This is a genomic window from Candidatus Palauibacter australiensis (genome assembly GCA_026705295.1).
Taxonomy (GTDB): Bacteria; Gemmatimonadota; Gemmatimonadetes; order Palauibacterales; family Palauibacteraceae; genus Palauibacter; species Palauibacter australiensis.
On sequence record JAPPBA010000020.1, the window covers coordinates 1 to 57,671 of the forward strand.

47 protein-coding genes and 1 tRNA gene (1 of these 48 running past the window's edge) are annotated in these 57,671 nt (G+C 69.1%); 27 read left to right on the plus strand and 21 right to left on the minus strand.

Annotation, left to right across the window (positions count from 1 at the left end):
- Positions 1–162 precede the first annotated feature (162 nt).
- The gene (locus OXN85_01105) at positions 163–870 is read right to left on the minus strand and encodes a CPBP family intramembrane metalloprotease (GenBank protein ID MCY3598558.1); all 708 of its coding nucleotides are present in this window, start codon (positions 868–870) and stop codon (positions 163–165) included.
- Positions 871–1,027: 157 nt separating this feature from the next.
- Between OXN85_01105 and OXN85_01110 the strand changes: the two genes are divergently transcribed.
- From OXN85_01110 to phoU, 8 genes are all read left to right on the plus strand, one after another.
- Complete coding sequence (locus OXN85_01110; protein MCY3598559.1) at positions 1,028–1,921, plus strand: beta-ureidopropionase; 894 nt, start codon at positions 1,028–1,030, stop codon at positions 1,919–1,921.
- Entirely contained in the window at positions 1,918–2,796 is an 879-nt protein-coding gene (locus OXN85_01115; GenBank protein MCY3598560.1) for an NAD+ synthase, read from the plus strand. Before OXN85_01110 ends, OXN85_01115 begins: the two co-directional genes overlap by 4 nt.
- 249 nt (positions 2,797–3,045) lie before the next feature.
- Entirely contained in the window at positions 3,046–3,741 is a 696-nt protein-coding gene (locus OXN85_01120; protein MCY3598561.1) for a response regulator transcription factor, read from the plus strand.
- A 39-nt stretch (positions 3,742–3,780) separates the two neighbouring features.
- On the plus strand, positions 3,781–5,139 hold the full coding sequence (locus OXN85_01125) for an ATP-binding protein (protein ID MCY3598562.1): 1,359 nt from the start codon (positions 3,781–3,783) through the stop codon (positions 5,137–5,139).
- Positions 5,126–6,055, plus strand: coding sequence for a phosphate ABC transporter permease subunit PstC (pstC, locus tag OXN85_01130; protein MCY3598563.1), 930 nt, complete (start codon positions 5,126–5,128; stop codon positions 6,053–6,055). Before OXN85_01125 ends, pstC begins: the two co-directional genes overlap by 14 nt.
- Positions 6,052–6,936 (plus strand): phosphate ABC transporter permease PstA, encoded by an 885-nt coding sequence (gene pstA / locus OXN85_01135; protein ID MCY3598564.1) that lies wholly within the window; start codon positions 6,052–6,054, stop codon positions 6,934–6,936. Before pstC ends, pstA begins: the two co-directional genes overlap by 4 nt.
- A complete protein-coding gene (pstB, locus tag OXN85_01140) occupies positions 6,933–7,694 on the plus strand; it encodes a phosphate ABC transporter ATP-binding protein PstB (GenBank protein MCY3598565.1) in 762 nt (253 codons plus the stop codon). Before pstA ends, pstB begins: the two co-directional genes overlap by 4 nt.
- 171 nt (positions 7,695–7,865) lie before the next feature.
- Positions 7,866–8,534 carry a phosphate signaling complex protein PhoU gene (phoU, locus tag OXN85_01145; GenBank protein ID MCY3598566.1) on the plus strand — a complete coding sequence of 223 codons (669 nt, stop codon included), beginning with the start codon at positions 7,866–7,868 and terminating at the stop codon, positions 8,532–8,534.
- Between the two features lie 51 nt (positions 8,535–8,585).
- Here the strand turns inward: phoU and ppk1 are convergent, their stop codons facing one another.
- Together ppk1 and OXN85_01155 are read right to left on the minus strand one after the other, a co-directional pair.
- Positions 8,586–10,952, minus strand: a complete 2,367-nt coding sequence (gene ppk1, locus OXN85_01150) for a polyphosphate kinase 1 (GenBank protein MCY3598567.1) — start codon at positions 10,950–10,952, stop codon at positions 8,586–8,588.
- A gap of 104 nt (positions 10,953–11,056) precedes the next feature.
- Positions 11,057–12,652: a Ppx/GppA phosphatase family protein gene (locus tag OXN85_01155; protein MCY3598568.1), complete on the minus strand. Its 1,596-nt coding sequence runs from the start codon at positions 12,650–12,652 to the stop codon at positions 11,057–11,059.
- A 99-nt stretch (positions 12,653–12,751) separates the two neighbouring features.
- Between OXN85_01155 and OXN85_01160 the strand changes: the two genes are divergently transcribed.
- Both OXN85_01160 and OXN85_01165 read left to right on the plus strand, forming a co-directional pair.
- Positions 12,752–14,092 carry an amidohydrolase family protein gene (locus OXN85_01160; protein MCY3598569.1) on the plus strand — a complete coding sequence of 447 codons (1,341 nt, stop codon included), beginning with the start codon at positions 12,752–12,754 and terminating at the stop codon, positions 14,090–14,092.
- On the plus strand, positions 14,089–15,522 hold the full coding sequence (locus OXN85_01165) for a glycosyltransferase (protein ID MCY3598570.1): 1,434 nt from the start codon (positions 14,089–14,091) through the stop codon (positions 15,520–15,522). The genes OXN85_01160 and OXN85_01165 overlap by 4 nt, the downstream gene beginning before the upstream one ends.
- On the opposite strand, the gene OXN85_01170 is transcribed toward OXN85_01165, so the two are convergent.
- Genes OXN85_01170 through OXN85_01180 form a run of 3 tightly spaced genes read right to left on the minus strand, consistent with a single transcriptional unit; the run spans position 15,421 to position 17,473 of the window.
- Positions 15,421–16,707, minus strand: coding sequence for a glycosyltransferase 87 family protein (locus OXN85_01170; GenBank protein ID MCY3598571.1), 1,287 nt, complete (start codon positions 16,705–16,707; stop codon positions 15,421–15,423). The genes OXN85_01165 and OXN85_01170 overlap by 102 nt on opposite strands.
- Before the next feature lie 59 nt (positions 16,708–16,766).
- Complete coding sequence (locus tag OXN85_01175) at positions 16,767–17,078, minus strand: hypothetical protein (protein MCY3598572.1); 312 nt, start codon at positions 17,076–17,078, stop codon at positions 16,767–16,769.
- 23 nt (positions 17,079–17,101) lie between these two features.
- Positions 17,102–17,473, minus strand: coding sequence for a hypothetical protein (locus tag OXN85_01180; protein MCY3598573.1), 372 nt, complete (start codon positions 17,471–17,473; stop codon positions 17,102–17,104).
- Positions 17,474–18,456: 983 nt separating this feature from the next.
- Here OXN85_01180 and OXN85_01185 point away from each other — a divergent pair.
- On the plus strand, positions 18,457–19,260 hold the full coding sequence (locus OXN85_01185) for an SDR family oxidoreductase (protein ID MCY3598574.1): 804 nt from the start codon (positions 18,457–18,459) through the stop codon (positions 19,258–19,260).
- Between the two features lie 4 nt (positions 19,261–19,264).
- A complete protein-coding gene (locus OXN85_01190; protein ID MCY3598575.1) occupies positions 19,265–19,483 on the plus strand; it encodes a hypothetical protein in 219 nt (72 codons plus the stop codon).
- A gap of 31 nt (positions 19,484–19,514) precedes the next feature.
- Here OXN85_01190 and OXN85_01195 read toward each other — a convergent pair whose 3' ends face one another.
- A complete protein-coding gene (locus tag OXN85_01195) occupies positions 19,515–21,017 on the minus strand; it encodes an OmpA family protein (protein ID MCY3598576.1) in 1,503 nt (500 codons plus the stop codon).
- A gap of 151 nt (positions 21,018–21,168) precedes the next feature.
- On the opposite strand from OXN85_01195, the gene pruA reads away from it, so the two are divergent.
- The 10 genes from pruA (at position 21,169) to OXN85_01245 (ending at position 31,416) form a co-directional block, all read left to right on the plus strand.
- Complete coding sequence (gene pruA / locus OXN85_01200) at positions 21,169–22,824, plus strand: L-glutamate gamma-semialdehyde dehydrogenase (protein MCY3598577.1); 1,656 nt, start codon at positions 21,169–21,171, stop codon at positions 22,822–22,824.
- Positions 22,825–22,887: 63 nt separating this feature from the next.
- A complete protein-coding gene (locus tag OXN85_01205) occupies positions 22,888–23,826 on the plus strand; it encodes a phenylacetate-CoA oxygenase subunit PaaI (GenBank protein MCY3598578.1) in 939 nt (312 codons plus the stop codon).
- Complete coding sequence (locus OXN85_01210; protein MCY3598579.1) at positions 23,823–24,305, plus strand: metal-sulfur cluster assembly factor; 483 nt, start codon at positions 23,823–23,825, stop codon at positions 24,303–24,305. Before OXN85_01205 ends, OXN85_01210 begins: the two co-directional genes overlap by 4 nt.
- The gene (locus OXN85_01215) at positions 24,302–24,550 is read left to right on the plus strand and encodes a hypothetical protein (protein ID MCY3598580.1); all 249 of its coding nucleotides are present in this window, start codon (positions 24,302–24,304) and stop codon (positions 24,548–24,550) included. The genes OXN85_01210 and OXN85_01215 overlap by 4 nt, the downstream gene beginning before the upstream one ends.
- Positions 24,547–25,371: a phenylacetate-CoA oxygenase subunit PaaI gene (locus tag OXN85_01220; GenBank protein ID MCY3598581.1), complete on the plus strand. Its 825-nt coding sequence runs from the start codon at positions 24,547–24,549 to the stop codon at positions 25,369–25,371. The genes OXN85_01215 and OXN85_01220 overlap by 4 nt, the downstream gene beginning before the upstream one ends.
- 5 nt (positions 25,372–25,376) lie before the next feature.
- On the plus strand, positions 25,377–25,616 hold the full coding sequence (locus OXN85_01225) for a hypothetical protein (GenBank protein MCY3598582.1): 240 nt from the start codon (positions 25,377–25,379) through the stop codon (positions 25,614–25,616).
- A 178-nt stretch (positions 25,617–25,794) separates the two neighbouring features.
- Positions 25,795–26,361, plus strand: coding sequence for a class I SAM-dependent methyltransferase (locus tag OXN85_01230; GenBank protein MCY3598583.1), 567 nt, complete (start codon positions 25,795–25,797; stop codon positions 26,359–26,361).
- 153 nt (positions 26,362–26,514) lie between these two features.
- Positions 26,515–26,721, plus strand: coding sequence for a hypothetical protein (locus tag OXN85_01235; GenBank protein MCY3598584.1), 207 nt, complete (start codon positions 26,515–26,517; stop codon positions 26,719–26,721).
- Between the two features lie 80 nt (positions 26,722–26,801).
- Positions 26,802–29,297 (plus strand): glutamine--tRNA ligase/YqeY domain fusion protein, encoded by a 2,496-nt coding sequence (locus OXN85_01240; GenBank protein ID MCY3598585.1) that lies wholly within the window; start codon positions 26,802–26,804, stop codon positions 29,295–29,297.
- Positions 29,284–31,416, plus strand: a complete 2,133-nt coding sequence (locus OXN85_01245; GenBank protein MCY3598586.1) for a TonB-dependent receptor — start codon at positions 29,284–29,286, stop codon at positions 31,414–31,416. Before OXN85_01240 ends, OXN85_01245 begins: the two co-directional genes overlap by 14 nt.
- A 9-nt stretch (positions 31,417–31,425) precedes the next feature.
- Here OXN85_01245 and OXN85_01250 read toward each other — a convergent pair whose 3' ends face one another.
- Positions 31,426–33,204 carry a proline--tRNA ligase gene (locus OXN85_01250; protein ID MCY3598587.1) on the minus strand — a complete coding sequence of 593 codons (1,779 nt, stop codon included), beginning with the start codon at positions 33,202–33,204 and terminating at the stop codon, positions 31,426–31,428.
- Positions 33,205–33,421: 217 nt separating this feature from the next.
- On the opposite strand from OXN85_01250, the gene OXN85_01255 reads away from it, so the two are divergent.
- Positions 33,422–34,828, plus strand: a complete 1,407-nt coding sequence (locus OXN85_01255) for a M28 family metallopeptidase (GenBank protein ID MCY3598588.1) — start codon at positions 33,422–33,424, stop codon at positions 34,826–34,828.
- 56 nt (positions 34,829–34,884) lie between these two features.
- Here the strand turns inward: OXN85_01255 and OXN85_01260 are convergent, their stop codons facing one another.
- From OXN85_01260 to OXN85_01305, 10 genes are all read right to left on the minus strand, one after another.
- The gene (locus OXN85_01260) at positions 34,885–35,556 is read right to left on the minus strand and encodes a M50 family metallopeptidase (protein ID MCY3598589.1); all 672 of its coding nucleotides are present in this window, start codon (positions 35,554–35,556) and stop codon (positions 34,885–34,887) included.
- 87 nt (positions 35,557–35,643) lie between these two features.
- Complete coding sequence (locus tag OXN85_01265) at positions 35,644–36,720, minus strand: DUF402 domain-containing protein (GenBank protein ID MCY3598590.1); 1,077 nt, start codon at positions 36,718–36,720, stop codon at positions 35,644–35,646.
- Entirely contained in the window at positions 36,721–38,898 is a 2,178-nt protein-coding gene (locus OXN85_01270) for a 3-hydroxyacyl-CoA dehydrogenase NAD-binding domain-containing protein (GenBank protein MCY3598591.1), read from the minus strand.
- A gap of 73 nt (positions 38,899–38,971) precedes the next feature.
- Positions 38,972–39,733 carry a hypothetical protein gene (locus tag OXN85_01275; GenBank protein MCY3598592.1) on the minus strand — a complete coding sequence of 254 codons (762 nt, stop codon included), beginning with the start codon at positions 39,731–39,733 and terminating at the stop codon, positions 38,972–38,974.
- Between the two features lie 56 nt (positions 39,734–39,789).
- The gene (locus OXN85_01280; protein MCY3598593.1) at positions 39,790–40,731 is read right to left on the minus strand and encodes a M23 family metallopeptidase; all 942 of its coding nucleotides are present in this window, start codon (positions 40,729–40,731) and stop codon (positions 39,790–39,792) included.
- Positions 40,732–40,904: 173 nt separating this feature from the next.
- Positions 40,905–42,428 (minus strand): class I tRNA ligase family protein, encoded by a 1,524-nt coding sequence (locus OXN85_01285; protein ID MCY3598594.1) that lies wholly within the window; start codon positions 42,426–42,428, stop codon positions 40,905–40,907.
- Between the two features lie 19 nt (positions 42,429–42,447).
- Positions 42,448–43,494, minus strand: a complete 1,047-nt coding sequence (gene ricT / locus OXN85_01290; protein MCY3598595.1) for a regulatory iron-sulfur-containing complex subunit RicT — start codon at positions 43,492–43,494, stop codon at positions 42,448–42,450.
- On the minus strand, positions 43,491–44,438 hold the full coding sequence (locus tag OXN85_01295) for an acetyl-CoA carboxylase carboxyltransferase subunit alpha (protein ID MCY3598596.1): 948 nt from the start codon (positions 44,436–44,438) through the stop codon (positions 43,491–43,493). Before OXN85_01295 ends, ricT begins: the two co-directional genes overlap by 4 nt.
- 121 nt (positions 44,439–44,559) lie before the next feature.
- Entirely contained in the window at positions 44,560–48,078 is a 3,519-nt protein-coding gene (gene dnaE / locus OXN85_01300) for a DNA polymerase III subunit alpha (GenBank protein MCY3598597.1), read from the minus strand.
- A gap of 59 nt (positions 48,079–48,137) precedes the next feature.
- Complete coding sequence (locus OXN85_01305) at positions 48,138–49,169, minus strand: DUF4837 family protein (GenBank protein MCY3598598.1); 1,032 nt, start codon at positions 49,167–49,169, stop codon at positions 48,138–48,140.
- 69 nt (positions 49,170–49,238) lie between these two features.
- On the opposite strand from OXN85_01305, the gene OXN85_01310 reads away from it, so the two are divergent.
- Together OXN85_01310 and OXN85_01315 are read left to right on the plus strand one after the other, a co-directional pair.
- Positions 49,239–50,813 (plus strand): alkaline phosphatase D family protein, encoded by a 1,575-nt coding sequence (locus OXN85_01310; protein MCY3598599.1) that lies wholly within the window; start codon positions 49,239–49,241, stop codon positions 50,811–50,813.
- Between the two features lie 86 nt (positions 50,814–50,899).
- Positions 50,900–50,974: transfer RNA gene (locus OXN85_01315), tRNA-Ile, on the plus strand.
- A gap of 125 nt (positions 50,975–51,099) precedes the next feature.
- Here OXN85_01315 and OXN85_01320 read toward each other — a convergent pair.
- Entirely contained in the window at positions 51,100–52,188 is a 1,089-nt protein-coding gene (locus tag OXN85_01320; GenBank protein MCY3598600.1) for a hypothetical protein, read from the minus strand.
- A gap of 141 nt (positions 52,189–52,329) precedes the next feature.
- Here OXN85_01320 and OXN85_01325 point away from each other — a divergent pair, with 141 nt between their 5' ends.
- Complete coding sequence (locus tag OXN85_01325; GenBank protein ID MCY3598601.1) at positions 52,330–54,687, plus strand: SLC13 family permease; 2,358 nt, start codon at positions 52,330–52,332, stop codon at positions 54,685–54,687.
- A gap of 70 nt (positions 54,688–54,757) precedes the next feature.
- Positions 54,758–55,135, plus strand: a complete 378-nt coding sequence (locus OXN85_01330) for a TonB-dependent receptor (protein ID MCY3598602.1) — start codon at positions 54,758–54,760, stop codon at positions 55,133–55,135.
- Positions 55,136–55,288: 153 nt separating this feature from the next.
- On the opposite strand, the gene OXN85_01335 is transcribed toward OXN85_01330, so the two are convergent.
- Together OXN85_01335 and OXN85_01340 are read right to left on the minus strand one after the other, a co-directional pair.
- Entirely contained in the window at positions 55,289–56,740 is a 1,452-nt protein-coding gene (locus OXN85_01335) for an NAD(P)/FAD-dependent oxidoreductase (protein MCY3598603.1), read from the minus strand.
- A gap of 186 nt (positions 56,741–56,926) precedes the next feature.
- Positions 56,927–57,671, minus strand: the 3' portion of a protein-coding gene (locus OXN85_01340; protein MCY3598604.1) for a hypothetical protein. Its footprint extends 29 nt past the window's final position; 745 of the gene's 774 nt are visible here — the last part of the coding sequence; its start codon lies off the right edge, out of view — the gene reads right to left on this strand; it ends in the stop codon at positions 56,927–56,929.

The window sequence follows — 57,671 nt, forward strand, 5'->3', positions numbered from 1 at the left end:
GGCCCGCAGCAGCCCCCCGACCTCGATCGGGGAGGCCTCCTGCGCCGCCATTCCCGCCGGAATGGCCAGGCCAAGCACGACGACCGTTCGCGCGCACATTCTCGCGATCATGTATCACCCCTCATCATCTATCGCACCTCATCATGTTGCGGGTTCATCGGGTCAATCGGGGTCGTCGACATCGAAGTTCGCGTGAAGGTAGCGCCAACCTCCCAGGCCGATCGCCGCGTTGATCCAGAAGTGCCCGACGATGGACGGAAACAGACTGTCCGTCCAGATGACGGTCACCGCGAGCAGGACGCCAAGCGCCGTCGCCCGGACCACGCCGACCAGCTTCTGATATCCGTGAGCGAGTCCGAAGGACGCGGAGACCAGCGCCACGCCCAGCCAGGGGTTGCCGGTCCATGCCGAGACGGCCCACAGGCCGAATCCCCGATAGGCGTACTCCTCGCAGACCGCCGCGATCCCGGAGAGCGCGAGAAACCATCGTTTTTCCGAGGCGTTTCGCGGCATCAGCAGCAGCACGGCCGCGGTCTCCCGGAGCCCGGCGAGCCGCCCGGCCGCGGTGATCAGCCAAGCGGCCAGCAGCCCGACGGCGGCCACGCCCAGGCCCCGGAGCAGCGCGGGCGCCGGCGCGTCGACCCTCCAGCCGAGCGCGGCCGCAGGGACGTTCTGCCACGCCGCGACGCCGAGCGTCACCAGGCCGAGCACGACGAGCGATGCCCCTACCGACACGTACAGCAGCCGGCGGTGTTTCGCCGCTGCGGCGAGATCGGCCCCGCGGCGGGCATCGAGGGCGGCGAGGAGGGGCATGCCGATCAGGAGCAGCAGCGCGTACGCCGCCGCGATCGGGGTCGGAGTCTCCGGCATCGCGGAGGGATAACGCGGCGCAGGCGCCGCGGGCAACACGCGCACCGAACGACGGCGGCCCGGCCCGTTGACAGCGGCGCGCGGTTCGGGGACGTTCACCCGACCGCTGGCCGCCGGACCGACGGCATTTCACTCGAACGACGACTGCGGAACGCGCATGCCGCTCGATATCGCGATCGCCCAGTTCCTTCCCTCCAAGGGCGACCTCGACGCGACGCTGGACGGCTGCGCGGGGATCATCCGGCGCGCGGCCGGGGCGGAACGGCGGCCGCGCCTCGTCGTGTTTCCGGAGACTGCGCTCACCGGCTATTTCCTGGAGGGTGGAGTTCGCGAACAGGCCATCGCGGCCCCGGAACTGTTCGAGGCCCTCAACGCGCGCGTCGGCGAAGATGCGGATGGTCTCGATGTCGCGATCGGCTTTTACGAGCGGGACGCGGCGGGCATCTACAACTCGGCCCTCTACGCGACGCTGGGGCCCGGCGGCGGGATCCTTCACGTCCACCGCAAGGTGTTCCTCGCCACTTACGGCGTCTTCCAGGAAGAGCGTTTCGTCGAGGCGGGGGCCGGAATCCGGGCGTTCGACGCGCCGCCGGGACGCACCGCGCTGCTGATCTGCGAAGACGGTTTTCACTCGGTCTCCGGCACGCTCGCCGCGCTCGACGGAGCGTCGATCATCCTCATTCTCAGCGCCTCGCCCGCACGCGGGGCGGCCCCGGGGGCCGGGGTGCCCGGCAACCTCGTCCGCTGGGAGGCCCTCGCGAGCGCGATCGCCGCCGAGCATGGGGTGTTCGTCATCGTGTCCCAGCTGGTCGGGTTCGAAGGGGGCAAGGGATTCGCCGGCGGGTCCGCGGCCTACGACCCGCGCGGACACCGGCTCCTCGCGGGGCCACTGTGGGAGGAAGCGGTGCTGCCCGTGCGAGTGGACCTCGACGAGGCCGCGCGCGCCCGCACGGAAGAGCCGCTCTTTTCGGACCTCGAACGGTCCTGGACCCGTCTTCTCGTGAACAGTCCGGGATCCGGCGTGCGCCGGCCGGCTCCCGACGGCGAATGACCCTCGCCTGGCCGCCGCCGGGCACCGCGGAAGCCCGCGCTCCACACCCCGCCGACCGGGGCCCGCTCGACATCGATACGGACCTCGTGCGGGATTGGCTCGTCCAGTTCCTTCGAGAGGAGATCGAGCGTCGGCGCGGTTTCCGCCGCGTCGTGGTCGGGTTGTCGGGAGGGGTGGATTCCGCCCTCACCGCGGCGCTGTGCGCGGAAGCTCTCGGCCCCGCAGCGGTGCTCGCCCTCCTGTTGCCCTACCGAACGTCGAGCCCCCGGAGCCGCGAGCACGCGCTCCTCGTGGCGGAGAAATTCGGGATTCCGACGCGCACGATCGATATCACGCGGGCCGTGGACGGCTATCTCGACGAGTTCGAGCCCGAGGCGGGCGGACACCGGAGGGGCAATGTGGCCGCGCGCCAGCGCATGATCGTCCTCTTCGACCAGGCCTTCAAGCTCTCCGCCCTCCCCGTCGGTACCGGAAACAAGTCCGAGCGCCTCCTCGGCTACTATACCTGGCACGCGGACGACTCCCCGCCGGTGAACCCGCTCGGCGACCTGTTCAAGAGCCAGGTATGGGCGCTCGCGCGGGCCGTCGGCGTGCCCGCCGAGGTCGTCGACAAGCCGGCGACGGCGGACCTCATCCAGGGGCAGACGGATGAAGAGGACCTGGGCGCCACTTACCCCGAAGCCGATCTCATCCTCCACCACCTCATTTCCGGACGCGGGCCGGATGATCTCGTCGAGGCGGGGTTCGAGAGAAAGAAGGTCGAACTCGTCGCCGGGCGACTCGAAAGCACGCACTGGAAGCGCCACCTGCCGACGGTCGCGATGCTCTCGCCGACCGCGATCGGGGAATGGTACCTGAGACCGGTGGATTACTGATCCCCGCGCGTGGGTCAGGGCTCCTGGTGGTTTCATTGGCTCCGGGATTCTCCGGGATCCTGCTGCATGGGACGGCTGCCGGAGCGGAGGATAGGCGGGTTCCGTAACGTCTTCGGACAAGGGAACGTCACAGGTTCGTCACGGGCTGGAACACGCCGAAGGTCGTTCACGAGATGGTTGCGAAGGTGTTACGATACCGCCGGCAACGTGGCTCAGGATGGTTGAGACCCCTAGGCGCGGATCGTTGAGATGTCGGACGCACAGATCCTGGTTGTGGATGACGAACCGGACATCCTGAGCGTGCTCGTCTATCACCTGAGCCGGGAAGGATATCGGGTCACCACGGCCGTGAACGGACAGGGCGCGCTGACGACCGCGCAGGCCGAGCAGCCGGACCTGATCATCCTCGATCTCATGTTGCCGGGCATGGACGGATACGAGGTGCTGCAGCGGCTGCGGGGCGCCGAGAGCACGAGTTCGATGCCCGTGATCCTCCTGACGGCGAGGCGAGAGGAGGACGAGCGGGTCAAGGGCTTCGAGGTGGGTGCGGACGACTACATCACGAAGCCGTTCAGTGCCCGCGAACTCACGCTCCGCGTCGAGGCGCTCCTGCGGCGGTCGAAGGCCGAACCATTCTCCACGTCGCGGAGGGTAACGGTGGGACCGGTCGTACTCGACCGGGAGGCGCACCGGGTCTTCTCGGAGGGGGTCGAGGTGGACCTGACGCGGCTCGAGTACCGTCTGCTCGAAGTGCTGCTGGAGAGACGGGGACGCGTCCAGACCCGCCGTCAACTGCTCCAGGCCGTCTGGGACACGAATGCCGCAATCGAAACGCGCACGGTGGACATGCACGTCGCCCGGCTGCGGACCAAGCTCGGGGAAGCAGCGTCCCTGATCGAAACCGTTCGGGGGATCGGCTACCGATTCCGCGCGCTGGACAAGTAGTACGCGAGGCGGAGCCCGTTCGGTGAGGGAGCCCGTTCGGTGAGGCTGGGAAACCGCTTCTTCTTCGCAGCGGCCGCCGTGCTCGCGGTGACGTACTTCGCCGCCTGGTTCATTCTCCGGCTGGACGCGACGGGCGTGACGGTCGCATCCGCCGTCCTGGGGGGCACCCTGCTCCTGCTGTGGCCGGCCGCCCGACTGGTGGCCCGCAAGACCGACCGGGAACTCGGAGAGGCGCGGGAAGCCGTCGGCCGGATCGCGTCGGGCGACCTTCGTCCCCCCCCGGGCGCGAGCGGCGCCAAGTCGGCTGGGTCCCTGGGTCAGGCGATCGACCGCATGGCCGGTGAAATGCGCGACCGCGTGAAGGTCTCCGAACGCGAGTCCGGCGACCTGCGGGTGCTGTTCGACCGGCTGGACGATGGCCTCGCCTTCATCGACCGGGAAGGACTGGTGAGTCTCTGCAACCCCGCCTTCGAGCGCTGGGCCGGACGCGATGTCACACCCGGGGCTCGAGTTGGCACGCTCTTCCGCTCTCCCGGCATCGCCGAGGCCGTGAGCGCCGCGCAGCGGGGAGAATCCACGACGGCGGAGGTGGAACTCGGCGAACACACGGTGCTGATGTCGACCCGGCCACACCGGTCGGGCGCCATCATCGTACTCCACGACCTCACCGTCCTGCGGCGACTCGAGGGGGTCCGCCGAGATTTCGTGGCCAACGTGTCGCACGAACTCAAGACGCCGCTCACAAGCGTGGTCGGTTTCGCCGAGGCACTCGTCGAAGGAGGCATCGACGCGGATCAGGCAGGTGGCTTTGCCCGCCGCATTCTCTTCAATGCGACGCGCATGCGGTATCTCGTCGATGACCTGCTCGACCTTTCTCTCCTCGAATCGGGCAGCTGGAGCCCCGAGCCGGCGACGGTCTCGGTCGGGGCGATTGCCCGGGAGGCCTGGGAGGCGCTCTCACCGAAAGTCCGCGCGGACGACCTCGAGCTGCGCGTATCGGGGACCGAGGAGCCCGCCTGGGCGGACCCGGATGCGGTACGTCAGGTCATGCGGAACCTGCTCGACAACGCGGCGCGCTACAGCGACGAGGATCCGGCCATCAGCGTGCGGGTCGCGGCGGATGGACGGTTCCAGCGCGTGGAAGTCTCCGACCGCGGGCCGGGGATCGCCTCCGCGCACGTCGAGCGCGTGTTCGAGCGCTTCTACCGGGTTGACCCGGCTCGTTCGCGCGCGCGGGGAGGGACCGGACTCGGGCTCGCGATCGTGAAGCACTTCGTCGAGGCGCACGGGGGTGAGATCGGGATCGAAAGCGCGCTCGGCCGGGGGACGACCGTGTGGTTCACGCTCCCGGACGCCGCGCGGAGACCGGACGGAAAGAACGTCGATGTCCCGGCCTGACGGACGGTTGCGGCCTCATGGGCGGCTTCGAGCCGGCCGCGGCCGGTGGGGGGAGCGCCTGATCGGGGCGCTACTCTTCGGCTGCGGAGCGGTCTCGATCCTGACGACCGTCGGGATCGTCGTGGTACTGCTCACCCAGTCACTCGGCTTCTTCACCGAGGTGTCCCCCCTCGAGTTTCTCGGCGGGACGCGCTGGTCTCCGGATCTGGCTCCGCAGTCTTTCGGGATTCTCCCGCTCCTGAACGGCACACTCCTCGTCGCGGGCGGGGCGGCGCTCGTCGCGCTCCCGGCGGGTCTGGCGACGGCGATCTACCTCAGCGAGTACGCGTCGAGACGGACGAAGCGGATCGTCAAACCCGCGCTCGAGATCCTCGCGGGCATTCCGACCGTCGTCTACGGCTATTTCGCCATCGTCTTCGTGACTCCGGTTCTGCGGGCCGTCTTCCCCGGCGCCGGGGTCTTCAGTGCGGCGAGCGCCGCCATCGTCGTCGGCATCATGATCCTCCCCATGGTCTCGTCCCTGTCCGAGGATGCGCTGAGCGCGGTGCCCCGTTCGCTGCGGGAGGCCGCGTACGGCCTCGGCGCCACCCGGCTCGAGGTGTCGACGCGCGTCGTTGTGCCGGCCGGGCTCCCCGGGATCGCGGCCAGCTTCATCCTGGCCGTCTCGCGCGCGGTCGCCGAGACGATGGTCGTGGCGCTGGCCGCCGGCGCGACGCCGCGGATGACGCTGGATCTGCTCGAGAGCGTTCAGACGATGACGGCGTATGTCGTGCAGGCGAGCCTGGGCGACGCACCCTCCGGGGCCCTCGAGTACCGCACCCTTTTCGCCGTCGGCCTGGTCCTCTTCTTCATCACGCTGGCCCTCAACCTCGTGAGTCGGCGCATGGCTACCCGCTTCCGCGAGCGTCACACGTGAGCTTCCCGTCCGGACGGCTTCGAGGCGGCCGCTTCGAACCGCGCGTCGAGGCCCGGCGCCGCGCGGGCATCCGGTTCATGTGGCTGTGCCGCTTCGCGGTGGCGTTCGGCGTCTCGTCGCTCCTGGTCCTCCTCGTGAGCATCCTCACGGTCGGGATTCCGGCGCTCTCGCCCGACTTCCTTGCGAACGACCCGTCGCGCTTTCCCGAACTCGCCGGGATCCGATCCGCCATCCTGAGCAGCGCGTGGATGCTGGCGCTGGTGGCGGCGATGTCCTTTCCGCTCGGGGTGGGCGCCGCACTCTATCTTGAGGAGTACGCGCCCCGGAACCGCCTCACGAGGCTGCTGCAGACGAACATCGCGAATCTGGCCGGCGTACCGTCCATCGTGTACGGGCTTCTGGGCCTGGCGGTGTTTGTCCGCTTCCTCGCGCTGGAACGGAGCCTCCTCACCGGGGCCGCGACGCTGTCTCTGCTCGTGCTCCCGCTCGTCATCATCGCGGCCCGCGAGGCGATCCGCGCGGTTCCCGGCTCGCTGCGGGAAGCCGCGTACGCGCTCGGCGCCACGCGCTGGCAGGCGATCCGACATCACGTGCTTCCGGCGGCCCTGCCCCGCATCCTCTCGGGGACGATTCTCAGCCTCTCCCGCGCGGGGGGAGAGACGGCCCCGCTTCTCGTCATTGGGGCCTTCACGTTCATCGCCGTCGATCCGGGCTCGGCCATGGACCCCTTCACGGTTCTCCCGGTCCAGATCTTCAACTGGACGACCGAACCGAACGGGGAGTTCCGCGCGCTGGCGGCAGGAGCCATAGTGGTACTCCTGGGAGTGCTGTTGCTGATGAACGCCGCCGCCGTCCTGATTCGAAACCGATACGAGAGGTGATCGTGCCGTCGGATGCGGTCCTCGAAACCATCGGACTCGGCGTCCGCTATGGCGAGACGCGCGTGATCGAAGACATCTCGCTCCGGATACCGGAGAGGCGAGTGGTCGCCTTCATCGGACCGTCGGGCTGCGGCAAGAGCACGCTCCTGCGCTGCTTCAATCGACTGAACGACCTCGTGCCGGAGGCCCGCATTACCGGGCAGGTGCTGTTTCGGGGACAGGATCTGTACGGGCCAGCGGTCGATCCGGCCGATGTGCGGCGCTCGATCGGGATGGTGTTCCAGAGGCCGAACCCGTTTCCGAAGTCGATCTTCGAGAACATCGCGTTCGGACTGCGGATCAACGGCTTCAAGGACGACATCGGCGATCGGGTGGAGGTTTCGCTGCGGGCGGCGTCGCTGTGGGACGAGGTGAGCCACCGGCTCGACGCGGACGCCCTCGGCCTCTCGAACGGACAGCAGCAGCGGCTCTGCATCGCCCGGGCGCTGGCGGTCGAGCCGGACGTGCTCCTCATGGACGAACCGGCGAGCGCGCTCGATCCGATCGCGACGGGCCGCATCGAAGACCTCATCGGGAGTCTGCGCGGGGACTACAGCATCGTCATCGTGACGAACAACATGCGGCAGGCCGCCCGCATCAGCGACGACACCGCCTTCCTCTACATGGGCGAACTCGTCGAGTACAAGGAGACACAGCGCTTGTTCACCAACCCGGAGGACCGGCGAACCGAAGACTACATCACGGGCCGGATGGGCTAGCAGGCCGTGGCAAAACCCCGCGTTAGCGCCGAGAGCGGCGAAGCGCTCGCCTGACAAGGAGCGACGAGTGAGAATAGTAGCGCTATTTGACCGAGGAGAGACGCAGAGCGCAGCGTTCAGGCGAGATGCAGCGCCGCTCGAACGCAGCGGGGCTTTTGCCACGGCCTGCTAGTGTCCTTCAGGCAGTTCGACGACCGGCTGGACGACGTCACGCGGACGCTGCACCGGATGGCGCACGACATCGAGGAGCTGGTGCGGCGCGCGATGGCGCTCGTGGGTCAGCCCGCGGTGGATGCGGAGCCGATCCGGGAGGCGGACGACGCCATCGACCGGACCGAGGTGGAGGTCGAGGAATCCACGGTGGAGATCCTCGCGCTCCACCACCCGGTGGCGAGCGACCTGCGCGTGCTCGTCACGGTCCTCAAGATCAACAACGACCTCGAGCGGATCGGCGACCACGCGGTCAACATCGCCGAGGCGGCCGAACGGCTGGCGAAGGCCGAGAAGAAGGTCCCGGTCCCGCCCGAACTGGACGAGATGAGCCGCATGGCCCGGGCGATGCTGCGGGATGCGCTCGACGCGTTCGTACACCGGAACGCGGACGACGCACGCTCCGTGATCGCGCGGGACGACCGGCTGGACCAGCTCCAGGATTCGCTGAGCCGGGTGATGATCACGCATATGCCGGACTACAACCTGTCGGCGTGCCTGCAGGTCATCCTCATCGGCCGCAATCTCGAACGGATCGGCGACCTCGCGACGAACATCGGCGAGGACGTCGTCTACATGGTCCAGGGAATCACGATCCGGCACCAGGAGGGCTCACCGGACCCCGCTTAGCGCCGTGGCTGCGCTTGGCGCAGCCGTCGCCCGCGCGTCGCCCGGCTTGGGTCAGTGCGAGGCGCTCCAGCGGTCGTCGATCTTGCGCCGGCGTTTCCGGACCGCCTTCAGCATCCGGTTCTGGTAGTCGATGGGACGCTCGTCCGGCGCGGGCTCGCACAGCACGTACTCTCCGGTCGGCCGCAGGTCCCAGGCGCGCTGATTGTCGCGAAGGGCGAAGCGCAGCGTCTTGCGAAGGCGTTTCCGGATCCGCTTGTCGCGGACGGGCAGCAGCACTTCGACGCGGCCGTCGAGGTTCCGGCGGCGCCAGTCCGCGCTCCCGATCCATACCTCGGGGCTCCCGTCGTTCTCCCACCAGAAGATCCGGTCGTGCTCCAGGAACCGGCCGACGATGCTGCGTACCCGGATGTTCTCGCTGAAGCCGGGGATTCCCGGACGGAGCCGGCACTGGCCGCGGATGATGAGGTCGATCTTCACGCCGGCGGCGGACGCGGCGTAGAGGGCGCGGATCATCTTCGGATCGTCGAGACCGTTCATCTTCATGATCATGCGACCCCGCCGGCCGGCCTCGACATGCGAGACCTCGCGCTCGATCCGGGCGGTGAGGGCCCGTCGCAGATCGCGGGGCGCCACGATGAGTTCCTCGTACTGCTGGTCGGGGGCGTATCCGGTCAGGTAGTGGAACAGGTTCACCGCGTCGCGGCCGATCTCCGGGCGCGCCGTGAGGATCCCGAGGTCCGCGTAGATCTGCGCGGTCTCCGAGTTGTAGTTGCCGGTGCCGATGTGGCAGTAGGTGCGGATCTCGTCCCCTTCTTCGCGGACGACGAGCGCGACCTTGGCGTGCGTCTTCAGCCCGACGAGCCCGTACGTCACGTTGACGCCGGCCTCCTCCAGCACGGAAGCCCACTCCATGTTGTCGGCCTCGTCGAAGCGCGCCGTGACTTCCACAAGCACGGCGACCGCCTTGCCCGCCTCGGCCGCCCGCACCAGCGCGGCGATGATCCGCGAGTGCTCCGCCGTCCGGTAGAGCGTCTGCTTGATGGCCACGACCGCCGGGTCCGCGGCGGCCTCCTCGATGAACTGCTGCACCGTCGCGGTGAAGGACTCGTACGGGTGGTGCACCATGAGATCGCCCGCCCGAATCACCGTGAAGATGTCGGGACGATCCTCCGTCTCGCCTTCGCGGATCAGACGGGGCGGGATCATCGGTTCCCAGGGTTCGTGCCGGTGCTCCCAGGGGCCCTCGGCCGCGATCTGCCAGAAGCCCGACATCTCGAGCAGGCCCGGGATCTCGTACAGATCTTCCTCATCCAGTTCGAGCTGCCGAACCAGGAACTGTCGGACGTCGTCGGGCATGCCCGGCTCGACCTCCAGACGAACCACGCGCGCGAAGCGCCGCTCGCGGATTTCCTCGGAGATCATCTGCAGGAGGTCGTCCGCCACCTCTTCATCGCGCGCCACATCGGCGTTCCGGGTAACGCGGAAGAGCGAAGCGCTCTCGATCTTCATCCCCCGGAACAGTTCGTCCGCGAAGTGCCGCACGACCTGCTCGACGGGGACGACGTGCCCCCTCTCGGGGAGTTCGACCCAGCGCAGCGCCGTGGGGATCTTCACCCGCGCGAAGTGGCGGGTCCGGCGTTCCGGGTGCTCGAGCATGAGGGCGAGCGAGAGGCTCATGTTGGACAGGAAGGGGAACGGGTGTCCCGGGTCGACGGCCAGCGGGGTGAGGACCGGATAGATCCGATCCGTGAACGCCCGGCGCACATGCTCGCGCTCCTCCTCGCTCAGATCCTCGAAGTCGCGCACGGCGATGTCGAGTTCCGCCGCGAGGCGCGGCCGGAGGTCGTCCATCCAGACCTCCGCCAGCCGGGTCCGCATGGTCCGAACGCCCTCGCGCACGAGGTCCAGTTGTTCGGCGGGCCCGCGGCCGTCCGGCGATGGCTTCACCACGCCCGCGCCGAGCACGCGCTTGAGGCCGCCGACCTGCTTCATCACGAATTCGTCGAGGTTGTTCTCCGTGATCGCGAGGAAGCGGAGTCGCTCCAGCAGCGGCGTCCGCTCGTCCATGGCCTGGTAGAGCACGCGCCAGTTGAAGTCCAGCCAGCTGAGTTCCGCGTTGAAATAGAGCGACGGGTGGCTCGGCTTCGCGTCGTCGGGCACGGGCTTCGGCGCCACGGCGCGCGGGAGAACCGGAACGCCGTCCACGCGGTGGCCGACCCGGTAGCCGGGCGGATAGGGCGGGGCACCGGCGCCGTTCTCCGGAGCCGGTGCGCTCTCGGGGGGCGCCGGGGCCTCACGCGTCGAGGAGGGGTTCGCACCGGCGGAGCGGGGCGATGCCGCCGGGGAAATCCCTCCCGGACGGCGGCTCCCGTGATAGAGCCTCGGGCGGCGCGAAATCTCGTTCGACTCGGATGACATGCGACTCCCTCGGTCACTCTCTCCTGGTCACCTGGCCGGCCATTTGCGGACGCAGGGCCTGTAATATAGGCCTGACGCCGCGTTTTCCGCTCGTTTTGGCCGTCTCAGCCGGAAGTTGGCGTCGAAACCAGGTCGAAGGTGACGTACGGTTCGAGGCCGAAGATGCGGGCGAAGAGCTTCCCCTTCTTGCGCAGCGCCCACTGCTCGAGGAGCAGGCTTCCCCTCCGCTCGAGACGGAGTTCGAGCCTGTCTTCGTGCACGCGCGCATCGATGCTCTGCACGCGCTGGAGGTGCTCGCGGTCGAGGGAGTCCGCGATGCGAAGGAGGGCGGCGAGCCTCTCCACCCGTTCGCGATCGGGAGGACCCAGGTCGCGGTACAGGTAGTGGCTGCGGCGCGGTTCGGCCCGCCGGTGGTAGCGCGCCACCAGGGCGACGAGCGGGAGCTCGTTCGGCGCGATGCCCGGGATCTCGCTGTGAAGGATCAGGTAGAGCGAGTGCTTGTGGTGTTTCGCATAGGAGATGTGCTGCCCGATGTCGTGCAGGATCGCCCCCGCCAGCAGAATCCGGCGGTCGCGCGGTTCGAGGCCGTGGACCTCGGCGAGCTGGTCGAAGAGGGAGAGGGCCAGCGACGCGACGTGCCGCCCGTGATCCTCGTCGAAGAGGTATCGGCGCCCGAGCGTGAGCGCTCCTTCGTGGACGATCCGCTCCAGCCGCCCGAACCCGGCGCCGCTCGTCAACTCGTCGACGAGGTCGAAGAGCACGCCCTCCTTCACGCCGACTCCGGGGACGAGAATCTCTTCGGCTCCCGCGAGTTCGGCGACGCGGTCGTACACGATCGCGGCGGGGAGGATCACGTCGGCCCGGTCTTCGCGCAGGCCGAGCCGTCCGATGCGCTGGCTGTAGGAGAGGCGGGAGAACTCCTCGATCGCCATGGCGAGTTCGGCCCGCGTGATGCGGCGGGTGCCGTCGGCGGCGCCGTGACCCGCGAGGCGCGCGAGTTCCTCGATATTGCCGCCGGTGGCGATGAGCTGGACCGGCGTCCAGTGCTTGCTCGCATGCGGAATGCGGAGCGTGGCGGCGTACTCCGCGAGCAGATTCGCGAAGTGCGCGGGCGCATCGTCCGCCCCCGTGAGTTCCTCGAGCAGCCGGACCGATCCCATTCGGTGCGACTGGCTCCACATGATCCCGGACCGATCCGCCAGCGACACCTCGACGCTTCCGCCGCCGAGATCCACGAGCATCCACTTGGCGTCGCCGAAATCGACCCGCTGCTTCACGGACGTCCACACGAGCCGCGCCTCATCCGTGCCGGAGATGAGATCGAGCCGGATTCCCGCGTCCTTCTCGACGCGGCGGACGAGATCTCCGCCGTTGCGGCTCTCCCGCACCGCGCTGGTGGCCACGGCGCGCACATGCTCGATGCCCAGGCGGTCGATTTCCTCCCGGAAGCGCCGGAACCCCTCTACGGTCCGATCGATGGCGGAAGGCGACAGTTCCCCCGTGAGGAAGGCCGAACGTCCGAGCCGGACCGGGACCCTCTCCGACGCGAGTTCCACGTAGCGGTGTGGATCGACGAACTCAGCGGCGACGAAGCGGAACGCGTTCGACCCGACATCGATGGCGGCGACGCGCAGCGGGAACGGGAGCGGCTCCCGGCCGTCGGCGGTCTCGCGTGGCAGTGGTGGCGTCGTAAGCTGCATCGCGGGAAACGTAGCCGAATCGATGGCGGTGCGCTCCTGTCCCCGACCCGCGGCCGGAGGCATCTTGGTGCCTTACGGTCAAGATCCCGGAGGTTCCGAATGTCCGTCATCGCTTCAGCGGCCACCGCGCCCCGACGCTTCCCACTCGTCCGCCATATGGGCGTCCTGTCCGCCTGGCTGACCGTACTGTTCGCCTGCCTTGCTTCCGCGACGCCGGCGGCCGGCCAGCGCGAGGCGATCGCCTTCACCGGCGCCTCCGTAATCGATCCGGTGACTTCCGGCGTCCTCTCGAACGCGACGGTCGTCGTGCGGGAAGGCGTCATCGTTTCCGTGACGGAGGGGGGCGAGGCGCCCGCCGCCGCGCGCACGATCGATCTCGGCGGCCGCTACCTCGTCCCCGGCCTCATCGACGCCCATGTCCACATCGGGACGCTCGAGGCGGCCCGCCGCGCCCTGCTCTCCGGAGTCACGACGGCGCGCAGCATGGGGGCGGGGTTCTTCGCCGACGTCGGCCTGCGGGAACTGTTCCGGGGCGGGGGCCTTCCCGGCCCGGAGATCCTCGCCGCGGGCTACCACGTGCGGCCCCGCCCGGCCGAGGGACTCTTCCTCGATGAGCCGGGGCTCGGCGATCTCCTCGGGCGCGACGTGCGCGGCGCCGAGGCGATGGGGCGGGTGGCGCGCGCGATGCTCGATCGCGGCGTGGATTTCATCAAGGTCAACGCGACCGAACGCGCGGGCCTGCCGGAAACCGACCCCCGCAAGCCGTTCTTCACGGAGACCGAACTGTCGGCGCTGGTGGCGGAGGCCTCGCGCGGCGGCGTCCCCGTAGCCGCGCACGCGCACGGCGACCGCGGCGGCCGGGCCGCAGTCGCGGCGGGCGTGCGGAGCATCGAGCACGGGACGTATCTGCGCGACGAAACGCTCCGCCTCATGCGGGAGCGGGGCACCTACCTGGTGCCGACGATCGCCGTCGTGTCCGATCTCACGGTGCCCGGCGGCGACTACGACGATCCGGTGCTCCAGGTGCGCGGACGGCACATGCTCCCCCGCGTCCGGGAGACGGCGGCGGCCGCGCACGCGCTCGGGGTGCCGCTCGTCGCCGCGACGGACACCGGCTACGGGTCCGGGAGCGTCCTCCGCATGAGCCACGAACTGATGGAGTTCGTGGGCATCGGGATGAGCGAACTCGATGCGATCCGCGCCGCGACCACGGTCGCGGCGGAGTTGCTCGGCATCGCGGACCGGACGGGACGGGTCGCGGCGGGGTTCGAGGCGGATCTCCTTGTCCTCGACCGCAACCCGCTCGATGACATCGGCCAGTATCAGGATGTGCTGTTCGTGATGAGCGACGGCACGATCGCGCTCGACCGGCTCGACTTCCGCGCGGATGCGATCGGGGCGGATCGGATCGGGACGGAGGAGAGCCGGACCCGCCCATGAGCGACGTCGGACCGCTGGCGTACCTGGCGCTTCTCGCCCTCCTCGCTCCCTTCGGAGCGCATCGGCTGCGCCTGCTCTGGCTGCGGATGCGCCGGCCCGCCCGGGTGGAAGCCCGCGCCTGGGAGGGCGCGCTCCCGGTCGTCACGGTACAGTTGCCCGTCTTCAACGAAGCCAACGTCGTCGAACGGCTCATCGACGCCGCTTGCCGTCTGCGCTATCCGGCGGACCGCCTCGAAATCCAGTTGCTCGACGATTCGGACGACGAGACGGTGGCGATCGCGGCGCGGCGGGTGCGCGAATGGCGGGCCCGCGGGATCGACATCCGGCATGTGCGGCGGGGATCCCGCGAGGGGTACAAGGCCGGCGCGCTCGCCCACGGCGTAACCCTCGCCCGCGGCGACTTCCTGCTCGTGCTGGACGCGGACTTCGTTCCGCCCCCGGAGTTGATTCGGGAGTTGCTCCCCCCGTTCGCGGACCCCGGCGTGGGGGCGGTGCAGGCGGCCTGGGACCACCTCTCGCCCGATGCGAGCTGGCTGACCCGGGCCCAGGCGCTCTTCCTCGACGCGCACTTCGCGATCGAGCACGAGGCGCGATACCGCGCCGGCCTCTTCTTCAACTTCAACGGCTCCGGCGGAATGTGGCGCAAGGCGTGCGTGCGTGCGGCGGGGGGTTGGCAGAGCGACACGCTGACCGAGGATGTCGACCTCAGCTACCGGGCCCAACTCGCGGGCTGGCGTTTCGTCTACCGGGACGACGTCCGGGTCCCCGCCGAGCTGCCGGCGAATCTGCGCGCGGTGGAGATCCAGCAGAGCCGCTGGACGCAGGGCGGCATCCAGAGCGCACGGAAGCTGCTGCCACGAATCTGGCGCGCCCCCGTGCCGGCGGCGATCAAGTTCGAGGCGACGGCCCATCTCGTGGGACACGTCGTGCACCCGCTGACGCTCACGATGGCGGCGGCGCTCGCGGGGGCCGGGTGGGCGACGGCAACGGGCTTCGGCCTCCCGGCCGGCGTTCACGTCGCCGCCGTGCTCCTCGCCACCGTCCCGTTCGTGCTCTTCTACGGATCTGCCGGGTGGATCCGCGGGCGCCGGCGCCTCGGGCGCCGCATCGTCGAAGCCCTGCTCCTCGGGCTGGGGCTCGGCGTGCCCCTCACCTTCGCCGTCGCGCGGGCCTGCCGCGGGACCCGGACCCCCTTCGTCCGCACGCCGAAACGCGGCTTCGATCCCGTCGTGGCGTACCGGGTCCGGCTCTCGGGCGGGCCCGCGCTGCTGCGCCTGGCGCTCGCCGCGGCGCTCGCCGGCGCCGTCGTGAACACGGCGCTCGTCGGATCACCGGCCGTCCTGCCCTTCACCGCCCTCTTCGCCGCGGGCTACGCCCTCACGACGCGCGAATCCCTGCGAACCCCGCCCGCGCCAGCCATCCCAGGCTAGGAGGGCCAGCGGCGGCCCGTGGATCAGCCACGTCAGCCAGGCGGGTTCCGGCCACGCTCCCGTCGCGAGATAGGCATCCCTCCCGGCGTAGGCGAGAAACACGGTTCCGCTGAACAGAAGCCATCCGCGGCTCGCCGAGAGACAGGCGAATGGGAGTACCCACAGCAGGTACCACGGGTGGAGCGTCGGGGAGAGGAGGAGGGCGGCTCCGATCGTCCACAGGAGGACGCGCTCCAGCGGCCAGCGGCGGAGCGCGGCGCGCAGCGCGATGGCGCCGACGACCGACGCGCCGATCCACTTCCCGAGATCGGGGTGCCCCGGCAGCCGTTCAAGCACCCGGTAGAGGCCGCCGTTGAACGCCCACAGGTCCGCGTAGGTCCGCAGACCGTCGAAGAGGGCCGGCCCCGCGCCGACGTAGGGCGCATAGAGAAGGAGGGGTACGAGGACGGCGGCGGCGAGCGCCCCGGGGCCGCGCAGCCGGAAGAGAGCCGGGAGCGCCGCGAGAGGCGCGAACTTCACGGCCGCGCCGAGCCCCAGGAGGGCGCCGGACCGCCACGCCGGGACCGCCGCACTGCCGGCCAGCGCCACGGCGCCCAGCATGGGCGCGACCCCGAGCGGATCCAGGTGCCCGCTCCAGGCCACTTCGATGACGACAAGCGGAGACAAGAGATAGAGCAGGAGCGGGAGCACGCTCCCGCCGGACGAAAGCCTGTCGATGAGTCGCGCGACCAGCAGATCGGCCGCGAGCCACCCCAGCTTGAAGATCCACCACGCGGGGCCGGCCGAGGCCAGGAGCGCGAATACGATCTGAGTCCCCGGCGGGTAGATCGTGGGCACGTCCGCGTGATTGATGAGCGGCCACCACGCGGTGCGCAGCTCTTCGATCGCCGTCGCCGAGGGAGGATGGGCGTAGGGATTCACGCCGTGGGACTGAACCCAGCCGTCCCACATGTACCGGTAGATGTCCTCGGAGAGGGTGGGCGCCGCAGGAAAGACGCCCGCTCGGAGGGCGATCCCGGCGGTCCAGATGTGCCGGCGGATCGAACCCGCCCGGCCCGGCGCGGCAGCGTAACGGGCCGCGCCGAGATAGGCCGCGAACGCCGCGACCCAGAGCGGAATCGCCGGCCACGGAGTGCCGGACCCACCCCAGGCCATGCCCCAGAGCGCCGCCGCCTCGACGGCCACGAGCAGCCAGAGCCAGCGTGGCCAGCCTGCGCCTGTGTCAGCGGGTGACCCCGCCGACGTCACCGCCGGGCCGAACTGAAGAGCTGTCGCAGCATGGGCTCGGGGAGTTCGACGGCCCGCTCGACGACGCGCGCCACCGTTTCCTCCATGATCACCGGGGCCGTGTCGTACTTCTCGTCGTCGAGCCGAAAGGAGAGCCAGCCCCGCACGAGGTCCTCGGCGACCGGTTCGGCGATGACGAGGATCTTCCACCGGCGTTCCCCGTCGTCGAGGCTGCCGATGGCGGTCTCCTGGCCGGCTTCGTCCCACATCCGCAGTTGGGGGCGTCCTTCTTCGGCGCCGTCGGCTGCGTCGTACTGGTCTTCAGGCATCCGTCCTCCGATTCGACCGCGATTCAATCGGTCTCCGGGGCCTCCTCGTCCGAACGCTGCCGCCACAGGCCCATCAGGTATGCTTCATACTCTTCAGGGGCAGCTTCGTAATCGCGGCGCCACGTCTCGAAATCGGGTAACGGCACGCTCTCCCGGAGTCGCTTGGTCGCAAGTCGGACCATCGTCTGAAACCCCAGGCGCTCCTGGCCGAAGGCCTGCGCCCGGGCTTCCTCCTCCACGATCTCGTAGATGCGCTCTTCGGACAGGGAGAGGAAAACTTCGGTGAGTTGAGCCGAGCAGTAGTCGGCGTATTTGGCCCGCAGAACGCCTTCGTCGGACTCCGATCCCCTCTCGGCATCCCGACCGGGCGCTGGACGCTCCGTATCGGAGGACACGGCTATACTCGGCTCGCAATCGCTGGCCAACCCCTCACCTCCCCGCTCACCACTCCCTGCGCGATTTAGCCCCGGGTGGGACGGGCGTCAACGGTTGGCAGGCCCCGGCAAGAGCCCCGCTGCGGCCGTGGTCCGCGACCGGACCCTCGCCGACGCAGGCTCGTCCGCGGTTTCTCTCAGCGGTGTCTCGAGGCGGGAGTTTTGAGTTCTTCGAAGATGATTCGGCGGGCCAGAACATACTGTATGGCACGCTCGAGGAACTCGGGATCTCGCTGGCGCACGGCCTCGACATCGGCAGCAAGCTCCTTGGGAAGATCCACGACGACGTTGACGAGGCTACAGTCGGATGATGCCATCATAGTCAGGGGCACACTCGCAAGAAAATTCGAGGGTTTCGCTCTCTGTATCGGAACGGATCCCGGAGGTCCGCGGCTATCAGGGGCCGTGCATTTCCCGTCGCGCTTTGAGGATAGGATCGACGTTCCCGCCCCTGCAAGCGCACGACCCGTTCGACCGACGATCGGGGGATCGTGTAGTGAGATCGTAAAGAGTTGTCTAATGGTATTTTACGGGACTGTTGAATGATCGCCCAAAACTTCCTATCACGTGTGGATTGTGCCGCTAATCCAACGTGTGTCAGCGGCGCTCGTGTGCGGCGTTCATGCCCGTTACATGCGGCGATGAACGGGCTGCGGCGACGATTCGAAAGGGCCGGAGCGCGCATGATTTTTTTCAAAAAATATGGATTGCCGCCGATACGCGACCGGCTTGCCGGCTGCGTCGCCGTTGGGGGTCCGGCAGCCGTGGCGAGCCCCGCCGCGGCGGCGTTCGAGAGGCGCGGACGGGGGGGGGGTTCACCCGCGGCTGGAAGGCGCTGGACCGTGCGACCCGGGGGGCGGGCGGCTATGCTGTGCGCTCCGGCTCCTCCGGCGCGACGCAGGCGGGGGGATGGCCCTGTAACGGACGGCAACGGAGGGATGCGAGTGACGGATTCTGCGCCTGGCGCGTTGATCCTCGGCGCCTCGAGCGGCTTTGGCGAAGCGGCTGCGCTGGCGTTCGCCGAAGCCGGTTACGACGTCTACGGGGTCCACCTGGACCGGAGAGCGGGACTCGCGCACGTCGGGGAGATTCGGGCCCGGATCGAGTCGCGCGGGCGGCGCGCGATCTTCTTCAACGTGAACGCCGCTTCCGCGAAGAAGCGCGACAGGGTGCTGGACGAGATCGCGGCAGACGCCGGGCCGGGTTCCGTCCGCGTGCTGATGCACTCGCTGGCCTTCGGAACCCTGCGTCCCTTCGTGCCCGACGCCACACCCGGGATGAGTCCCGAGCAGATGAACATGACACTGGACGTCATGGCTCATACGCTGGTCTACTGGACCCAGGGGCTGCTCGAACGCGGGCTGATGGGCGAAGGCGGCCGGATCTTCGCCATGACCTCCTCCGGCGGCGACCGCGTGATTCCTTCCTACGGTGCCGTCTCCGCGGCGAAGGCCGCGCTCGAATCGCACTGTCGCCAACTCGCGCTCGAACTGGCGACGAGGGGCATTACCGTCAACTCGATCCGCGCCGGCGTCACCGACACGCCCGCGCTCCGCAAGATCCCCGGCGCGGCACACATGATCTCCGAAGCCGCGGCCCAGAACCCGCACGGGCGACTCGGAACGCCGGAAGACGTGGCGCGCTGCATGGTCGCGCTCGCCGCGCCGGAAACGGGGTGGATGACGGGGAACACGATCCGGGTGGACGGAGGCGAGGACTTCGTCGGCTCCAGGCCGCCGGGAGACTAGCCAGGTGGACGCCCGGCGGCTGGCCGGCCCGGCGGCGGAGGTGGCCCGCGAGATCGTCGCCGACGAGGTGGAGTACTGGCGGAGCGAGATCACCCGTCCCTGGCGGACCGGACGGCCCGGGCGCTGGGCGGAGGTCGGCCGCTGGATCGGGACCGGCCTCGCGGTGGGAGCGGCGGTGTGGGGCGTGATCGCCGCGGTCCAGGCGGAGCGCTACCGGGACTGAGGATCGCGATGCCGCCCTGTCGCGGCTCGCGTCAGTTCCCGGGCAGGGTGAGGACGATCTCGATCCGCCGGTTCCGCGCGCGTCCTTCCTCCGTTTCGTTGCTCGCAATCGGGCGCTCCTCGCCGAGCCCTGTCGCCTCGACCCGCGAAGACGGGATGGGCACCCGGGCGAGCAGGTGTTCGCGCACGGCGATGGCCCGCCGCTGGCTGAGCGCCTGGTTCCCGCGCGTCCCACCCTGTGAGTCGGTGTGCCCCTCGATCCGCAGGGTGGCGCCCGGAAAGGTCGTGATCACGCGCTGCACCTTGGTGAGCAGGGGGATCAGCGCCTCGTCGATCTCGGCCCGCGCGGGCTCGAAGGTGAGGCCGAACAGCCTGAGCACGAGCCGGTCTCCGACGAGCAGGACTTCCCCTTCCGAAGGCGTGAAGAGGCCCTGCACTTCGCGCAGCCGCGCCTCCCGCTCGCGGACCGCGAGCAGTTCGTCCCGGGCTCCCGTGAATCGCCGTTCGAACTCGGCCAGGCGGTCCTCCAGCGAGGCCAGCCGGCTGCCGAGTTCCGACGTCCGCGCGCGTTCGTCCGCCAACTCGGCGCCCAGCCGCGCGTTGTCCGCCCGGAGGCCGGAGATGGCCCCCGCGATGCGCGCGGTCGTTTCGCCGGCGTCGCTCCGGAGGGGTTCCACGTCCGCGGCTTCGGCAAGGCGAGCGAGGTCCGCCTCATGTCCGTCGAGCAATCGTTCGACCGTCACATGGCGCCGGCGCACGCTGTCGAACAGGGCGGCGATGCGGTGCGCGCGGGAGAAGGCGGCGAAGGCGGCTTCTCCGGCCCGCGCCGGCCCCTCCACGGGGGCGAGGTCCTCGATCTCCGCTTCCGCGCTGGCCAGGTGCGACTCGCCCAGCGCGAAGGCGTTCGGGGCCAACTCGCTCGCGCCCGCGTTCATGGCGGCGGCCCGCGCCTGAACCGCCGCTCCCAGAAACTCGTCGCGCCGCGCGGAACGAGTGGCCCGCCGGTAGAGCACCGTCGCGCGGCCCGCTCGCACGGCGACGTCTTCCAGGTCCTCGCGTTCCAGGCGGCGGCCGGCCGTCTCCAGTTCGGATTCGGCTCTCGCCCATCCCTCGACCGCCCGCGCTTCGGCTTCGGAGGCGCGAGCTTCGTCCCGGGCGGCGAGCGCCTCCCGGAAGTGCGGCCGGCCCGCGGTCGCGATCCCCTCCGCCGCGGCGAGCCAGCGCCCGGCTTCGCCCAGCAGTTCCTCGAACCGGGCGTCCTGCCGGCCATCCCTCAGACGACGCGCCGCATCCTCCAACCGGTCCGCGGCCTCATCGAATGAAGACGGTGCGAGGAGGTGGATCGCGTTCTCGCGCGCCTGATCGAGGCGGGCTTCGAGGGTCCGCAGCGAATCGACGCCTCCCTGGGCGGCGCCCGGATCCGGGCACAGCAAGAGGAACGCGACGAGTACGGCCTCGACGAGTCCGCCGAGCCGTCGCCGGCCCGTCTGCCGCGGGCGCGACCGGGCCGGGAGCCTCTGCCTGACAAAAGCCATGTCTTCCGTGCTCTTCCTCGTCGGCAACCAAACGAATCCGGCGCGAGTCCACTGCACGATACGAAGGGCACCGGGCACCTTTCAATCTCACTCCCCGGCCGCCAGATTGCGCCTCCCTTCGCGAAACATATTCACCCAGGGGGATCCCTTCATGAAACCACCCGTCGCCGAGGTTCAGCAGGGCGCAGATCCCGGCATTCCACGTCCCGGCAACGAACCTGTCCACGACTACGCCCCGGGCAGTCCCGAACGGGCCGCCCTCAAGGAGGAGTTGCTCCGCCAGCGGGGCGAGGTCGTCGAGATCCCGCTCATCATCGGCGGACGCGAGGTCCGGACTTCGAAGACCTTCGACGTGACGATGCCGCACGACCACGGCCACGCGTTGGCCCGCTGCCACATCGCCGGGGCCGCCGAGGCGCAGGCCGCCATCGACGCCTCGCGCACGGCGTGGGCGGAATGGTCGAACCGGGCCTGGGAGGATCGCGCCGCGATTCTCCTCCGCGCCGCCGAACTGCTCGCCGGTCCCTGGAGGATGAAGCTCAACGCCGCGACCATGCTCGGGCAGAGCAAGACGGCGTTCCAGGCCGAGATCGACGCCGCGTGCGAGATCGTCGACTTCTGGCGCTTCAACGCCTTCTTCGCGGGGCGCGTGCACGCGGAGCAACCGATCTCGGGGCCGGGCGTGCGGAACCACATGGACCACCGTCCGCTCGAGGGGTTCGTCTACGCCATCAGTCCGTTCAACTTCACGGCCATCGGGGCCAACCTGACGACGTCCCCCGCGCTCATGGGGAACGTCGCGGTCTGGAAGCCTTCGACCACCGGCGTGCTCGGCTCCTACTACGTGATGAAGCTCCTCGAGGCGGCGGGGCTCCCGCCGGGCGTGATCAACTTCATCCCGGGCGTCGCTGCGGAGATCAGCGATGTCCTGCTGTCGAGCCCGGAACTCGGCGGCATCCACTTCACCGGTTCGACCGGCACCTTCCAGCATCTCTGGAAGTCCGTCGCGCAGAACGTGGAGAATTACCGCGCCTATCCGAGACTCGTCGGCGAGACGGGCGGCAAGGACTTCATCGTCGCGCACGAGAGCGCGGACCCGCAGGCGCTCGCGGTCGCGATCGTGCAGGGCGGCTTCGAGTACCAGGGACAGAAGTGCTCGGCGACCTCCCGCGTGTACGTGCCCGACACGATGTGGGAGGACGTGCGGGACCGGGTCGTCGCGATGACCGGCGAACTTCGCATGGGAGACCCGACCGATTTCCGGAACTTCCTTGGCGCGGTCATCGACCGCTCGGCGTTCGACCGGATCAAGTCGTACATCGACTACGCCCGCGAGTCCGGCGATGCGCGCATCCTCGCCGGCGGCGGCTGCGATGACAGCCGGGGCTACTTCATCGAGCCCACCCTGGTGGAAGCGGACGATCCCGGACACCGGCTGATGTGCGAGGAGATCTTCGGCCCGGTCGTCACCCTGCATTCGTACCGCGCGTCGGACTGGGAATCCACGCTCGCCCTGGTCGACGGGACCTCCCCGTACGCCCTCACGGGCGCGGTGTTCGCGCGCGACCCGGAGGCCCTCCGAAGCGCGGGCGCTGCGCTGCGGAACGCGGCGGGGAACTACTACATCAACGACAAACCCTCCGGCGCGGTAGTCGGCCAACAGCCCTTCGGCGGCGGCCGCGCGAGCGGCACGAACGACAAGGCCGGCTCCGTTCTGAACCTCGTGCGCTGGGTCTCCCCCCGGACGATCAAGGAGACCTTCGATCCGCCCACCGACTACCGGTATCCCTTCATGGAGGCGGAGTAGAGAGTAGTTTCACGGTTCGCCCTCCGGGTGGAAGACCCGGTCCGGGCGGGAGAGGGCGATGGCATGGGACGTTTCACGGACGAGGAACTGCAGCGGAAGGTACAGGAAGGGTTCATCGTCGAGTCCGAAGAGGACATGACGGAGACCTACAAGCGGGCGCTGATCACGCAGCTCACCGTCCAGGGCGACACGGAGCTGATCAGCGCGCCGGCGTACTTCATGGCCGCCCGCGACGCGCCGTCCACGAACACGATGGTCTCGGCCACGGCGATCATCCAGGACGAACTGGGGCACGCGAACATCGCCTACCGCCTGCTTGAGGATCTCGGCGTCGACCGCCACTGGCTGCTCTACGAGCGGGAACCCGCCCACTTCAAGCACCCCTACGGCTTCGACCAGCCGCTCATGAACTGGGCCGAGCTGGTTTCGGCGAACGCGCTGTACGACCGGGCCGGGATCACGCTCCTTGGCGACGTACACCGCAACACGAGCTACGGCCCGCTCAAGCGCGGCCTCGTCAAGGTGAGCATGGAGGAGAACTTCCACCTGAGGCACGGCGAGGTCTGGATCCGCCGCTTCGCCGAGGCGGGGGGCGCCGCGAAGGAAGCGGTGCAGCGGACGCTCGACTGGATGTTTCCGATGGGCGTGGAGTGGTTCGGGATGCCCGACGACCGGAAGCATCACAACGCGCAACTCGACTTCCGCCTCAAGGGGATGACGAACGACCAGCTCCGCCGGACCTGGCTCAAGGCGGTCGTGCCGCTGTGCGAGGAGTTGGGGTACGACCTTCCGGCGCAGTACGACCCCGACACGGACGCGGTGGAGCTGACCTACGAGCTTCCCTGCCAGTACGATCCGGAGGCGCGGCGCTGGCTCTTCAACGAGACGATCACCTGGAAGCAGGTGTTCGAGCGGTGGAAGGCGCGCGGCCCGATGAACGAGCAGTACGTCGATTCGCTGCGGCGCAGCCGATTCGCGGTCGAGCGGCTGCTCGCGGCATGAAGACAGCTACGCGCGGCATGAACGCCGACGCCCCGGCGCGTGGAGCGGCGCGCCCGCGGCACCTCCCGCGGTACGAGGCGGGCATGGACTTCGGCGCCGTGCTGCGGGAGACGCGCGGCGGACGGGAACTGCCTCCTCCTCCCACTTTCCCCGAACCCGCCGCCGACCTCGCGGAGCGGGCGCGCCGGGCGCTCTACGAGGTCGCGGATCCGGAGTTCCCGATCTCGATCGTCGACCTCGGGCTCGTGCGCGGCGTCGAGGGGGACGAGGAGGCGGGGTCCGTCACCGTTCACCTCACCTTCACGGCCACCGCCTGCCCCTGCATGGACTTCATCGAATGGGACGTGCGGCAGCGCCTGCTGGAAGTCGACGGAATCCGGCAGGTCGAGATCGTGACCGGGTGGGATCCTCCGTGGACGACGGCCGCCATCTCCGCGCGCGGACGGAAGCTCCTGCGCTCCGTCGGAGTCGTCACGTGAGCGGGAACGGACGGGTGTACGAGGTGTTCGCGCGCAAGAAGCGGGCGGACCGCTTCGAGCATGTGGGCGCGGTATCCGCCCCCAACGAGCAGTTGGCGCGCGTCTACGCGTGGCAGACGTACGATGAGGCGAAGTGGTTCGAAATGACCGTCGCCCGGCGCGATGCGTTCGCGGCGGTGAACCGGCCGCAGGCCCCGTTCACGCTCGGCGATCCGGGCGTGCGGGCGTCGGGGGATTCGCGATGACGGAGAGCGGCTTCCGGTCGGCGGAGGACCTGCCGGAGGGAGTGTCGGGGCACCTCGCCAGCCTCATTCTCGCCCTCGCAGACAACAAGCGGCTGCTCGGGATCCGCTACTCGGACTGGATTCTCGGGGCGCCCTCGGTCGAGGCCGGCATCGCCTGCTCCGCCATGGCGCAGGACGAGTGGGGACACGCCCGCATCCTCTATGCGATGCTGCGCGATTTCGGCCACGACCCGTCCGCGCTCGAGCACGAACGCGCCGCCGACGAGTACCACAGCTCCGAACTGCTCGACCGGGACGTTGCGTCGTGGGAGGCGTTCCTCGCCCTCAACTTCCTGTGGGACACGGCGCTGTCGGTCCAGTTCGAGATGCTGGTCGAGAGCCGCTACGAGCCGATCCACTACAAGGTGCGCAAGCTGCTCGAGGAGGAGCGGTTCCACTTCGATCACGGACAGGGGTGGACCCGCCGCCTGCTGAGCGCCGAGAGTGGGCGGGCGGCGCTGGCCGAGGCCTTCGGAGCGGCCTGGAACGCGTGTCTGTGCGGGTTCGGCCCCGACGACGACCCGCTCAGCGGGACGCTCGCCGCGCACGGAATCGTGCGGCGCGATGCCGCCGGGGCGCGGGCGCGCTGGCTGGAACGCGTGGGTCCGGTCGCCGCGGAGAGCGGCCTGGCGCGCGACGCCGGATCGGAGTGGGTCAGCACGCGCGAGCCCGTCTGGCAGGACCGCTGGCTCCTGCGCCGGCGGGCAGTGGAGGGCGGCCCCGACGAAGATTCCCTCGCGCGGGTCCGGGGCGACCGCAACCGAGAACTCCTGATGGACTGAAGTCCATGCCCGACGGCACGAAGCACGACAGCGTGAAGCACGACGGCGCGAGAGGCGGTGCCCCGCCGCAGCGGTCGCCGCTCGACGACCCCATCGAATCGTCCGGCATGCCGGCATCAGTCCCCTGCCCCTTCTGCGACTCGGAGGACTCCGACCCGTTCGCGACCTTCGGGGGACAGGCGTCGACGACCCAGTATTACTGCAACGCCTGCCGAACCGTCTTCGAAGCCCTGAGGTGGCGCTGAACTGCTAGCTCTGGAGCCCGGCCTCCATCGCGGACGAGTCCCGCCGCTCGCCCCCTTCGCCAGCGCGCTCGCCGCGTTCGCGGCGGGAGAGTCCGATCCCGGCCTTTGGCTGCGCAGCAGCCTCGGCGACGATGCGTCGCTGCCCGCGGGGTTCTTCTTCCGGACGCCGGATCGGTGGATGGACTTTGAGCGCCAAGCCGTCGAGTTGTGCCGCGGCCGGGTGCTCGACCTCGGGGCCGGCGCGGGACCGCACACGCTCGCGCTCGAGGCGCTGGGATTCTCCGTCGTCGCAGTGGAAGGCTCCGCCGAGGTCGCTCGCCTGCTGCGGGAGCGCGGCGCGGCGTCGGTCCTGCACGCGGACTTCCGGCACTGGTGGCGACCGGGCTTCGACACGGTCCTCATGCTCATGAACGGGCTCGGGCCGGTCGGAACGCTGGCAGGCCTTGACCGCTTCCTCGCGCACGCCCACCGGTTCCTTTCCCCGGGCGGACAGATCCTGGTCGACGGCGCGGAGGCCGTCCTTCGCGGACCCACGGCGACGGCGGGCTGGCCGCCGGCCGGCGGGTATCCGGGCCAGGCCTGGATCGAACTCTCGCACGCGGGCCGGGTCGGCCGGCCCTTTCGCGAGTTGTACATCGATCCCGAGACGCTCACGCGCCACGCCGCGCGGGCCGGCTGGCGGCTGGAGGTCGCGTTCGAGGGCGGGGACGGGGTCTACCTCGCCCGCCTCACCAGACGGTCCTGACCTTCCGGCGCATCGATGGTACGCCGGGATCCCTGCCAACCATTTCTTCGATTCCGGAGTCGAAGATTCAGGAGCGGGGAGAAACTTTCTCTCATTTCTTCCGTATCACGAGGTAAGATCGCAGTCGCCGATTCAGAGGAAGGGACGGGTCACATGGACAGGTTTTCGAAATGGGCGACCACGGGCTCTCTGGCTTGGCTGGTGATGGCGGTGGGGTTGATTCTGGGCACACACAGCGGGTCGGTGCAGGGCGCGCAGGCGGCCGGGACCGAGGCCACTCCGGCCATCGTCACGTGTCCGGAGACTCCCGTCGCGGCGGCCCCCGCCACGGCGGATTTCACCACCCACGCGAGGTCCTGAGCGGAACTGCCAAGCTCGCGACGCCGCCCGTCGGGCCGGGTCCGTACCGGGACCCGGCCTTTTTTTTTAGGTTCCCTCCCATGCCGCCACGAGAGCGTCCGGATTTCATCCGTCAGATCGTCGCCGAAGATGTGCTGAGCGGGAGGCACGGGGGGCGTGTGCTCACGCGCTTCCCGCCCGAACCCAACGGCTTCCTGCACGTGGGCCACGCCTCCGCCATCTGCCTCGATTTCGAGGTGGCGCAGGAGCACGGCGGGCGTACGACGCTGCGCATGGACGATACGAACCCGACGACGGAGGATCCGTCCTACGTCGAGGCGATCGCACGGGACATCCGCTGGCTGGGGTTCGAGTGGGACGGCGAGATCCGCTACGCGTCGGACTACTTCGGGGCGCTGTACCGGATGGCGCTGCGGATGATCGAGGACGGCTTCGCCTACGTCGACAGCCTGTCCGAGGAGGAGATCCGCGCGCACCGCGGGTCGGTGCGCGAACCCAGCCGGCCCAGCCCGTACCGGGATCGCTCGACCGAGGAGAACCTGGATCTCTTCCGGCGCATGCGCGCGGGCGAGTTCGATGATGGAGAGCACGTGCTCCGCGCGCGGATCGACCTCGCCTCGTCGAACATGAAGCTGCGCGACCCGCTGATGTATCGAATCCGGCACGCGCACCACTACCGGACGGGCGATGCGTGGCCGATCTACCCCTTCTACGACTGGGCGCACGGCCAGTCCGACGCCATCGAGGGCATCACGCACTCCTTCTGCACGCTCGAGTTCCAGGACAATCGCGCGCTCTACGACTGGTTCATCGAGCATACGCGTCCCGCATCCGCCCGCATCGACCGGGTTCCGGGGGCGGAGGGCGGCGGCGGAGAGACGCTCGGTTCCTGGGATCCGCGGCCCCGCCAGTACGAGTTCGCGCGCCGCAACCTAGACTACACGATCGTGAGCAAGCGGAAACTCCTCCTGCTCGTGGAGGAGGGACACGTCTCGGGCTGGGACGACCCGCGCATGCCCACGCTGGCCGGCCTGCGGCGGCGCGGCATTCCCCCCGATGCGATACGCGCCTTCTGCCGGCAGGTCGGGATCGGAAAGGCCGACAACCGGGTGGAGATCGCCACCCTCGAATGGGCGGTGCGGGAGGCGCTGAACAAGCGGGCGCCGCGCGCGCTCGCGGTGCTGCGTCCGCTCGAGGTCGTCGTCGAGAACTGCCCGGAGGACGAGGTGGACTGGATCGAGGCCCCGTACTTCCCGCGCGGCGCTGATGCCCCGCCCGAAGGGTGGCCGCAGACGCGGAAGGTCCCGTTCACCCGGGTCCTCTACATCGAGCGGGACGATTTCGCGGAGGAGCCGGCCCCCGGCTTCCGCCGGCTCGCCCCGGGGCGCGAGGTGCGCCTGCGGCACGGCTATTTCATCACGTGCCGCCGCGTGGTGAAGGACGACGCGGGCGAGATCGTGCGCCTGCGCTGCACGTACGACCCGGAGACGCGCAGCGGATCGGCCCCCGATGGGCGCCGGCCGGCGGGCACCATCCACTGGGTGTCGGCCACGGAGTCGGTGCCGATGGAGGTCCGCCTCTACGATCGTCTGTTCCACGTCTCCGATCCGGCCAGCGGCGCCGAAGGCCTGCGCGAGAGCTTGAACCCGGACTCGCTGCAGGTCCTGACCCACGCGCGCGGCGAACCGAGCCTGGCCGGCGATCCCGTTACGGCCGGCGATCCGCCCGGGACGGCCTATCAGTTCGAGCGGCTGGGGTACTTCGTCGCAGACCGGGCCACACGGGCCGGGACGGCGGGGGCGACGGCGGAGGCGACGGCGGAGGCGGGCGGCGAAGCTCCCGACGGCGGCCCGCTCGTCTTCAACCGGACGGTGACGCTCCGCGACGCCTGGAGCCGGCGCGCGCAGTCGGACGGCGCCCGCGACACCGACTCCCCGGAGGCGCGGACCCCAGCGGCGGACGGGTCGGCCGCGCCGGCCATCCCCGGGATCGATTCGGCGCGGGAAGCGCGCGATGCGGCGAGGCGCGCCGACCCCGCGCTCCAGGCGGCCTTCGACCGCTTCCGGGACCCGCTGGGTCTGCCGGACGAAGTCGCCGACCTGCTCAGTGGTTCCGCCGAGTCGGTGCGCTATTTTGAGCGCGCGATCCGCGGCGGCGTGGATCCGGCCACCGTGGCGACCTGGCTCGTGCACGAGGTCCGCGGCGCCGGGGGCAGCGAGGGCGACGCGGGCGCCCTCCAGCCGGAGGCGCTGGCGGAGCTGGTGGAACTCGTGCTTGAGCGCTCGATCTCGCGGGCGGTGGCGAAGTCGCTGCTGGCGCGGCTCGTGGAGGACGGCGGAAGCCCCCGGGAGATCGTCCGGCGCGAGGGGCTGGGCCGGATCGGCGATGCGGAACAGATTCGCGAGGTCGTCCACGGTGTCGTGGCGGCCCACCCGGCCGAGGTGGCGCGCTATGCCGCCGGGCACACCGGCCTCGCCGGTTTTTTCGTGGGCCAGGTCATGCGCGCGACGCATGGACGCGCGGACCCGGCCATCGTGAGGGAACTCCTTGAGGAGAGTCTCAATGACGCGACGTGAAGCGGTGCTTCGATCGCTCCGGCGTACCCGCCGCGGGTTTCTCGTGCTTGCCCTCTGGGGGCTGTGGCCGGCCGCGGCGCTCGAGGGGCAGGATCCGGTCCCCGCGGACAGCGTGATTTCGCTGGGCGAGCTGATCGTCTCGGCGCTGCGCGCGCCCACTTCCGTGAGAGACGTCCCGGCCAACGTGACGACGGTTACGCGCGAGGAGTTGCGCCTTTCCGCCGCGCAGACACTCCAGGACGTCCTGCAGGAGGTCCCGGGCCTCAACTTCCGCTTCCCGTTCCAGGCCGGCGTCGCGCATCCCTCCTGGCAGGCCGTGACCATTCGGGGACTGGGAGGCACCGCCGCCAGCCGGACGCTCGTGCTCGTGGATGGCGTACCCCTGAACGACCCCTACTTCGGCTGGGTACGCTGGAGCCAGGTCCCCGTGGAGGTCATCGAGCGCATCGAGATCGTGCGCGGCGGAGCCACGGTCAGCTGGGGCAGCCAGAGTCTCGCGGGTGTCGTCCACGTGATCACGCGCTCGGGTGGCGCCGGCGGGTTCTCCGCGGGCGTGCAGGGAGGGAGCCAGTCCACCTTCCGCGGCGACGCGATGGCGTCCTTCGGCGACGACCGCGCGGGCGGCTACGTGGCGGGCGAGTTCTTCGACAGCGACGGCTACATCCTGACGGAGCCCAGCCTGCGTGGCGCGGTGGACATCCCCTCCGCGTCGAGCCACGGGGCCCTGCGGGCGAAGGTCGAGTTCCAGGCCGGGGACCGCCTGCGCATCCACGCCCAGGGGAACTACTTCGACCAGGACAAGGACAACGCGACCCCCCTCCGCAACAACACCACCGAAGCGGGCTTCGGACAGGTCGGGGCCACGCTCACGACCGGCGAGACGTCCACGCTCGCGTTCAACGCATACATGCAGTCACAGACGTACGTGAATTCGTTTTCGGGGGTCGGGGCGGGCCGGAACAGCGAGGAGCCGTCCATCAGCCAGGACGTTCCCTCATCGGGGGTGGGCGCCAACCTCGTCTGGAGCGGGGAAGACTTCGCCCTGGGCGCCGATTTCCTGCGGGCGACCGGCGCCGCGACCGAGCAGTACCTGTTTCGGGACGGCGCCTTCGCGAGACAGCGCGAGACCGGCGGCGATCAGACCCTGTTCGGCCTCTTCGCTCAAAGTCGCATCGACCTCGGCGAGCGCTGGCGGTTATGGACCGGCACGCGGCTCGACGTGTGGCAGAATTCGTCCGGCTCGCGGCACATCTTCAACACGGCAGACCGCAGCGTGCTCACGGACGAGGCGTTCGAAGACCGCAGCGGGACGCAGTTCAGCTCGAATGTCGGCCTTTCGTTCGAGGCCTCCGAACGCGCCGCGCTGCGGCTGAGTTTCTACACCGGCCTCCGGGTCCCGACCCTGAACGAACTGTACAAGCCGTTCCGCGCGGCCGGGAACGTCGTCAACGAGTCCAACGCGGCGCTCGATCCGGAAAAGGTCAGTGGCGCCGAGATCGGGGTGGACCTTCAGCCCGACCCCTCCGTGCTGATCCGGCTGACCGGCTTCCTTGCGAACGTGAGCGATGCGATCACCGACGTCACGATCCAGGAAGCCGAAACGTCCGGCGTCATTCAGCCGTGCGGCTTCGTGGCGGCGGGGGGCGTGTGCCGCCGCCGCGACAACGTGGGCACGTTCTGGAGCGCCGGACTCGAGACCGAAATCGAACTGCGGCCGTCCGCGGCCTGGCTGCTGGCGGTTAGCCACCAGTACAACCCGACGGAGGTGACGGACGCGCCGGGCCGCCCGGACCTGATCGGCAACGAGGTGCAGGGGAGCCCGACGCACCGGGCCATGCTGCGGGTCGGCCACATCGATCCGACGACCCTCGAAGTGGTCGCCACGGCGCGCTATCTGGGTGCCCGCTTCGACAACGACCTCAACACGGGCGAGATCGCGGGCTCGTTCCTGGTCGACCTCCGCTTCCGCCGCCGGCTGACGAGCCGGCTGAGCGCCTTCGCGAGCGTGCAGAACATCTTCGATGCGGTCGCCGAAATGTCCCACGACGCGAACGGCTTCATCCGGGTGGGCGCGCCCCGAACCCTCGTGGGCGGCCTGCGGGTGCGCTTCGGCGGCTGACCCGGCGCGTCAGTCGTCGAGGGCGAGCCGTGACATGAGGGTGTCAATCTCCTGGCGGAGTTCGGCCACGAGGTCGTCGAGCGGGATGATCCGGCTCTCGCGGACGCCGCGGTGGCTGAGTTCGGCGCCCCCCGCCTCCAGCGAGCGCTCGCCGATGACGAGGCGCAGCGGGAGGCCGCGCAGGTCGGCGTCGTTGAACTTCACGCCGGCGCGGAGGTCCCGCCGGTCGTCGTAGATCACCTCGATCCCGCCGGCGCACAGCTCCTCGAACACCCGGTCCGCGGTCGCCCACGTTTCCTCCTCGCGCGCGAGCGAGACGAGTGAAACGTGATACGGGGCGACGGAGATCGGCAGCTTGAGGCCGTAGTCGTCCCGGTGTTCCTCGGCCACGCAGGCCAGGAGGCGCCCGGTCCCGATCCCGTACGAGCCCATCCAGATCGGGCGCTCGGTCCCGTCCTCGTCCGTGTACGTCGCCTCCAGCCCCTCGGAATAGCGGGTGCCGAGCTGGAAGATGTTCCCCACCTCCACGCCGCGGGCCATGCGCAGCCCGTCGTCGCAGCGCCCGCACCGCGCGCCCTCGAAGGCGAGGGCGACGGATCCGACCACGGTGGGCTCGTAGTCGCGGCCGCAGCAGACGTTGCGGAGGTGGTAGTCCGTCTCGTTCGCCCCGAGCACCAGGTTCGGCGATTCCACGACCCAGCGGTCGACGACGAAGATCGCGGCGCCGGGCTCGACGCCCACCGGCGAGGCGAATCCCGGCACCATGCCGGCCGCCGCGATGTCCTCCTCGTGCGCCGGGCGAAGTTCGAGCGCGCCCGCGAGGTTCTGGACCTGGATCGGGTTCACCTCGAGGTCGCCGCGCACGATCGCCGCGATCAGCTTCTCTTCGCGCGCTCCCTCCTCCCCCGCGAAGCTGCCCATGTAGAAGACCATCTTCCCGGTCTCCGGCGCGGAGATCCCGAGCAGCCCCGTCACCTCCTCGATCGTGGCCGTGCCCGGCGTGTGGACGCGCTCCAGCGGCGACATCTCGCCTTCCCGGGGCTCCAGCGTGAACTCGGCGACCTCCCGGTTCGCGGCGTAGCCGCAGGCGTCGCAGAGCGCGAGGCTGTCTTCGCCGATCGGCGTCACGTACATGAACTCATGGGCGATCTTGCCGCCCATCATCCCCGTATCGCTCCGCACGGCCGTGAGCGGCAGGGCGCAGCGGCGCCCGATGCGCTCGTACGCCTCGTAGTGCCGGTCGTACTGCTTCGCGAGCCCTTCCGGGTCCCGATCGAGCGAGTAGGAATCCTTCATGATGAATTCGCGCACGCGAATGAGGCCGCCGCGGGAGCGGAGTTCGTCCCGGAACTTGGTCTGCATGTGGTAGACCATGGCCGGGAGCTGCCGGTAGGACTGGATCTCCGACGCCGCGTGGAAGGCCACCACCTCCTCGTGCGTCATCGCGAGGAGCAGGTCGCGCTCGCGGCGGTCGACGAACCGCGCCATGGTCGCATCGATGTCGTACCAGCGGCCCGTCGCCTGCCACAGCTCCGCCGGGTGCACGACGGGCATCGACAGCTCCTGCCCGTCGATCTGGTCCATCTCCTCGCGCAGGATCTGCTCGATCTTCCTCAGGGACCGCCACGCGAGCGGCAGGTAGGAGAAGATGCCCGCCGCGATCTGGCGGACGTAGCCGGCCCTCAGGAGGAGGCTGTGGGACTCGATCTCGGTTTCCCCCGGCGCCTGGCGCAGGGTCATGCCGAAGAGATTCGAGACTCGCTGTCCTGTGCGTTCGGTTCGATTCACGGGTCGACCGCTCGGAGTGGTTCGGAATGGGCTCGGAATGGTAACGGGTTCCGCCGGACGGCGCGGAGAGACACGCGACGCTAACCGGCCCGCTGTCCACAGGCCAGCGGTTCGATAAGATATCGACCGGGCACCGGCTCGGCCCGACACCGATACGACCTCATCCCCGGAGTGACCCGTGCTTCGAAGGCCCGCAGCGCTCAGCGCGAAGCCCGTCATGATCGTCGTCCTCGCCACCGCCGTGGCGATCCCCCTAGCCGCCCGCCCGCTGCGCGGCCAGGAAGCCGGGCAACCCGCGGCGGAACTCGCGGCGCTGCACAACATCGTGGCGGCCGTCTCGACCGCGCGCGTGGAAGCCGACATCCGCCGGCTCGCGGGCTTCGGCACCCGCCACACGCTGTCCGACACGCTGTCCGACACCCGCGGGATCGGGGCCGCCCGGCGCTGGATCAAGGCCGAGTTCGATGCAATCTCCGCGGCGTGCGGCGGGTGCCTGGAGGTCTCGTACCAGACGTCCCTCGTCGTCGGCGCGGCGCGCATCCCCGAGGAGACGGCCATCGTCAACGTGCTCGCGATCCAGCGCGGGACGACGGACCCGGGCCGCTACGTCGTGATGTCGGGCGACATCGACTCGCGCGCTACGGGCGCCCTCGACGGCGTCACCGACGCGCCCGGCGCGAACGACAACGCGTCCGGGATGGCCGGCGTCCTGGAGGCCGCGCGCGTCCTCACGCAGTACGAGTTCAACGGATCCATCATCTACGCCGGGCTGTCCGGCGAAGAGCAGGGGCTGTTCGGCGGACGGCACATGGCCGAGGTCGCGCTCGACGAGGGCTGGCGCCTCCAGGCGGTGCTGAACAACGACATGATCGGCAACATCCAGGGCCAGAACGGCGTCTCGGACAACACCATCGCGCGCATCTTCGCCGAGGGCACGCGGGCGGACGAGACCGAGCAGGTCGCCGGGCGGCGGCGCGTCACCGGGGGCGAGGTGGACTCCCCGTCGCGGAACCTGGCCCGTTTCGTCGACCGTCTCGTCGACGGCTACGTCCCGAATCTCGACATGATGATGGTGTACCGGCTGGACCGGTTCGGACGCGGCGGACACCACCGGCCGTTCAACGACGCCGGCTTCCCCGCCGTCCGGATCATGGAGGCGAACGAGGACTACCGGCGCCAGCACCAGGACATCCGCGTGGAAGATGGCGTCGAGTACGGCGACGTGATCGACGAAGTCGAGTTCGATTTCGCCGCCAAGCTGACGGCGGTCAACGCGATCTCGCTCGCCGCCATGGCCTGGGCTCCCGCGCCCCCGCGGAACGTCGCGATCCAGGGCGCCGTCCGGCCGTCCACGACGCTCAGGTGGGACCCGGTTCCCCCGGACCGCGCCCCGAACCTCGCGGGATACCGCGTCTACTGGCGGCTCACCGATGCGCCGCAGTGGCAGTGGAGCGTCTTCGCGGGCGACGTGACGGAGCACACGCTCGAGAACATCGTCATCGACAACTACCTCTTCGGCGTGGCCAGCGTGTCCGAGGACGGCTACGAGAGTCCCGTCGTCTTCCCCTGGCCCATCGGCGCCTTCGAGCCGCTGGTATGGACCCGGCCCGACCCCGGTAGCTAGAAGCCGCCAGGCGCGGCGCCGGGTGGCCCGAATCCCGGCTTCCAGTTGTCGTGCGGCTAGGCGCGGCGCCAGGCCCAGCGGAACAAGACGAAGCAGAACAGCAGGGCGACGGCGATCCACAACCCGCCCCAGACCAGCGTGGGAACGCCGGTGAGTTCGGCCAGCATCCGGGCATCCGACCGCAGCTCCGGCCGGTCGAGGATGTCGCTCTTGATGTCCAGCACCGCGTAGAGGCAACTCGTGAGGCCGAGCGCGGTGAGCAGGACGCGGTTCACCGCGGCGCTCGCCCGCCAGGCCACCGCGAGCAGCGCCGCAGAGAAGGCGAGCCCGAACGCGACGGCAAAGGACTCCTGCGCGAAGAGCAGCGTCATGCCCCCCACGGTCGCGGCGAGGACCGCGGAAAACCACGAACTGAGCGTCGGGAAGCGTTCCGCGCTCCAGATCATCAGCCCGCCCCACAGCAGACTTCCGAGATACCCCGCCGACAGGCTCAGGAACGCATTCCCGCCGGGACACCGGCACAGTCCTCCTTCGCGCGGCGTCACCTCGATGGCGAGGATCTGGCCCCCCGTCGCCAGCGTCGCCAGCCCGTGGCTGATCTCGTGCATGAGGACGACGAAGAGCTTCACGGGATACACGAAGGGCGTGTCCCAGAGGAACCAGACGACCGCGAAGAGGCCGACGAACGCGGCCAGGAAACGGACTCGCCGTTTGGATTGATCGTTCATGCGTTCCTCATACGGGATGCGCTGGGCGCCGGTGTCGGCGAGCGCGGGCCGTCACGTCGCGTCGGGCCATCACGGTGCGCCGGGCCGTCACGTGGCGATCAGGATGGCGAGCGCGACGAGCGTCATGGCCACGCCCGCGAGCGCGAATACCGGTGCCTTCCGGTCGAACCACCACCGGCAGACGGCGAAGACCAGCGAAAAGAGACCCAGCGTCGCATAGACCGGGAGCAGCGCGCCGGCCCATGCCGTGCGCTCGCTGAGCGCCAGCACGGCCAGCCCCGCGGCGAGCGTCGCGATGAAGAGGGAGCGCTCGTCGGTCAGGGGCGGCTGCGGCCAGCGCGTGGCCGGCAGCCAGCCGCCGAGGGCGAGCGGGGCCAGGAGGAACGCCTCGCCCAGCACGGTCAGCCTCCAGGCGTGCTGTGCCGGACCCGCGACCAGGAACGCGTCCGTGAACGCGGCGAACCCGGCGGACGTCGCGGAGACCGCGGCCATGAGGTAGAGCCCGAAGGCGATGATGCGACCCGAGATCCGCGCCGCGTGGAAGGTCCCCGGGGCGTCCCGGCGCAGACGAAGCGCCGGCACGGATTCCGCGGGCGATCTGCCGACGGTGCGGGGCAACCACCCGAGGCGTCCGGAGCGCCTGGACCGCTTGGACCGGGCCAGCAGCCGCGCGCCGACCCTGCGCACTTCGTCGGCCTCCGCCGCCGACAACTCCGCGCGGGCCAAGGCGGCGTCCAGTTCGTCCTCGTCCAGCAACACGCCGGCTCCCCCCTCCGGCAGCCACACATCGAGGTAGAGGTCCTCGATGACCCAAGGCGAGGACTCCAGTCGCGGGGGCCGGATGAGGTTGATGTAGTAGCCCTGGAAGGCGCCGCGGCCGTGGTAGAAGGCGCCGATCTCGAAGGGCTGCCCCGGCCGCAGGAACCACATGAGCAGGGAACCGGGCCGGAGGGTCGTGGCCTCGTCGATCCTCACCGGCGCGAAGTCGGCGTCGAGAATCTGAAGCGTGATCTTCCACCGCGGGCCGTCCGCGAGCAACTCCTGGCGGAAGCGCTGCACGTGGCTCCCGCGGCGCACCTCCACGTCTACGCGGGGTGCGTCGTCCGGGATCCGGCGCGCGGCTCGCAGCGCGCGGCGCCGTGCCCCCAGCAGGTCGAGACCCACCTACATGTCCGACGGAGACTCCGGGGCCGGCCACGGAGCGTCGGACGTGAACGACCCGTTCGTGTCGGCGAGCCTCTTCAGCCCCGGCGCCGGAGCGAAGCGGTCCCCGTGCTGCGCCTGCAGTTCCAGAAGCCGGTCGCGCACGGCCCCCGCTCCGCGAGACTCCGCCCATGCGAGCGGTCCGCCACGGAACGGCGGGAAGCCCGTGCCCAGCACCATCGCGAGATCGACGTCTCCCGGCCCCGCCACGACGCCTTCCTCCAACGCGTACATGGCTTCGTTCACGGAAATCAGCAGGCAGCGATCGATGATCTCCTCGGGTCGCACGCCGCCGCCCCCCGAGCCGAAGGCGCGGCTCACCTCCCGGTCCACGCGCTCCTCGCGATCCGAATAGGTGTAGAAGCCGCGATCGTTCTTCTTCCCCAGCCGGCCCAGACTCGTGAGCGTTTCCAGGGCCGCGGAGGGGTGCATGCGGTCGCCGAACGCCCGCGCCATCTCCTTCGCGACGTGCGCCGCCACGTCGAAACCGACCTCATCGAGCAGTCGACACGGCCCCATCGGCAGCCCGAACGCCTTCAGCGCCCGGTCGATACCGACCACGTCCGCTCCATCCTTCAGCAGGAAGCCGACCTCGTTCAGGTACGGCGCGAGAAGCCGGTTGACGATGAACCCGGGGCGGTCCGCGACGAGCACGGGCGTCTTCCCGAGCCGTCGCGCGAGCCGGACCGCCGTGGCAAGCGCCGCATCCGAAGAGGACTCCCCGCGGATGATCTCCACCAGGGGCATCCGGTGCACCGGATTGAAGAAGTGCAGCCCGACAACTCGGTCGGGGCGGGCGGCGGCCCTGCCCAGGTCCGTCACCGACAGCGAGGAAGTGTTCGTCGCGAAGACGGCGTGCCCGGGAAGTTCCGCTTCCACATCCCGAAGGACCTGTTGCTTCACGTGGAGCCGTTCGACGACGGCTTCGATCACGACATCCACATCGCCGAACCGCTCGTAGTCGAGCGTACCGTGGATGAGCGCGAACTTCAGCCCCACCTCCTCCGGCGCAATGATCCCCCGCTTGCCCGCCTTCTGGAGCAGCTCGTTCGCGTGGCGCAGTCCCACATCGAGCGCATGCCGATCGATGTCCTTGAGGATGACCGGGATGTCGTGCGCGGCGGCGAGTTCGGCGATCCCGCCGCCCATGACACCGGCCCCCAGCACGGCGACCTTCTTGACCTCCCGCTGCTGCGCCGCGATCTCGGGAGCGAAGGTCTTGTTCGCGGCCCGGCCTCCGCGGAACAGCCGAACGAGGTTTCGGGAGACGTCCGTCGTGGCCACTTCTCCCAGGGCCTCCGACTCGATGGCGAGCGCCTCATCGATCGGCAGGTCCTGCGTCTCCTCGATGACGTCGATCGCCTTCAGGGCCGCGGGGTATCGTGTCCCCGAGGCGCTGCGCACACGCTTGCGGGCGCCCCGAAACAGAAGGCGGCGACCCAGGCGGGTGTTTTCAAGGAAGCGATCTCGCGCCGTCTCATGCGGAAGTTCGCGCTCGACCCGCCCGAGCACGGCGTCCAGGGCCACCTGCGCGACGGAATGATGGAAGCCCGTGTCGTCGAAGAGTTGGTCGACGAGACCGTATCGATACGCGTGCGAGGCGGAGAGGCTCCTCCCCGTGAGGATCATCGAGAGCGCCCGCTGAATCCCGATGAGGCGGGGCAGTCGCACCGAGCCCCCGAAGCCGGGGATCAACCCGAGCTGGATCTCGGGCAGGCCGATGGTCGTCGCGGAAGCGTCCGAAGCCAGCCGCCAGTCGCAGGCCAGCGCGAGTTCCGTGCCGCCACCGAGACAGGCACCGCGAATCGCGGCGACCTTCGGGATACCGAGCCGTGCCAGCCGGTTGAAGATCCGCTGCCCCATGGCGCTCTTCCGGTGGGCGTCCTCCTCGTCCTCGACCTCGGCGATCTCGTTGACGTCGGCGCCGGCGATGAACGTGTCCGGTTTTGCGCTCCAGATGACGAGCGCGATGGGATGTCCGGTGGCGATCCGCGACTCGAGTTCCGCGAGATAGCGGTCCAGGCGCTGCATCACCTGGAGATTGAGGAGGTTCACCTGGGAGTCGGGGGCGTCGAAGATCAACCAGGCGATCTTGTCCGCGTCGATCTCGAGCCTGAGCGGCGTCGGCTTATCGGCCATGCGTTCCCCGGCTACCCGGCAGCCAGGCCCCCCCGGGGCTGCGCGCGGCGCGAACTAGTGTCGCGTCCCGGCACTAGCAGCGCTGACGCACGCCCTGTCGCAGATCGGCGTTGCCCGGCACCAGCCGCAAAGTGTCCGACGAAGCCTGGTCGACCAGCACGTTCCAGTAGAGTTCGCCGGCCGCCGTGTTCACCCGCGCGTGGATCCACCAGGGCCCGCCGGACGCCGGCGCCCACGCCACCCCATCGGCATCCGTCGTGTCCGCCAGCACCTCTCTTCCCAGCGCCATGAGGAGATCGTCCTCCATGTCGCCGTACCCCGCGAAGGCCGCTTCCTCCCAGGAATCGATGACGATGCAGATCGAATCGACGCGCTGCTGGGTGGCCTGCTGCATCTCGCTGAACTCGTCGAACGCCGCCTGTCGCTGGCGGTTCAGGGCCCGTTCGCGATCCTCGAGATCGCCGAACCGGTCGAACAGTTGCCGGTACTGCGCGCTGCGGTCGTCGAGGTTGTCGAGTTGCGCGGTGATCGACCGCATTGAGTCGCGGACGTTGTTCCAACTCGACTCCGCCGTACTCCACCGGTCCCGCAACTCCTGTTCGGCCAGGGAGGCCTCTTCGAGATCCGCCGGGATCGCCGGCTCGGGCGTCGCGGCCTGCCCGACGATGACCGCGAACAGGGAGTCGCGATCGAATGGAAGAAACTGAACTTCCACGTCGTTCACGGGTTCGGACGCGGCCTCGTCGGCCGTGACCTGCACGGTGATTCTGCCGCCACAGGCGGCCAGCAACGGGAGAATCGCAAGAAGCGGGGTCGCCACACGCAACTTCGACATCAATCGAACTCCAGTTGGGGTGTCCGGATAAGTGGGCGGAATCTAAGAAGCTCCTGCTAGCGGCGGTAGCCGTCCAAAAAGTAGCCGACCGGGTTCACCGCGCGGCCATCGACCCAGACCTCGTAGTGGAGATTCGGACCCGTCGCCGTCCCGGAGACACCGACCTCACCGAGGGTGTCGCCGCGCCGGACCTGGGCGCCCACGCGGACCGCGATTCGGCCCAGGTGAGCGTAGCGGCTCTCATAGCCATCGCCGTGGTCGATTTCGACGACGCGGCCGTACCCGCTCTTCGAGCCGGCGAACGTGACCCGCCCCGCCCCCGTCGCGATGACGGGCGTGCCGAAATCGGCCGAAATGTCGACGGCGGTGTGCGGACGCCGAAGCCCGAGCAGCGGATGCAGCCGGTTATAGCTGAAACCCGAGGAGATCCAGGAGTCTTCCGCAACGACCGGCCAGATCGAGGGAATGCGCTGATACCGCTCGCGCTGCGTCCCGACGGAATCCGCCGCCTCGGTGAGGCTGCTTCCAAGCAGATCCGCCCGTCGCAGCAACTGCTCGATGTCGACCACGACATCTTCGGCCTCCCGCGCCAGGTCCGGGGCGACCTCAAAGAACTCGTCGTTCGCCGGGGAGACGCCGCCGGGACCGCCGACTCCGACCGAGTAGACATCGGGATCAAGCAGCGGAAGGCCGGCGACGAGCCGGAACCTCTGTTCCCGCACGGAGAGATCGTCGAGCGCCTGGCTGAATTGGCCGCTGCGGCGCTCCATGGCCTGCAGGCTGCTGATCAGCTGCCGGTTCTCGGCTCGATAGCGCGCGAGCTGCTCCGCCGCATCCTGCCGCCCCAGCACGGTGGCGACAAAGGCGGAGGCCATCATCAGGAGCACGGCGGCCGCGATTCCGACAGCTTTCGCACGGCGCTTCTCGACGCGATAGCTGCGCGCGCGCCCGCCACTCCCGGGCAGTATCTGTATCGTCCAGTACGAAGGTGTTCTCAAGTCGTCCAGCCGTGAGAGGGGCGAAAAAAAGGCCGGTCAAAGCTACCCGGCCGGTCGCCGCGCGACGGTAACAACCCGCCCGCAGCCGCAACATCGACCGGTAAAGTTACTCGCGGGCGGCAACCAGTGTCAACGTTTTCCGGGCGGCGGCGCGGCGCTCGGATGCGGGGCGGTCAGCGGCGCGGGAAGAGCACGCCGCCCGGACGCACGGCCCGGAGCCCGGCCACGGACGGTTCGAGTCGCTCGAACGCCGGCGGCGATCCGTCGCCCCCCAGGGTCCGCCAGAGTTCGGCGGCCTTCCCCGGTGTGAAGGGGGCGAGCATCGCGGCCACCGTGCCGAGCGCCGCGATGAGCTGTGACAGGACCCCGTCGAGCGCACCCGCATCTTCGCCCGCCTCGCGCTCCGCCTTCGCCAGCGCCCAGGGCTTCGTCTCGTCCACGAACCCGTTCGCCGCGCGCACGACGTCGAACGCCGCCGCCAGGCCGCGGTGGAGCAGATAGCCGTCCATGGCCGCGCGGTATTCCGCGAGGGCGAGCGCCGCTCTCTCCGCGAGTTCTCCATCCCGCGGCGGCGGCACGTCCCCTCCGCGGTACCGCGAGACCATCGACACGACGCGATTCAGGAGGTTGCCGAGGTCGTTCGCGAGGTCCGTCGTGTAACGGCGGTCGAACTGCTCGATGAAGGCGTCCGTCGATGCGTAGTCGCGGTCGCCATCCCAGGGCACCTCCCGCAGCAGGAAATACCGCAGGGCGTCTGGCCCGTGCCGGTCGATGAGTTCGATGAGACCCAGTTCCGTTCCCGCCGACTTCGAGAGCTTGGCCCCGCCGATCCCGATGAAGCCGTGGCCCCACACGCTTTTCGCCGGCTCCACGCCGGCGGCCAGCAGCATGGCCGGCCAGTACACGCAGTGGAAGCGGGTGATGTCCTTGCCGATGATGTGGAGGTCGGCGGGCCAGAGCTTCCCGAACGCCTCGCCGTCCGGATAGCCGATGGCGGTGATGTAGTTCGACAGCGCGTCGAACCAGACGTAGACGGTGTGCCCCTCATCCCCCGGAAAGGGGACACCCCAGCGAATTCTGGAGCGGGAGGCCGAGATGTCGTCGAGTCCGGACTCCAGCAGCCGCATGATCTCGTTGCGCCGCGTGGCCGGCCGCACCGAGCCCGGGTCGTTCCGCAGCCGTTCGAGGAGCGTGTCTCGGTAGTCGGAGAGCCGGAAGAACCAGTTCTCCTCCTCCGTCCACTCGACTTCGCGCCCGGGGTGGAGCGGGCAGCGCCCGTCCGCCAGCTCCTCGTCTTTCTTGAAGGCTTCGCACCCGGCGCAGTAGTGGCCCTCGTACTTCGCGCGGCGGAAGTCCCCGTTCTCGGCGATCCGCTCCATGAGCGCGGTCACGCCGCGGTGGTGGCGCGGTTCCGAGGTCCGGATGAAGTCGTCGTTCGACAGGCCGAGGCGCCGCCAGATGTCGCGGAAGGCCTCGGCGATCCGGTCGACCCACTCCGCGGGCTCCGATCCCTGCTTCTCCGCCTCCTGCTGGACCTTCTGCCCGTGCTCGTCCATCCCGATGAGAAAATGGACGTCGTCCCCGCAGGCGCGCCGGTACCGGGCGATCGCGTCGGCGCCGATCTTCTCGATCGCGTGCCCCAGGTGCGGGTCGCCGTTCGAGTAATCGATCGCCGTCGTGAGATAGAATCGAGGCATGGGGAAGGCGGTGCGGAAGCTAGCGGCGGTCCAGGTCGGCGCGGCGGGCGGCACGCCTCTCGTCGCGCAGCTCGGCGAGCGGGATCGTACGGGTCTCTCCGTCCCCCGCCTCGAGCGACACGGTCTCCTCGAACAGGTCCCACGACTTCACGTTCTCGCGGCCTCTGGCGGTTCGAATCGTCCTGCCCACGGGCGGGAAGCGCTTCCGGGCCTGCGCGTACACGGCGTGCTCGTAGCGGAGACAATTCATGAGACGGCCGCAGGCGCCCGAAATCTGGCTCGGGTTGAGGGAGAGGCCCTGGTCCTTCGCGAGCTGCAGCGTGACGGGTTCGATGGACGTGAGCCACGAGCGGCAGCAGAGTTCGCGGCGGCAGCGGCCCAACCCCCCGAGACGGCGCGCCTCGTCGCGGACTCCGATCTGCCGCAGGTCGATCCGGGTCCGGAACGAGCGGGCCATGTCCCGCACGAGGGCGCGAAAATCGACCCGCTTGTCCGCAGTGAAGTACACCGTGAGCTTGTTGCGGTCCCACTGCCACTCCGCCTCGCTCACCTTCATCCGCAGCCGGTGTTTCGCCGCGAGTTCGCGCGTGCGCCGGCGGACTTCGAGTTCCTGGTCGCGCAGTTGCTGCAGCCGCAGCACGTCGGCCGGCGCGGCGCGGCGGATCACGCGGCGGGACGGCAGCGGGACGGCGCGCTCTCCCACGGCGTCGCAGCCTCCCTCGCAGGCCAGATCCCCGGCCGCGGCCGCGCGCTTCACCCACCCGATGTCCTGCCCGCGGTCGGCCTCCACCACGACATATTCCCGCTCCGTCAGCGGTGGGACGCCGCTGAAGGCGAAGAAGTCGGAGCGAAGGCCCTTGAACCGGACCTCGAGGACCTGGCTCGCCGCTCCCGCCACCGGACCCGGCGACGCCACGGGATCCGGGGCGGCCGCCGGACTCGGGGGCGCCGCGGGATCGGGTCCCGGCCGGCGCTCGCGCGAGGCGCCGTTGCCGGACTCGCCGGCGGGGCGCGCGGGACGGGGGGGGCGCGGTCGCACCGGGCGCGGCCGCCGGCCCTCGCTCACCTCTCCTCCCAGGCGCCGATGGCGTAGTACTTGTCGCGCCGCGATTCGACCAGTTCGCCCGGCTCCCGCTTCGCCAGTTCGCGCAGGTGGCGCCGGATCGCGGCGCCCATGGCTTCGACCGCGGCCTCCCGGTCGACATGCGCCCCTCCCCGGGGCTCCGGGATGACCTGGTCCACCACGCCCAGATCCTGGAGGTCGCGGGCCGTGAGCTTGAGCGCCTCCGCCGCCTGGTCGGAGTGCTCGCGGCTCCGCCACAGGATCGCGGCGCACCCTTCGGGCGAGATCACGGAGTAGATCGCGTTCTCCATCATGAGGACGCGGTCCGCCACGCCGATCCCCAGGGCTCCACCCGAACCTCCCTCGCCGATGACGCAGCTCACGATGGGGACGCGCAGCCCCGCCATCACGGCGAGGTTGCGGGCGATCGCCTCCGCCTGGCCCCGCTCCTCGGCACCGATCCCGGGATACGCTCCCTGCGTGTCGATGAAGGTGATGACGGGGCGCCCGAACTTCTCGGCCAGCCGCAGCAGGCGTTTCGCCTTGCGGTATCCCTCGGGATGGGGAGAACCGAAATTGCGGCGCAGGTTCTCCTTCATCTCCCGGCCCTTCTGGTGCCCGATGACCATGACGGAACGGCCGTCGAGCTTGAGCCAGCCGCCGACGATGGCCGGGTCGTCGCGGAAGACGCGGTCGCCGCGCAACTCGAAGAAATCCGTGCCGATCCCGTGGATGTAGTCGAGCGAGAAGGGACGGTCCTGGTTGCGGGCGAGCTTCACACGATCGAAACGCGAGAGTCGGGCCATGGCCTCATCGTGCGCGGCGGCGAGTTGGGCTTCCAGCGGCCCCAGCTCGGCGCTCACGTCGATTCCGCGTTCTCTGGCCTTGTTCCGAAGCTCCTCCACATGGTCGCGGAGCTCGGCCAGACCCTCCTGTTCTATCGACATACGCGATCATCTCTCGATCCCAAAGCCGACGTCCAGCCCTCGGCCTGCGCTCGGCTGTCTGCATAAACTGGGCTCGCGGACGGCGATCCGGCCAGCGGGCGGCCGGACGGGGGCCGAACCGTCAGTGGTTCCGGACCAGTCTCACACCGCTTCCGCCCAGCAGCGCGCGCAGTTCCTCGACCAGGGTCGGCGTCGGGGCCACGCGTAGCGTGCGCGACTTGAACCGGGAGGGGTGCGCGTCGTCTTCCGGCACCCCGAGATCCCCGTTCGCACCGCCGTTCGCCTGGCCCCGGACCGCGGTCGCATCCACGTAGAGAGGGCCGAGTCCCGGCGACGCCTCGATCAACGCGCGCGCCTTGCCGAACGCGCCGGGTTCCAGCCGGTCGTCCTCGCGGAGTTCGATCAGGATCCCCACCTGGCCCTCGTCCCGCACGTCCGCGAGCGCCCGCACGGAGTCGAGGAAGATGGGCGGATCGTCGTCATCCCGCGAGTTACCGGACACCGTGCCCGCGATCAGGACCGGGCGGTCGTCCGTGAGGAGACCGCGGTTCTTCTGCCACACATCGCCGAACACGAGCGTCGTCGCCGTCCCGTGGAAGTCCTCGATCGTGAGGCGCGCCCACTCCCGGCCGTCCTTCCGCGCGGTGCGCACCGACGTCTCCGTGATGACGCAGGGGACCTCCACTTTCCGGTCGCGGCGCTCGCGCAGGTTCGTCGTCCTCGCCTCCAGCGCGTACATGTCGACGAGATCCCGGTAGCGCTCGAGCGGGTGTCCGGAGATGTAGAACCCGAGACGTTCCTTCTCCTCGCGCAGGCGGTTGCGCTCGCTCCACGCGGGCACGACCGGGAGTTCGATCTCCGGCCGCGTCTCCGCCGAGTCGCCCCCGAACAGGCTCGTCTGTCCGCTCTCGGCCTCCTGCCGGCGCAACTGCGCCTCGTTGAGCATGACCTCGAGACCGGTGGTGAGCGCGGCGCGGTCGCCCAGGTCGTCGAGCGCCCCGGCTCCGATGAGGGCCTGGATCACGCGCGAGTTGTTGAGCCGCAAGTCGATCCGTTCGAGGAAGTCGATGAAGCTCTCGAACGGCGCCTCTTCCCGCGCCGCCTGGATCGACCGGATCGCCGAGTGTCCCACGCCCTTGATCGCGCCCAGCCCGAAGCGGATCGCCGACCTCCCGGGATCGTCCGGATCATCGACGACCGTGAAGCGATACCCCGACTCCTTCACCGAGGGGGGGAGTACCCGGATCCCGAGCAGCCGAGCGGCTCCGATGTAGGACACGACCGCATCCGTGCTCCCGATTTCCGACGACAGGAGGCCGGCCATGAACTCGGCCGGGTAGTGCGCCTTCAGCCACGCGGTCCGGTAGGAGAGGAGCGCGTAGGCCACGCTGTGCGCCTTGTTGAAGCCGTAGCGGCCGAAGGTGCGGATGAGTTTGGCGATCTCGCCCGCCTTCGGTTTCGCCACGCCGCGCTCGACCGCGCGCTTGACGAACTCCCCGAGGACCCGGTCCGTGAGGTCGGCGTCCTTCTTCCCCACCGCCTTCCTGAGCACGTCGGCTTCGGCGAGCGAAAAGCCCGCGAGCAGGTTGGCGGCCCGCATCACCTGCTCCTGGTAGGTGATGACCCCGTACGTCGGCTCCAGAACCTCCTTGAGGTCGGGATGGGGATAGTCCACCGACTGGAGTCCCCGCTTGCGCTTGATGTAGACGTCCGTCATCCCGGAATCGAGCGGGCCCGGGCGGATGAGCGCGTTGACGGCGACGAGGTCGTCGAAGCGGTCGCAGCGCATGGCGCGCAGCTTGTCCGTGGCGAGGCTGGATTCGAACTGGAACACGCCGCTCGTGCGGCCATCCGCGAGCATCTCGTACACGGCGGGGTCGTCGAGGCCGATCTCCTCCCAGTCCACGCGGGTCCCGTGCCGTTCCTCGACGTTCCGGGCGGCGTCGTCGATCACGGTCAGCGTGCGAAGGCCCAGGAAATCCATCTTGAGCATGCCCGCCTTCTCGAGCGCGTTCATGTCGAACTGTGTGATCACGGCGCCGCTCTTGGTGTCCGAGCAGATCGGCACGTAGTCGTCCAGCGGTCCCGGCGCGATTACGACGCCCGCGGCGTGCACGGAACTGTGGCGCGCGAGCCCCTCGATGCGTTCCGCGTAGTCGAGGAGTTTCCTGACCTGGGCGTCCTCGCGGTCGCTCTCGGCGAGTTCGCCCACTTTCTTCCTCGCCTCCGCCACCGTGAGCGAATACCCCGGCGTCGACGGCACGAGCTTCGCGAGGCGATCCGTGTCCGAGGGCGAGAAGCCGAGCACGCGGCCCACGTCCCGGATCACGGCGCGCGCCTTCATCGTCCCGAAGGTGATGATCTGCCCCACCGAAGCCTGTCCGTACTTCTCCCGCACGTAGTCGATGACCTCGCCGCGGCGCTCGTAGCAGAAGTCGATGTCGATGTCCGGCATGGAGACGCGTTCCGGATTCAGGAAGCGCTCGAAGAGGAGGTCGAACTCGAGCGGGTCCACATCGGTGATGCCGAGCGCGTAGCAGATGATCGATCCCGCGGCGGATCCGCGGCCGGGTCCGACCGGGATATCCCGTTCGCGCGCCGCGACGATGAAATCCCAGACGATGAGCAGGTAGCCCGCATACCCTGTGTTCTCGATGACTCCGAGTTCGTAGTCGAGGCGCTGGCGCACCTCCTCGGGCAGGGGATCGCCGTACCTGGACTTCGCTCCCTCCGTCGCCTCGTGGCGCAGCATCTGCATGGGTTCGGAGAAGCGGTCCGGGAGCGGGAAATCGGGCAGATGGTACTGCTTCTCGAACTGGACGTCGCAGCGCTCCGCGATCTTCACCGTCTCGGCGAGCAGGCCGGGCAGATCGGGGAAGAGTTCCGCCATCTCGTCGGCGCTCTTGAAGTAACTCTCCTCCCCGTGGAAACGGAGCCGGTCGGGGTCGTCCTTGTCCTTTCCGGTCCCGATGCAGAGGAGCGTGTCGTGCGCGTCCGCGTCCTCCCGCCGCATGTAGTGCGCGTCGTTCGTGACGACGAGCGGCAGCCCGAGTTCCTCGGAGATCTGGATGATCCCCTTGTTGACGAGGTCCTGCTTCGGAATCCCGTGGTTCTGGAGTTCGAGCCAATAGCGGTCCTTGAACACGCCCGCGTGCCACTCCGCCGTCCGCTTCGCGTCCTCGTACCGCTCGTGGTGCAGGTAGCTTGCGACCTCGCCCACGAGGCAGGCGGAGAGGCAGATGAGCCCGTCCGAGTAGCGCTCGAGCATCTCGTGATCCACGCGCGGGCGACGGTAGAAGCCCTCCGTGTACCCGATCGACGAGAGCTTCACGAGATTCGAGTAGCCGCGCCGGTTCTCGGCGAGCAGCACGAGGTGGGCGCTGTGGGCCGGGGCTCCCTCCTCCAGCTTGCGGGAGCGGCGGTCGCCGTACGCGACGTAGACCTCGCAGCCGATGATCGGCTTGATTCCCCTGGCGCGGGCCTTCTCCTGGAACTCCCACGCGCCGTGCATGTTGCCGTGGTCCGTGAGGGCGATGGCGGGCATGCCGAGTTCGACCGCGCGGTCGATCAGGTCGTCGATCCGGTTCGCGCCATCGAGGAGCGAGTACTCGCTATGTGTGTGAAGATGAACGAACTGCATCCGGGCGACCCTGTCCGGCCAGGCGTGTCAGATTTGGCTGCTTCGGCCTTCGGGCTCGGCTATGCCCCGGACTCGACGCAGCGGAACGACCCCAGTATCTCCTGCAACTGCAGCATGTACTCGTACTTGGCCCGGTTCGGCGAATAGAGCCACGCATCGACGAAGTACGTGCGCGCCGGACAGTCGATCAGCCAGACGATGAACGGGCCCGCGGCGGGGAATCCGCCCGCCTCGTCCTGCCACACGCCCGTCACCTCCAGCGCCGGGCGGCCCTCCCACATGAAGCTGACCACGCTCGAATTCGTGTCGTCGATCCGCTGCGGGACGTTGTAGTGCACGGCATCGATCTCCGCCCGCCACTCCAGCGCCAGCTCCCTCGTCAGCGAGTCCACGCCCGGGCGCCAGGCGACGAGGATCGAGCGGATGAGTTCGCTCGGGTCCGGGTTGTCGTTGCGCAGGATGACGAGGCTGTCGCCACCGCCGAGGTCCCGCGCGATCCGGTCGTAGACCTCGGGGACCAGCATCGAGAACCCGAACCGCCGCCCCAGATCCGCCCTGAGCGCGGTGTCGGCGGCCGTCGCGAACATCCGCCGCAGCACCAGTTCGCGGTAGTTCGTGTCCACCGCGTTGAGGACCGACGGGAGGGCCGCCACCCACGACTCGGCTTCGCGGCCGGACCGCAGCAGAACCGCCGTTACTGTCTGGGACAGGGCCCACACGTTGGACGCCTGGAAGACACGGCCCGGCTCGAGCGCGCCGAGATCCTGGCTCGCCTCGGCCGCCACCTCGAGCATGAGGGGATCGTCCGCCGTCCCGAACACGATCAGGTTACGGAACATCTTCAGTTGTCCGACGTTTTCGTGGCCCGGGTCGACGAAGCTGACCTCGTACTGCTTCTCGTCGCGGCTCGTGAAGATCGTGGGCTCGAGGACCCGCTTGGTCTCCTCCTCCACTTGCTGCGAGAGTGAGTCGGGAGCGAGGATGATGAGGCTGTTCGCCTCGCCGAACGCCGTCTGCCTGCTGCAGGCGGAGAGGATCGGGAGCACGGCCGCGAGGAGCGCCATCGGGGCGCCGAAGGGACGGATTTTCATGCGAGTGAAGCTAGACCGGCGGGCTGGCGGCGGCAATCGAAACCGGGGCATCGCGGGACGGATTTCGCGGTGACTACGCGCCGGGATTTCCTCGCCGCGTGGTCGCGCTCGGCGGCTCTCTGCGCGCTGGCGCCGCTGCCCTTCGCGCAGTTCGGCCCGGTCGCCCGTGCGAACGGCGGCGGGATCCGGGTATCCGGCGGCGGATCTGCGTCCGTCGACCGCTTTCCTTTCGAACTCGGAGTGGCCTCCGGGGAACCGGCCGCCGACGGCGTCGTCCTGTGGACGCGGCTGCTCGCCCTCCCCGGCGATCCCGGCGCCGCCTTCCCCGTGCGGTGGGAGATCGCCGCAGACGACGGCTTCCGCAGCGTCGTGCGGCGGGGCGAGGCCGCGGCGCTCGCCGAACTCGGCCACTCCGTTCATGTGGAGGTGGAGGGACTGGAGCCCGGCCGCGACTACTGGTACCGCTTCCACGCCGCCGGCGCGACGAGCCCCGTCGGCCGCACGCGCACCGCCCCCGCCCCCGGCGCCCTGCCCGACCGCTTGGATTTCGTCTTCGTCTCCTGCCAGCACTACGAACGCGGCTGGTACACCGGCTTCCGCCACATGGCCGCCGAGTCGCCCGCCCTCGTCGTCCACCTCGGCGACTACATCTACGAGAGCGGCCCCGGCGCCGGGGACAACCTCGTGCGACGCCACGACACGGAGGAACCGCGCACGCTCGACGGCTACCGCGCGCGCTACGCCCTATATAAAAGGGATCCCGACCTCCAGGCCGCGCACGCCGCCGCCCCCTGGGTCTTCACCCCCGACGACCACGAGGTCGACAACGACTGGGCCGGCGACCACAACACCGAGGACATGACCCAGGAGGCGTTCCTCGCGCGCCGCGCCGCCGCCTTCCAGGCCATGTACGAGCACTTCCCCCTGCGGCGGACATCGCTCCCGGCCGGCCCCGACGCGCAGTTGCACCGCCGCCTCGACTTCGGCTCGCTGATGCGCCTCCACGTCCTCGACACGCGGCAGTACCGCACCCTCCAGCCCTGCGGCGGCCGCCGGCAGCCGCCCTGCGCGGAACAACGCGCGGAAGGCGCCACCATCCTCGGAACCCGGCAAGCCGACTGGCTGCTCGACGGCCTCGACTCGTCGCCCGCCCGCTACAACGTCCTCGCCAACCAGGTCTTCATGGCCCGCCTGCTGGAGGGCGATGAGACTCTGACCCTCCCCATGGACAAGTGGGACGGCTACCCCGCCGACCGCGACCGCCTCATGACCTTCCTCCACGAGCGCCGCCCCTCCAACCCCGTCGTCCTGACCGGCGACCTCCACACCAACTGGGTCAACGACCTCAAACTCGACTTCGAGCGCGCGGATTCTCCGACGGTCGGCACCGAATTCGCCGGCACCTCCATCAGCTCCAGCGGAGACGGCGTGGACATGGCTCCCCAGGGAGAGAACGCCATGGGCCACAACCCCCACATCAAGTTCTTCAACGCCCAGCGCGGATACGTCCGCTGCCGCCTCTCCCCCGCCCGCCTCCGCACCGACTTCCGCGTCATGCCCTACGTCACCCGCCCCGACGCCCCGATCGCCACGCGCGCGAGCTACGTCGTTGAGAACGGAACTCCCGGCGCCCGGGAAACTTGAACCCGCCGCGCGGTGTCCTTAGGATGGACGCGACCCGGCGCCCGACCCTCCGCCCAAGCGGAACGGTCGCGCGCCGGTCTTCTTCGGGGCCCGTAGCTCAGCCTGGTTAGAGCGCACGCCTGATAAGCGTGAGGTCGGTAGTTCAAATCTACCCGGGCCCACTCTCCCACCACCGGATCCAATCCCCACCCGCGCCTCGATCCCAGACCCGACCTCGCGGACGGCCACGTCGACAGGTGCAGCATCATGTTCCGCCCTGGGCGGCGAACGGGTAGGTGAACGAAGTTCAGTCGTCGCCGCCTTCCTCCGCGTGGCGCCGGGCGATCCGCTCCAGTTTCGGCCCGATGGACGTCATGACCGCCGCGAACAGCACCACGACCCAGCCCGCCGAGAGGATGAGGTGGATGCCGACGAGCCCGCGGGCGCCGACGGACACCGGGGCGATAGTCGCGAAGTCCTGGGCGAGGCCGGCGAAGAAGGAGAAGAACAGCCAGTCGACGATTCCCGTGCCGGCGTCGGAGAACGCCCCCGGACTGAAGTGTTCCAGCATGCCGTAGAATCCGGCGAACAGGATGATGATCGTCACGTAGCCGATCGCGAACCCGCCGATCGGGACCCACATGACGCGCAGGTAGGCGGAGAGGCCGCTGTACACACGAAACCGCGGCCGGAACCAGATGATCGCCGCGCGCCCGAAAACGAAGAACGCCGCCGTGACCGTCAGTTCAAGGAGCAGCAAGCCGGCCGCGATCCCCAGGCCGGCGCCGATGCCCAGGCCGGGGTCGGCCGCCATCAACCCCACGACGATCGCGCCACCCGCATAGCCGACGGTGGGGACGGTGGCGAACACCAGCCGCCAGGGAGGGCGGGTGTCGCGCCAGCCCGCGGCGCGGTGGCTGAGGAGGCCGGCGGAGAGCGCCACCCAGGGCACGAACAGGAAGATGTCCACGAAGAGCGACGGTTCCGATAGCGCATAGATGGCGGGCAGGAGCCCCAGCGCGAGAAGGACGGATACGAACACGGTCTCCCGGAGCGCGTCCCGATACCCCGAGAACGAGGTTCCGCCGACCTCATCCAGCAGGTCTTCGCCGTGGATCAGTCCGACGCCCAGCGCGAGGACCGGCGACATGGCGATCGCCCCGCTGGTGACCGCTACCGTGGAGGCGAACACGGCGCCGATCCCGACCAGGGCGCCGACGAGGATGCCGGTCCACGGCCTCGGCCCCCGGTTCCCGCTGAGACCGACCGCCGCACCGATGGCGAGACCACAGCCGGTGCCGACCGCGACGCCGGCGTTGCTCCCCGCCGTCGCGTAGCCGAAGGGAACGACGATGACCGCGACGGCGGCCGCTATCCGCACGGCCAGCCAGATCAAGTCTCAGCTCCGGCCAGCGTGTTTGTGGCTGTCATGGCACACCTCGTTGTGCGAGGTGAGTTTTGCGCGACGGCGAGCCTAAGGTGACGATATGCTAACAACGCTGTCCAGCGGTTTCTTGAACGGGAGGCGGAGGACTGAATGAACTTCGAGGTCTTCGTCGTGGGGGGGATCCTCCTGGTCGCGGTGGTCCTGTTCGTCACCGAGAAGATCCGGGTAGACCTCGTCGCGTTGATGGTGATGCTGGTGCTCGTCGTGACCGGCATCCTCGAGGGCGAGCAGGCGATCATGGGCTTCGCCAACGAAGCCGTCATCACGATCGCTTCCGTCCTGGTCCTGAGCGGCGCCCTGATGCGGACCGGGGTGGCTCATTTCATCGGCCAACGGGTCCTGGCGGCATCGGGCGATGGCGTCGGCCGCCTCATCGCGGTGATGATGGCCACGGTGGGCCTCCTGTCGGGCATCATGAACGACATCGGGATCACCGCGCTCATGCTGCCGGTGGTACTGGACATGGCCCGCCGCATAGGGACGCCGCCCTCCAAGCTGCTCATGCCCCTCGCCTTCGGATCCCTGCTCGGCGGGATGACGACCCTGATCGGAACGGCGCCGAACATCCTCGTGAACGGGGCGCTGCAGGATGCCGGGTTCGAGCCGTTCGGGATGTTCTCGTTCACGCCCGTCGGGTTGACCGCGCTCGCGGTCGGAATCGTCTACATGACCTTCCTCGGGCGGCGCCTGTTCCCGGACCGGGATCCGAAGAAGGAATCGACGCCCGCGGATCTGGGCGGACTTTACGACCTGCGCGGCCTGATCGGCATGCTGAGAGCCCCCGAGAATTCCACCCTGGCGGGCAAGACACTGCAGCAAAGCCGCCTGGGCCAGGCCCTGGGTCTGAACGTCGTCGCGGTGCAGCGAAGCGGACAGATGATCCTCGCTCCCGGGACGGACTTCGTCCTGAACGGGGGAGACGAGATGGTGGTCGAAGGAACCCTCGAGAGGTTCGAAGCCCTGCGCGCATGGAAGCAACTGGAGATCGAGTCCAGAGACCGGACGCTGGGGCGGATCACCGACGCCTCCGTGGAGGTGGCGGAACTGGAGCTGGCGGAAGATTCATCGCTGATCAGGCGGACCGTTCGCGAGGCGAATCTGCGCCGGACCCGTCACCTGCACGTCCTCGCGATTCTGCGCGGCGATCGGGCACACCGCACGGGATTGCGGCTCATGACGCTCGCTCCGGGGGATCGCCTGCTGGTTGCGGCGAAGAGCGGGCGACTTGCCGCACTGGAGGAGGACAAGACCCTCGGAGCGGTCCATTCGGTGCCGGCAGGAGAACTGATCTCCCGCTACCAGATGGAACGCAGGATTCAGAGCGTCAGAATCTCGGAAGATTCGCTACTCGCCGGTCAGTTGCTCGCAGAGACCCACCTGGCCGATGCGTTCGGCCTGACGGTCGTGGGCATTTTGCGGGCCGATGAAGAGCTTCTCATGCCGGATCCGGATACGAGAATCGAGGGAGGGGACGTTCTCCTCCTCCGGGGACGATTCGAGGATCTCGAGATCCTGGCGGGGCTCCAGGGATTGACGGTGGGCGACAATCGCCCCCTGGACTTCAGCCGCCTGGAGTCCGACACGGTCGGCCTGGCGGAGGCCTCGTTGTCCCCACGCACGACATTCGCGGGAAAGACGATCGAGGAACTCAATTTCCGCGAGAACTACGGCGTTTCCATCCTTGCGATATGGCGGAATGGAGAGATCTACCGGAGCGGGCTGCGGCGAATGGAACTGCTCCCGGGCGATGCGTTCCTGCTCTATGGCGACAGGAACAAGCTCGCGCTCCTGGTGGACCACCCGGACTTCCTCGTCATGACCGAAGGAGCGACAGAGGCGGTGCGCAGCCGGAAGGCTCCGGTCAGCGCCCTCATCATGGCGGGCGTCCTGACTTCGGTGATCTCAGGCCTGCTGCCCATCTTCATCGCGGCGCCGATCGGGGCGGTCGCGATGGTGCTGACGGGCTGTCTCAACATCGAAGAGGCCTATCGGTGTATCGAGATGAAAGCGGTGGTCCTGATCGCGGGGATGCTCAGCCTGGGAATGGCGATGCAGGAGTCCGGAACCGCCGCGCTGGTGGCCGAGGCGGTGCTGGGATCTCTCGCGGACTTCGGTCCCCTGGCGGTGGTGGCGGGACTCTTCCTGATCACGGCCCTCTCGGCTCAGATGATGCCGACGGCGGCGGTGGCGGTGCTCATGTCGCCCATTGCGCTCAGCACGGCCGTCAGTGAAGGGCTCTCACCCCACGCGCTGATGATGACGGTGGCGGTGGCGAGTTCCTGCGCCTTCATGAGCCCGGTGGGACACCCGGTGAACCTGCTGGTGATGGGTTTCGGAGGGTACCGGTTCGTCGATTTCATCAAGGCCGGATTCCCGCTGTTCATCCTGGTCATGGCGGTGGTGCTGACCGTGCTCCCGCTCGTCTGGCAGCTCGCGCCGGCAGGCTGAAATCTGACGCGTCGACGGAGCCTGCGGACGGCCGGGTCCAGGCTCTACCGGGGCTGGCGTTTCTGCTATCTTGCAGGGTGGCGGGAGAGCAGGGATCGACCATCGCCGCAGCAGGGAGTGCTTCGACTTCGACGAGGACGGGGACTGCCCCGGGAGCAACGACCTGGCGCTCAACGCCCCGAGCCACAAGGGCTCCGTGGGGTTCGCGTTCACCGACCGCGCCCGAGGGTTCGTGCTCGACGGGCGCTGGCGCTTCACCGATGGTTTCGACATGAGGTCGGGCGTGTTTGCCGGTGCCGTGGACGCCTACCACGTCCTGGATCTGACGACCGGCTATCAGCTTCCCTTCCAGCCGAACGCACGCCTGGAACTGACGGTGTACAACCTGCTCAACAACGTGCATCGGGAGTTCGTGGGAGCGCCGGAGCTGGGGAGGTTGGCGCTGTAGCGGCTGCGCTACGACTTCTGAGATCGGCGATGTGCGGTCATCGTGCTAGAGGCGGACCCAGGCGATTCCGTCCACGTGCTCGAAGTGGCGGTCGGCCGAAACCAGGTCGGCTCCCCCTCAGAATACGAATCGCCGCTGTGAACCGTCAAGGCTTCACTGATCGGTCAGGCTCCGGCCGTAAGGAGGCGAGTCTCTCAGGCGCGCCGAGGCGCTGAGGGCGCTCCCGGACAACGCCATGCCGGGGGACTGACGGGCCAGGAAGTCCGCAACTTCCTCGGCCGCTCTGACGCCGCTCGCGAGGGCCCCGTTCACGGAGGGCGTGCGCATGTAGTCGCCCGCGAAGAAGAGATTGCAGAACCCCCGGCCGTGCGGGCGATGCATATCGGAGATCGCCCTGAACATGCCGGGGCGCCCCATGCAAACGGCCTCTTTCCAGCGGTACACGCGCGTGAAGAGGCCTTCGTCGTCGGCGGGGAGAGCAGAACCCGGAGGAGGATTCAGGCGCGCTTCGCGGAGCAGTTCTCGCTTGATCTCCTCGTCGTCCAGCGCCAGCAACTCCTTCGCGCGGTCTTTGCCGATGATCAGGTCCAGGGTGCTCTTTCCGGGCGGCGCGCACGCCGGGAGGTTTACGGATCGGTCCAGCAGAAGCGGCGTATCGTCGTCAGGGTGAATGGCGCCGTGCCAGCCGGCGGGGAGCGGCGGACGGTCGAGTCCGATGACGACCCGGCAGCCGCTGGAGTAGGTCACCGTTTCGAGCGCCCGGCGGATTCCGTCGGGCAGCTCGGGGATGAGGTCCGGTACCCTCGTGGCGGGAACGGCGCAGATGACTGCGTCCGCCTCGATGGGGCCGGCGTCCGTCGCGACGCGCGTCACGATGTCGCTTCGCGCTTCAACTCGATGGACGGTGGTCGAGACGCGGATCGCGTCTCCGCACGCGGCGGCCAGTGCGCGGGCGAGGTCGGAGGTCCCTTTCTCGGGTACCCAGAGTTTGTCCGCCCTCAACAGAATCTCCGACACGTACGTCAGCATGTACGCCTGACCGGAGTTGCCGACGTCACCCATCGTTATCGCCTCAAAGAAGCCCTTGAGGGTCGACTGCACGGACTGGGGCACCGCAATTCTGTCCAGGTAGTCGCCAAACGTCTCGGCGTCGTTCCACTCCGCGAGTCGGCTGTCGCTCATGAATCCGAGTCGCGTGGATCGGTGAGTCGTGTCGCCGAACAGCTTGCGGCATGCCCGGATGGACCGGGGCGAAAGAAAACCCAGGGACCCGGCCGCCGGGAGATTCCTGATGAGGTTCGTGGCCGAAAGGCCCGGTGTCGTTGTGACCCACCTGCCATGCCGGTACCAGCCGAGCTTCATCTTCGAGCGAGCCTGCGGCACGCCCAACTCGTGGCACATTTCGTGGGCCACGTCGCAGGACGAAGTGAAGAAGTCCGCCCCGGCATCCACGAAAAAACCGTCCACTTGTTCGCCCGCCAGACGCCCACCCACGTGTGCGAGCGACTCCAGCAGCATGGGCTCAATGCCCTTCTTCTTGAGCGTGTAGGCGGCGCTGAGACCGGCCGCTCCTCCCCCGATGATGACGACTCGTCGTGGGTTCATTGGACCTGTCGGTTTTGATGAGATGAACGTGATGCCCGGGGCCAGGTGGGCCGCTCCAGCGGAGCCGTCACCCACTCAAATTGGGGGAGGTGCGATCCGCGCCTAGAAGGCTCTAGCGGCAGGCAGAGCGGGGGAAGGGACGATTCTTATGGATATGGAGCAAAAGACGAAGAAAAGGCACGACTTTTAGTCCCGATCTGCTCGGCTCAGCAACGGCCGCACGAACTTTTCGTTGAACGCGGCGAAGAGCTGATCGGGATCCATACACTCGAGTTCTCGCAGCGTGCATCCCGGCCATCGTTTGCTTTTTCGCGTCAGCGTCGGGCGGGCGAAGCGGACGATCCTGCTCACGCTCTCCCAGCTCAGGCCCGACAGGCGAAGCTGATGGGCGCGCAGCATCACGAGACCGCCGAGGAAACGGTTCAGCGTCGTCGCGCGCGCGGTGGCGTCGGCGAACTGCTGCGAGAGGGTGACCGGGGAGCAGCGGACGGCACGGGCCAGCTCGCCGGCGCAGCGCAGGGGCGTGCTCTGGGCTTTGGTGGCGGCTATGGACAAGCCTGTGCGCAGGAGTCGGGGGAGATCCGATCGGTGTATGACGTAAGCCAGATGAGACAACCCCGATTTGCTGCGCACCCGCACGATTTCATGGGGGAGTTGCGTCTCGAGTTTGTCGAACCAGACGAGTGCGGATACCCGCACATCGCTCAACCAGCGCGCCACTGCCGAGTCGCGGTCCGTCACCAGGATGACCGGGATCAGTGGCAGGATCCGCTCAACGTCCTTGAGCAGTTCGACCGTCTCGGGCACAACCCAACTGCGACACGCGATGATCAGACCGGTGGTATCGCCTTCTTCGCCCGTGACGACCGCGGCCGCATCGCGCACGACGGTGACGGGGCCCTCCACGGCAGCCTGCACGCGCTCGGCGTCA

Excerpts from the sequence above, each read along its gene's own strand:
- OXN85_01260 (MCY3598589.1), bottom strand. The coding sequence starts at position 35,556 with ATGAACGATCAATCCAAACGGCGAGTCCGTTTCCTGGCCGCGTTCGTC.
- dnaE (MCY3598597.1), bottom strand. The coding sequence starts at position 48,078 with ATGCAGTTCGTTCATCTTCACACACATAGCGAGTACTCGCTCCTCGAT.
- OXN85_01230 (MCY3598583.1), top strand. The coding sequence starts at position 25,795 with ATGGACTTTGAGCGCCAAGCCGTCGAGTTGTGCCGCGGCCGGGTGCTC.
- OXN85_01245 (MCY3598586.1), top strand. The coding sequence starts at position 29,284 with ATGACGCGACGTGAAGCGGTGCTTCGATCGCTCCGGCGTACCCGCCGC.
- OXN85_01175 (MCY3598572.1), bottom strand. The coding sequence starts at position 17,078 with ATGCCTGAAGACCAGTACGACGCAGCCGACGGCGCCGAAGAAGGACGC.
- pruA (MCY3598577.1), top strand. The coding sequence starts at position 21,169 with ATGAAACCACCCGTCGCCGAGGTTCAGCAGGGCGCAGATCCCGGCATT.
- OXN85_01110 (MCY3598559.1), top strand. The coding sequence starts at position 1,028 with ATGCCGCTCGATATCGCGATCGCCCAGTTCCTTCCCTCCAAGGGCGAC.
- OXN85_01285 (MCY3598594.1), bottom strand. The coding sequence starts at position 42,428 with ATGCCTCGATTCTATCTCACGACGGCGATCGATTACTCGAACGGCGAC.
- OXN85_01235 (MCY3598584.1), top strand. The coding sequence starts at position 26,515 with ATGGACAGGTTTTCGAAATGGGCGACCACGGGCTCTCTGGCTTGGCTG.
- OXN85_01225 (MCY3598582.1), top strand. The coding sequence starts at position 25,377 with ATGCCCGACGGCACGAAGCACGACAGCGTGAAGCACGACGGCGCGAGA.
- OXN85_01275 (MCY3598592.1), bottom strand. The coding sequence starts at position 39,733 with ATGTCGAAGTTGCGTGTGGCGACCCCGCTTCTTGCGATTCTCCCGTTG.
- OXN85_01325 (MCY3598601.1), top strand. The coding sequence starts at position 52,330 with ATGAACTTCGAGGTCTTCGTCGTGGGGGGGATCCTCCTGGTCGCGGTG.
- OXN85_01335 (MCY3598603.1), bottom strand. The coding sequence starts at position 56,740 with ATGAACCCACGACGAGTCGTCATCATCGGGGGAGGAGCGGCCGGTCTC.
- OXN85_01195 (MCY3598576.1), bottom strand. The coding sequence starts at position 21,017 with ATGGCTTTTGTCAGGCAGAGGCTCCCGGCCCGGTCGCGCCCGCGGCAG.
- OXN85_01155 (MCY3598568.1), bottom strand. The coding sequence starts at position 12,652 with ATGCAGCTTACGACGCCACCACTGCCACGCGAGACCGCCGACGGCCGG.
- pstC (MCY3598563.1), top strand. The coding sequence starts at position 5,126 with ATGTCCCGGCCTGACGGACGGTTGCGGCCTCATGGGCGGCTTCGAGCC.
- OXN85_01220 (MCY3598581.1), top strand. The coding sequence starts at position 24,547 with ATGACGGAGAGCGGCTTCCGGTCGGCGGAGGACCTGCCGGAGGGAGTG.
- OXN85_01210 (MCY3598579.1), top strand. The coding sequence starts at position 23,823 with ATGAAGACAGCTACGCGCGGCATGAACGCCGACGCCCCGGCGCGTGGA.
- OXN85_01295 (MCY3598596.1), bottom strand. The coding sequence starts at position 44,438 with ATGTCGATAGAACAGGAGGGTCTGGCCGAGCTCCGCGACCATGTGGAG.
- OXN85_01165 (MCY3598570.1), top strand. The coding sequence starts at position 14,089 with ATGAGCGACGTCGGACCGCTGGCGTACCTGGCGCTTCTCGCCCTCCTC.
- OXN85_01270 (MCY3598591.1), bottom strand. The coding sequence starts at position 38,898 with ATGGCCGATAAGCCGACGCCGCTCAGGCTCGAGATCGACGCGGACAAG.
- OXN85_01255 (MCY3598588.1), top strand. The coding sequence starts at position 33,422 with ATGATCGTCGTCCTCGCCACCGCCGTGGCGATCCCCCTAGCCGCCCGC.
- OXN85_01115 (MCY3598560.1), top strand. The coding sequence starts at position 1,918 with ATGACCCTCGCCTGGCCGCCGCCGGGCACCGCGGAAGCCCGCGCTCCA.
- OXN85_01105 (MCY3598558.1), bottom strand. The coding sequence starts at position 870 with ATGCCGGAGACTCCGACCCCGATCGCGGCGGCGTACGCGCTGCTGCTC.
- OXN85_01120 (MCY3598561.1), top strand. The coding sequence starts at position 3,046 with ATGTCGGACGCACAGATCCTGGTTGTGGATGACGAACCGGACATCCTG.
- OXN85_01160 (MCY3598569.1), top strand. The coding sequence starts at position 12,752 with ATGTCCGTCATCGCTTCAGCGGCCACCGCGCCCCGACGCTTCCCACTC.
- OXN85_01305 (MCY3598598.1), bottom strand. The coding sequence starts at position 49,169 with ATGAAAATCCGTCCCTTCGGCGCCCCGATGGCGCTCCTCGCGGCCGTG.
- OXN85_01240 (MCY3598585.1), top strand. The coding sequence starts at position 26,802 with ATGCCGCCACGAGAGCGTCCGGATTTCATCCGTCAGATCGTCGCCGAA.
- ppk1 (MCY3598567.1), bottom strand. The coding sequence starts at position 10,952 with ATGTCATCCGAGTCGAACGAGATTTCGCGCCGCCCGAGGCTCTATCAC.
- OXN85_01205 (MCY3598578.1), top strand. The coding sequence starts at position 22,888 with ATGGGACGTTTCACGGACGAGGAACTGCAGCGGAAGGTACAGGAAGGG.